General features: G+C 54.2%; 49 protein-coding genes, 3 tRNA genes and 2 pseudogenes (2 of these 54 cut by a window edge). 28 read left to right on the plus strand and 26 right to left on the minus strand.

The annotated features are described in order from the left end of the window. The 19 genes from JDW18_RS08825 to JDW18_RS08915 form a co-directional block, all read left to right on the plus strand. Positions 1–295, plus strand: partial view of a hypothetical protein gene (locus JDW18_RS08825; RefSeq protein WP_218243259.1) — the 3' end only. Its footprint begins 1226 nt before the window's first position; only the last 295 of its 1521 coding nucleotides appear in the window; its start codon lies beyond the left edge, outside the window; the stop codon is at positions 293–295. A gap of 2 nt (positions 296–297) precedes the next feature. Beyond that, on the plus strand, positions 298–1305 hold the full coding sequence (locus JDW18_RS08830) for a hypothetical protein (RefSeq protein ID WP_218243260.1): 1008 nt from the start codon (positions 298–300) through the stop codon (positions 1303–1305). A gap of 60 nt (positions 1306–1365) precedes the next feature. Beyond that, entirely contained in the window at positions 1366–1803 is a 438-nt protein-coding gene (locus JDW18_RS08835) for a hypothetical protein (RefSeq protein WP_246610381.1), read from the plus strand. Beyond that, the gene (locus JDW18_RS08840) at positions 1796–2377 is read left to right on the plus strand and encodes a hypothetical protein (protein ID WP_218243261.1); all 582 of its coding nucleotides are present in this window, start codon (positions 1796–1798) and stop codon (positions 2375–2377) included. Before JDW18_RS08835 ends, JDW18_RS08840 begins: the two co-directional genes overlap by 8 nt. A 3-nt stretch (positions 2378–2380) precedes the next feature. Next, a complete protein-coding gene (locus tag JDW18_RS08845; RefSeq protein WP_218243262.1) occupies positions 2381–2911 on the plus strand; it encodes a hypothetical protein in 531 nt (176 codons plus the stop codon). Beyond that, a complete protein-coding gene (locus tag JDW18_RS08850; RefSeq protein WP_218243263.1) occupies positions 2911–3114 on the plus strand; it encodes a hypothetical protein in 204 nt (67 codons plus the stop codon). The genes JDW18_RS08845 and JDW18_RS08850 overlap by 1 nt, the downstream gene beginning before the upstream one ends. Then, a complete protein-coding gene (locus JDW18_RS08855) occupies positions 3114–3809 on the plus strand; it encodes a hypothetical protein (protein ID WP_218243264.1) in 696 nt (231 codons plus the stop codon). The genes JDW18_RS08850 and JDW18_RS08855 overlap by 1 nt, the downstream gene beginning before the upstream one ends. 2 nt (positions 3810–3811) lie before the next feature. Further along, entirely contained in the window at positions 3812–4111 is a 300-nt protein-coding gene (locus tag JDW18_RS08860; protein ID WP_218243265.1) for a hypothetical protein, read from the plus strand. Beyond that, entirely contained in the window at positions 4108–4521 is a 414-nt protein-coding gene (locus JDW18_RS08865) for a DUF4376 domain-containing protein (RefSeq protein WP_218243266.1), read from the plus strand. Before JDW18_RS08860 ends, JDW18_RS08865 begins: the two co-directional genes overlap by 4 nt. 48 nt (positions 4522–4569) lie before the next feature. Next, the gene (locus JDW18_RS08870; RefSeq protein ID WP_218243267.1) at positions 4570–4836 is read left to right on the plus strand and encodes a hypothetical protein; all 267 of its coding nucleotides are present in this window, start codon (positions 4570–4572) and stop codon (positions 4834–4836) included. Continuing rightward, complete coding sequence (locus tag JDW18_RS08875) at positions 4833–5468, plus strand: lysozyme (protein ID WP_218243268.1); 636 nt, start codon at positions 4833–4835, stop codon at positions 5466–5468. Before JDW18_RS08870 ends, JDW18_RS08875 begins: the two co-directional genes overlap by 4 nt. Further along, positions 5456–5941: a hypothetical protein gene (locus tag JDW18_RS08880; protein ID WP_218243269.1), complete on the plus strand. Its 486-nt coding sequence runs from the start codon at positions 5456–5458 to the stop codon at positions 5939–5941. Before JDW18_RS08875 ends, JDW18_RS08880 begins: the two co-directional genes overlap by 13 nt. 45 nt (positions 5942–5986) lie before the next feature. Beyond that, on the plus strand, positions 5987–6904 hold the full coding sequence (locus JDW18_RS22560) for a Gp49 family protein (RefSeq protein WP_246610383.1): 918 nt from the start codon (positions 5987–5989) through the stop codon (positions 6902–6904). Positions 6905–6920: 16 nt separating this feature from the next. Further along, complete coding sequence (locus tag JDW18_RS08890) at positions 6921–7322, plus strand: crAss001_48 related protein (RefSeq protein WP_246610385.1); 402 nt, start codon at positions 6921–6923, stop codon at positions 7320–7322. An 85-nt stretch (positions 7323–7407) separates the two neighbouring features. Further along, positions 7408–7659, plus strand: coding sequence for a translation initiation factor 1 (locus tag JDW18_RS08895; protein ID WP_218243270.1), 252 nt, complete (start codon positions 7408–7410; stop codon positions 7657–7659). Between the two features lie 584 nt (positions 7660–8243). Further along, the gene (locus tag JDW18_RS08900) at positions 8244–8864 is read left to right on the plus strand and encodes an SOS response-associated peptidase family protein (RefSeq protein ID WP_246610387.1); all 621 of its coding nucleotides are present in this window, start codon (positions 8244–8246) and stop codon (positions 8862–8864) included. 574 nt (positions 8865–9438) lie between these two features. Continuing rightward, entirely contained in the window at positions 9439–11334 is a 1896-nt protein-coding gene (locus tag JDW18_RS08905) for a SurA N-terminal domain-containing protein (RefSeq protein WP_218243271.1), read from the plus strand. A gap of 67 nt (positions 11335–11401) precedes the next feature. After that, positions 11402–11477, plus strand: a tRNA-His gene (locus JDW18_RS08910). A 139-nt stretch (positions 11478–11616) separates the two neighbouring features. Continuing rightward, a tRNA-His gene (locus JDW18_RS08915) sits at positions 11617–11692 on the plus strand. A gap of 105 nt (positions 11693–11797) precedes the next feature. On the opposite strand, the pseudogene JDW18_RS08920 reads toward JDW18_RS08915, so the two are convergent. From JDW18_RS08920 to tssK (JDW18_RS08940), 5 genes and pseudogenes are all read right to left on the minus strand, one after another. After that, positions 11798–12829: pseudogene (locus JDW18_RS08920) on the minus strand (IS3 family transposase). A gap of 87 nt (positions 12830–12916) precedes the next feature. After that, positions 12917–14485, minus strand: a complete 1569-nt coding sequence (locus JDW18_RS08925) for a TssA family type VI secretion system protein (protein ID WP_218243272.1) — start codon at positions 14483–14485, stop codon at positions 12917–12919. A gap of 14 nt (positions 14486–14499) precedes the next feature. Further along, complete coding sequence (locus JDW18_RS08930) at positions 14500–18363, minus strand: type VI secretion protein IcmF/TssM N-terminal domain-containing protein (protein ID WP_218243273.1); 3864 nt, start codon at positions 18361–18363, stop codon at positions 14500–14502. Then, the gene (locus tag JDW18_RS08935) at positions 18360–19232 is read right to left on the minus strand and encodes a DotU family type IV/VI secretion system protein (protein WP_218243274.1); all 873 of its coding nucleotides are present in this window, start codon (positions 19230–19232) and stop codon (positions 18360–18362) included. The genes JDW18_RS08930 and JDW18_RS08935 overlap by 4 nt, the downstream gene beginning before the upstream one ends. 3 nt (positions 19233–19235) lie before the next feature. Further along, positions 19236–19796: a type VI secretion system baseplate subunit TssK gene (gene tssK / locus JDW18_RS08940; RefSeq protein WP_246610390.1), complete on the minus strand. Its 561-nt coding sequence runs from the start codon at positions 19794–19796 to the stop codon at positions 19236–19238. 89 nt (positions 19797–19885) lie between these two features. Between tssK (JDW18_RS08940) and JDW18_RS08945 the strand changes: the two genes are divergently transcribed. After that, entirely contained in the window at positions 19886–21112 is a 1227-nt protein-coding gene (locus tag JDW18_RS08945; protein ID WP_218239608.1) for an IS256 family transposase, read from the plus strand. A gap of 12 nt (positions 21113–21124) precedes the next feature. On the opposite strand, the gene tssK (JDW18_RS08950) is transcribed toward JDW18_RS08945, so the two are convergent. The 15 genes from tssK (JDW18_RS08950) to tssB form a co-directional block, all read right to left on the minus strand. Beyond that, complete coding sequence (tssK, locus tag JDW18_RS08950) at positions 21125–21964, minus strand: type VI secretion system baseplate subunit TssK (protein ID WP_218243276.1); 840 nt, start codon at positions 21962–21964, stop codon at positions 21125–21127. Positions 21965–21977: 13 nt separating this feature from the next. Next, positions 21978–22673: a type VI secretion system lipoprotein TssJ gene (tssJ, locus tag JDW18_RS08955; RefSeq protein ID WP_218243277.1), complete on the minus strand. Its 696-nt coding sequence runs from the start codon at positions 22671–22673 to the stop codon at positions 21978–21980. Beyond that, positions 22670–23464, minus strand: coding sequence for a hypothetical protein (locus tag JDW18_RS08960; RefSeq protein WP_218243278.1), 795 nt, complete (start codon positions 23462–23464; stop codon positions 22670–22672). Before JDW18_RS08960 ends, tssJ begins: the two co-directional genes overlap by 4 nt. A gap of 76 nt (positions 23465–23540) precedes the next feature. Then, positions 23541–23933 carry a DUF4150 domain-containing protein gene (locus JDW18_RS08965; RefSeq protein ID WP_218243279.1) on the minus strand — a complete coding sequence of 131 codons (393 nt, stop codon included), beginning with the start codon at positions 23931–23933 and terminating at the stop codon, positions 23541–23543. Positions 23934–23944: 11 nt separating this feature from the next. Further along, positions 23945–24676, minus strand: a complete 732-nt coding sequence (locus JDW18_RS08970; RefSeq protein ID WP_218243280.1) for a DUF3540 domain-containing protein — start codon at positions 24674–24676, stop codon at positions 23945–23947. 35 nt (positions 24677–24711) lie between these two features. After that, positions 24712–25809: a pentapeptide repeat-containing protein gene (locus tag JDW18_RS08975; RefSeq protein WP_218243281.1), complete on the minus strand. Its 1098-nt coding sequence runs from the start codon at positions 25807–25809 to the stop codon at positions 24712–24714. Between the two features lie 4 nt (positions 25810–25813). Next, positions 25814–29389 carry a DUF2169 family type VI secretion system accessory protein gene (locus tag JDW18_RS08980; protein ID WP_246610392.1) on the minus strand — a complete coding sequence of 1192 codons (3576 nt, stop codon included), beginning with the start codon at positions 29387–29389 and terminating at the stop codon, positions 25814–25816. A 12-nt stretch (positions 29390–29401) separates the two neighbouring features. Then, the gene (gene tssI, locus JDW18_RS08985; RefSeq protein WP_218243283.1) at positions 29402–32707 is read right to left on the minus strand and encodes a type VI secretion system tip protein TssI/VgrG; all 3306 of its coding nucleotides are present in this window, start codon (positions 32705–32707) and stop codon (positions 29402–29404) included. A 27-nt stretch (positions 32708–32734) separates the two neighbouring features. After that, entirely contained in the window at positions 32735–35371 is a 2637-nt protein-coding gene (tssH, locus tag JDW18_RS08990; RefSeq protein ID WP_218243284.1) for a type VI secretion system ATPase TssH, read from the minus strand. A 17-nt stretch (positions 35372–35388) separates the two neighbouring features. Then, on the minus strand, positions 35389–36438 hold the full coding sequence (tssG, locus tag JDW18_RS08995) for a type VI secretion system baseplate subunit TssG (RefSeq protein ID WP_218243285.1): 1050 nt from the start codon (positions 36436–36438) through the stop codon (positions 35389–35391). Next, a complete protein-coding gene (tssF, locus tag JDW18_RS09000; RefSeq protein WP_218243286.1) occupies positions 36402–38129 on the minus strand; it encodes a type VI secretion system baseplate subunit TssF in 1728 nt (575 codons plus the stop codon). Before tssF ends, tssG begins: the two co-directional genes overlap by 37 nt. A gap of 32 nt (positions 38130–38161) precedes the next feature. Further along, entirely contained in the window at positions 38162–38521 is a 360-nt protein-coding gene (gene tssE / locus JDW18_RS09005) for a type VI secretion system baseplate subunit TssE (protein ID WP_218243287.1), read from the minus strand. Between the two features lie 110 nt (positions 38522–38631). Next, positions 38632–39120, minus strand: coding sequence for an Hcp family type VI secretion system effector (locus JDW18_RS09010; protein WP_218243833.1), 489 nt, complete (start codon positions 39118–39120; stop codon positions 38632–38634). A gap of 173 nt (positions 39121–39293) precedes the next feature. After that, the gene (gene tssC / locus JDW18_RS09015) at positions 39294–40772 is read right to left on the minus strand and encodes a type VI secretion system contractile sheath large subunit (protein WP_218243288.1); all 1479 of its coding nucleotides are present in this window, start codon (positions 40770–40772) and stop codon (positions 39294–39296) included. Between the two features lie 30 nt (positions 40773–40802). Continuing rightward, entirely contained in the window at positions 40803–41300 is a 498-nt protein-coding gene (tssB, locus tag JDW18_RS09020) for a type VI secretion system contractile sheath small subunit (protein ID WP_218243289.1), read from the minus strand. A gap of 685 nt (positions 41301–41985) precedes the next feature. On the opposite strand from tssB, the gene JDW18_RS22565 reads away from it, so the two are divergent. Further along, positions 41986–43419: a tyrosine-type recombinase/integrase gene (locus tag JDW18_RS22565; RefSeq protein WP_246610394.1), complete on the plus strand. Its 1434-nt coding sequence runs from the start codon at positions 41986–41988 to the stop codon at positions 43417–43419. Between the two features lie 246 nt (positions 43420–43665). After that, positions 43666–43791 (plus strand): annotated as a pseudogene (locus tag JDW18_RS09030) (helix-turn-helix domain-containing protein); the annotation flags it as partial. A gap of 19 nt (positions 43792–43810) precedes the next feature. On the opposite strand, the gene JDW18_RS09035 reads toward JDW18_RS09030, so the two are convergent. Continuing rightward, positions 43811–44961, minus strand: a protein-coding gene (locus JDW18_RS09035) for an IS3 family transposase (RefSeq protein ID WP_218239616.1) whose coding sequence is annotated in 2 segments (ribosomal slippage) — positions 43811–44715 and positions 44715–44961 — 1152 coding nt in all. Because the reading frame shifts where the segments join, the coding sequence is not laid out codon by codon here. Positions 44962–45257: 296 nt separating this feature from the next. On the opposite strand from JDW18_RS09035, the gene JDW18_RS09040 reads away from it, so the two are divergent. From JDW18_RS09040 to arsH, 4 genes are read left to right on the plus strand one after another with little or no spacing between them, the layout of a single operon-like run. Continuing rightward, positions 45258–45581, plus strand: coding sequence for an ArsR/SmtB family transcription factor (locus JDW18_RS09040; RefSeq protein ID WP_218243290.1), 324 nt, complete (start codon positions 45258–45260; stop codon positions 45579–45581). Positions 45582–45608: 27 nt separating this feature from the next. Continuing rightward, on the plus strand, positions 45609–46898 hold the full coding sequence (locus tag JDW18_RS09045) for an arsenic transporter (RefSeq protein ID WP_218243291.1): 1290 nt from the start codon (positions 45609–45611) through the stop codon (positions 46896–46898). Positions 46899–46923: 25 nt separating this feature from the next. Continuing rightward, positions 46924–47355 (plus strand): arsenate reductase (glutaredoxin), encoded by a 432-nt coding sequence (gene arsC, locus JDW18_RS09050; protein ID WP_218243292.1) that lies wholly within the window; start codon positions 46924–46926, stop codon positions 47353–47355. Further along, a complete protein-coding gene (gene arsH, locus JDW18_RS09055; protein WP_246610396.1) occupies positions 47342–48058 on the plus strand; it encodes an arsenical resistance protein ArsH in 717 nt (238 codons plus the stop codon). The genes arsC and arsH overlap by 14 nt, the downstream gene beginning before the upstream one ends. A 574-nt stretch (positions 48059–48632) precedes the next feature. Here arsH and JDW18_RS09060 read toward each other — a convergent pair. Continuing rightward, a tRNA-Pro gene (locus tag JDW18_RS09060) sits at positions 48633–48709 on the minus strand. 74 nt (positions 48710–48783) lie between these two features. Continuing rightward, a complete protein-coding gene (infA, locus tag JDW18_RS09065; protein WP_218243294.1) occupies positions 48784–49038 on the minus strand; it encodes a translation initiation factor IF-1 in 255 nt (84 codons plus the stop codon). Between the two features lie 384 nt (positions 49039–49422). Here infA and asd point away from each other — a divergent pair, with 384 nt between their 5' ends. After that, on the plus strand, positions 49423–50286 hold the full coding sequence (asd, locus tag JDW18_RS09070; RefSeq protein WP_218243295.1) for an archaetidylserine decarboxylase: 864 nt from the start codon (positions 49423–49425) through the stop codon (positions 50284–50286). Positions 50287–50360: 74 nt separating this feature from the next. Here the strand turns inward: asd and JDW18_RS09075 are convergent, their stop codons facing one another. The 3 genes from JDW18_RS09075 to map form a co-directional block, all read right to left on the minus strand. After that, entirely contained in the window at positions 50361–50621 is a 261-nt protein-coding gene (locus tag JDW18_RS09075; RefSeq protein WP_218243296.1) for a hypothetical protein, read from the minus strand. Between the two features lie 100 nt (positions 50622–50721). Beyond that, positions 50722–53352: a [protein-PII] uridylyltransferase gene (locus JDW18_RS09080; RefSeq protein ID WP_218243297.1), complete on the minus strand. Its 2631-nt coding sequence runs from the start codon at positions 53350–53352 to the stop codon at positions 50722–50724. A 191-nt stretch (positions 53353–53543) separates the two neighbouring features. Continuing rightward, the gene (map, locus tag JDW18_RS09085; protein WP_218243298.1) at positions 53544–54356 is read right to left on the minus strand and encodes a type I methionyl aminopeptidase; all 813 of its coding nucleotides are present in this window, start codon (positions 54354–54356) and stop codon (positions 53544–53546) included. Positions 54357–54532: 176 nt separating this feature from the next. Between map and purL the strand changes: the two genes are divergently transcribed. Further along, positions 54533–57671 carry the 5' portion of a phosphoribosylformylglycinamidine synthase gene (gene purL, locus JDW18_RS09090; protein WP_218243299.1) on the plus strand. The gene runs 872 nt beyond the window's last position, so only the first 3139 of its 4011 coding nucleotides appear in the window; it begins with the start codon at positions 54533–54535; its stop codon lies beyond the right edge, outside the window.

Raw genomic sequence — 57671 nt, forward strand, 5'->3', positions numbered from 1 at the left:
TGGCTTTGGTCAGCAGGGCTTTGGCAGCCCGCAGCTCAAGACAGCGAGCTATTGCTACCTGGGCGCAGCGGCTGGAGCCATGAGCCTGAACGTGCAGGCTCTGCTGAATGGACAGCCCGCTGCCTATGACTACCCCGCGCGCGGCCATGGCCAGAGCATGCGGGAGGTGCGTTTTGACCTGGGGCGCGGCCTGCGCAGCACTTACCTGACCCCCACGTTTTCCAATATCGATGGAGCGCCTTTTGAAGTGGATTCAGTGCGCTTTGTCATCAACGAATCCAACAGGAGGATCTGAGCATGGCTATCGTCACATTGCCTGACGGCGTTACAGGCCCAGCGCTGCAAACGACGCAGATCATCAATGCCAAATGGGAGATGGCCCAAGAGTGGTATCGCAATGCCTCTGGCTTCAGCCGAGACACCGTAGCCACCGTAGGCACGGCGCCCCACTATACGGCTCCTACTTTGAATCAGTCGTTCACCCCAGCCGAGGTGCCGAAGGATTTGAGTTTTGATGATCCAGATGCGGCCATGGCTTATTTCGATGCCAAGAACTCGGAGCTGTCTGCGCTGATTGACGGGGCATTCAGGCAGATTATGGGCATTGCCTTCCCTGATATGTCGCTGATGGTGACTGCGCTCGGATGGTGCAATCGCGCGATCACGCAAGGCGGCACGGGTATCAATGAGTCGGTGGAATCTGCGCTGTGGGAGCGCGGGCGGGTGCGTGTCTTGCGCGAGGCAGAGCGTGACTTGGCCTCTGTGCAGGAGCGTTACGCCCGCTCGGGCTGGCCGCTGCCGCCGGGCGCCATGCTGCATGAGGCGGCTTTGATTCGCCAGGGCAGCCGCGACAAGCTGGCCGAGGCGAGCCGGGACATTGCCATCAAGAGCTTTGAAACCGAAGTGGAGAACGTCCGTTTCGCTGTCAAAACGGTGATGGATCAGTTTGCCCAGGCCATCAACTCCGTGGGCGACTATGTGAAGACGGTCATGCTGGGGCCACAAGTGGCGGCGCAGCTTTCTTCCAATATGACCAGCCTCAAAAATGATGCGGCCCGAACTTTGGTGAGTCTCTATCAAGCGCAGAACACGGCGCTGGAGCCATTCATTCGTCTGTCCATTACCGATGCTGAGTTGAAAGGCCGTGCGGGCGAGGCCAATTTGCGCGCCCAGCTGGAGACGGCGCAACTGCGCGCCCAAGCGGCGCTTGCTCAGGTCAAGATGGTGGGCGATGCAGCAGCCGCGAGCTTGAACGGTATTGGGGCCTCCGTGGGCAATTCGATGACTACCGGTATTTCGATGTAGGTGTGGGCGCTACCCCGCTAGGGTTCGACGCAGGGCAAAGGGCGGCACACACTGCCGCCTATGCCTGCCCATAAAGTCAAACTTGAAATCGACCAGGGTGCCACGTTCAACAAGAAATTTACTTGGTTGGTGGGTGCCTCTCGAAATGCAGTAGCTGTTGATCTGACAGGTTGCACTGCCCGCGCTCAGGTGCGCGCCGACATAGATAGCCCCGATGTGCTGTTGCAGCTCACTACGGAAAATGGCTGCATTCTGCTTGGCGGGGCGACGGGGGAAATCCGTTTGCACATTGATGCAGCTACGACTTCCGCTATTGACTGGGAATCTGGGGTGTATGACTTGGAAATACAGTTCCCAAATGGCACTGTTGTTCGCCGTATGGCGGGCAGTGTCGTTGTCTCGCGCGAAGTTACTCGCGGCATCGTGATTGATGTGGATGGCCGCATTGTTGGCGCAGGCTTGCCTCTCCCATATCCAGGCGAGGTGATTGATGCCTGATGTACTGAAAGTCGAATCTGAATCGCTGCTGCAAGAGCAGGTCGAAACCCTGGTGCTTCTGGAGCCACAGGGCTCTGACGAGATTTTGGAGGTGCCGACCGAGCAGGTGCTGCTGGAGGCCGGCCAGGACAATACGCTGCTGGAGACTCAGCAGGAGCTGGTGTTGCTGACAGACGCTCAGCAGGGGCCACCAGGGCCGCCTGGCATCCCGGGCCCAGCAGGTGGCCAGGTGCTGCAGCGTATGGCGGGGATTGCAATCAGCGCGCTGGTGGCTGTCTTTGAAGACTTGTCGGGCGCGGTCTGGCCTGCAGATCCCAATGTCGAGGGTGATGTGCTGGCGCTGCTGGGTGTGACGGTGAGCGCGGCCAGTGCGGGCCATCCCATCAATGTGCAGCGCATGGGCCACATCGATGACAGCAGCTGGCAGTGGCAGCCCAAGGGGCGCATTTTCTTGGATCAGGAAGGGCGTCTTACCCAGCGGGTGCCCGAGTCTGGCTATGACGTTCTGATCGGCGTGGCGCTGAGCGCGACCCGCATTCTTCTCAATATTCAAGACCCTATCGAACTGGAGTAAGCCATGGCAACGCAGGCAACCCAAGGATTTTTGGCCCGTGTCGCGGGCAAGACCAAGCAACTCTTCGCCCTCGTCATTTCGACTGGCGCGGCGGATGCTGGAAAGATTGTGGCCACCGGCAGCGATGGCCGTCTGGACGCTACCCTGATGCCGGTGGGTATTGGTGCCAACACCATCATTGCCGCAGCCAGCGAAGCCATCGGCGCGGGCAAGTTTGTCAATTTCTATAGCAATGCTGGCGCGCTGGGTGTGCGTCTGGCGGATAACAGCAATGGCCGCCAAGCTGACGGCTACGTCAAGGATGCTGTTGCGAATGCCGCCGCGGCCACGGTCTTCCCGTTAGACACCACTAACACGGCGCTGACCGGACTGACGCCGGGCGCGCGCTACTGGCTTGGCACGGCGGGCGGTGTGATCGTTGCCGCGCTCGATCCCGCAGACACGGCCAACACCGGCAAGCTCTGCCAAGAACTGGGCGTGGCCAAGAGCGCGACAGAGTTGGTCACGGATGACCTGGGCTACGTGGTGCTCTGATGGCTACGCGCAGGCCTCTCGTCCGCATCAGCGGGCGTACCCAGCAACTCCCCGCAGGTGATGTGCTTGCCGGGGTGGCTCAGAGCCTGCCTGTCTACCAAACGAATCAGACCTTTGTGCTGATCAGTCTGACTTCCAAGATTCAAGGCTATGTGCTGCCCGTGTATCAGGCCGCAGGAGCTGTTGTAGAGGTGCCTTTGTAATGACCGACCGCCGCCCGCTCACGCTGCGCACTGATGTAACGCCCAATCGCCTGCAGGAGTTGCCTGCGGGCGACCAATTGCCGCCCGATACGCTGGCCAACGCCCTGGCGGTCGTGCTGCAGGGGCTGGTGACGAACAACAACGCGGGGATTACGGCGGCAGACACGGTGCTGCAGGCACTGGGGAAGCTGCAAGCACAGTCCACCAATAAGGTCGATAAGGACGGAAGCAAAGTCCTGAGCGACAACAACTACACGAATGCCGAGCGCGTGAAGCTGGCCAACATCGGGGACAGCGCGAGCAACGACCGCAGCAAGCACACTGGCACGCAACCGCTGAGCACAATTACGGGCATCGTAGGGGTGGGAGGGGTGATCGAGCGCGGCAGTAACTCGAACGGCGATTACTCAAAATTCGCAGATGGCATGCTGATTTGCACGCAACGAATTGTGTGTGGGTTCGATACTGCGAACACATTGAAAGGGATTTGGAATTTCCCCGTTTTCTTCTCGCGTAATGCGCGCATTTCTGCGCAGATTGTCGAAGGAGGTGCGGCAATTTACAAGCCACTGAACATCATCACATACGGTCAATCAACTGGCGTTGTCGGTTTTTTGGTGTATGTGCCCGAGGGGGGGATCGGCGCCAGCGATGTTGTAAATCTCGATCTGACAGCCGCTGGGTATTGGAGCTAAGTATGAGATTTTTGATTCATCTGTCCCCCGTTTGCGCACCTGAGCTTGGGCTCTCTTTGAGTAAACGCGGGGCAGTGTTGATAGTCAATGGCATTGAGTTCGATTTTCGCGCGCTGGGGAATGGTGATGTGCTGCCACATACAGCAATCAAATCGGACTGGTTCAGTGGCGATGTTTCGTGTGACGCCGATGTAGTTAGCATTATTTTGCGATTTCCTCATAAGCCGGGTGCAAGTGAAGCGGCGCGCTTTCCAGCACCTATTCACGTCACGGAAGATGGCCCTGTGGAGTTGCCTGTATGAGCATCGGGAACATCGACTGGAGCCAGCTTCAAAAAACCCTCACCGCTGCCGAGCAACTGAAGGCTGCAAAGGATCAGCTCAAGACGCGCGCGACAGCAAAGCGCTGGGAAGTGGAGACAGGCGGCATAACGCTCAACGGCATGCAGGTTCTGACAGGCACAGAAGACCAGAACCGGATCACCACAGTTGTGGCCAACGCCCGACGAGCAGGCATCGAAACAGTGGACTTCAAGGCGGCCAGCGGCTGGGTGAGCATTTCGGTCGATGATGTTGAAGCCATTGCCACAGCCATTGCGCGGCATGTGCAGGACTCGTTTACTGCAGAGCGCGCCCACCACGAAGCTATCGATGCTCTGTCTGATCTGGCTGCGGTGGCGGCCTATGACATCAGCCAAGGCTGGGCAGGCTAACCCCCTCTAGGGTTCGACCTCTGAAGCCAGCCCCGGAAAACTCCGGGCATGAAAAACGAATTCGTCCTCCAGCCGGACCAAGCGTTCACGCTCAAGTCAGTGATGAGCTGGCTGGCCGCGTTCCTTGGGATAGGCACCTTTCTGGGCTTCGTCAATCTGGCGGTCGGCTTGCTTTCTGCGGCTTGGCTCCTGGTCCAGCTCTATGGCTATATCCGGCACGAGTTGCCCATGAAGCGCATGCGCAAGCAACTGCTGCGCCGCGAGCTGGAGGCAAACGCAACATGCCCAGCCCCGCTGGATGGGAGTGGAAAATGAGCAATGTGCCCACGCTGCTGCGCAATAGCATTGGCGCGCTGCTGATCCTCACGGGCCTGGGTGGAGGCTCCTACTACATCGATCAAGCCGCGACTGCAGAGGCCCAGTCGAATCAGTACATCCAGGCCGTGGCCGCAGACCCGGATATGCCGGACGGCATGCGTATCGCCATGGTGATGGCCGCGTTCTACGAGTCCAGCAATCGCCACATTGGCACGCCCTATGTGGACAAGGTAGGCAAGGGTAAGCCGCTGACAGTCTGCAACGGGCTGACCGGCAAGGATGTGATCGCGGGCAAGTGGTACAGCCCCGCAGAGTGCTTCCGTCTGGAGAAGAAGCGCTATGTGCAGTACGAGGTGATCGCCAAGCGTTCGCTTACCTACTGGTCCACATACAACCCCTTCCAGCAAGCCACGTTCTACGACTTCCTGCACAACAAGGGTGATGGCAATTTCCAGACCAGCACCATGCGCCGGGATGCGAACGTTGGCAACTGGGTGAAGGCCTGCCGCGAAAACATCCGCTGGAACAAGGGCACTGTCAACGGGGCGTCTGTGGTGCTACCAGGGTTGAAGACTCGCGGCGATGCAAATGCCGAGCTGTGCGAGTGGGGGCTGTCATGGCGCGGCTGACGATCTACACGGCCCTGGCCGCTGCAGCCGGTGGCGCTGCCTTGGCGTGGTCCTTCCAGGCAGCGCGCCTTGGTGCCGAGCTGGTCGACGAGCGCCTGCAGGCCAGCACCTATCGCGAACAAGTCACCGCCGAGCGCGCCGCCGCCAATGCTCGCGTGGCCCAGGTCGGTCAGCTGATCGCCGGTACCTACCAAGGAGCCCTCAACGATGCCATCAAAAAACAAGCTACTTTGCAAGCTGCTGCTGATCGCGCTCGCCGCGAGCGTGACGGCATGCGCAAGCAACTGTCCGATGCCGAGCAGCGAATTGCTGACGCTCCCGCCGCCGCCGTCAGAGAGTACGCCGCAACCGCAAACAAGCTACTCGGACAGTGCAGCGAAAGATATACGGAACTGGCAGCACGAGCTGATGGACACGCAGCTGATGCAGCAACCTGCCGCGCGGCCTGGCCAGTGATCCCCAATCAACCCTAAGCCATCCGGCCCGCCACCGGACGGTATCCGGCTCTTGGAGCTCTTATGCAATTTCTCAAAAAGCACGCCACTGCCATCCTCTATTTGCTGGTCGTCTTGTTTCTGGTCTTCTTCGGTTATCGCCTGTTTGGCGCATCAACCAAGGTGGGGGACATCATGCTTTTCGCGCTTTTCAGCTCCGCGCTGCTGGTCTTGCCTCTAGTGGAGATTGGCGACAAGGTTCTCAAGAAGCTGTGCGATCTGGAGCTCAAGACCGGGGCCGGGCCGTGTTCGGTCAGTTCTGTGGAGCCCCGTGATCACCGCCGCGATCTGGAACATTCACTTGTGCATCAACTTGCAGTACGTCTGTTTGAGCGGCAAATGGATGGCAAAACCATCGGCAAATTCATTCAGTCCACGGCTGATGCAATCTTGAGTCCTACTCCAATCAGTGCGCAGACCTCTCGTCATTCAGTGGAATGCCTGTATCACTACGCGTTGGCGCGTTTGGGCTTAGAAGACTCTGCTGCAATGCGCGTTATTTTCTGGGATGCCCACGAGGCGCTAGATTGGGATGAAAAGACCGACCGTTACAAAGTCCCAGTATTGAGCGGCGCGCCTTGTTCTTCCTGTTCGAGCGGCAATGGTTCGCCCAGTGCTATGGCTGATTTTCGCCCGCAGGCTGATGCATTGGCCAAAGCCGCAGCGGTGGACGGGTCGAGTGTGGCGGGCGAGCAGATTCAGGCGCTGATGGACAAGCTGGTCTGGGTCTATGACCAACCCGAGGGCACCACCAGCACCTTTGCCCACGCCTACCTGGGCCGCTTCTACCTAACCACTGGGCACAGCGCCTGTGTGAGTCCTGAAAACTTCGATGCCGCCAAGGGCATGAAGTACGCGCGCGAGCAGGGCGAAGGCAAGGCACGCGACAAGCTCTGGGAGCTGGAAGGCTATGCCCTGTTTAAGCAACTCAACAACCAGTAACGACTGGGACGAAGCCATGAGCAAAACAGCAATCACTGAACAGATGGTGGGTCGTTTCCTGTGCTGGCCGCTGCCTGCAGACTTCGCGCCAGATGGCGGAATTTCGTTCACCCGCTCGCCCCATGTCGGCATGAGTCCAACGGGGACCAACCTTTTGAACTTCGGCCAGGCCAAGGCGATGCTGGAGCACTGCATCAATGGTGGTGCTGCAAACACCGGCACTCTGCCGCCCCACCAGCAGCGCGTGCTGGACGAAAAGCAGGATCTGGATATACGCATCACGAAGCTGGACGAGTTCATTCAGCGTAATTCACTGTTTGGCCAGTTGCCAGAGGCTGAGCGTGCCCGAATGAGGCGTCAGGCCGATGTGATGTTTGAGCTGTCCACCATCCTGGGCGAGCGAATCGCCAATTTCTAAAGCGCCGATCCGGCATCGAGCGATATCCTTGACGATGTTGTAGTGAAATTTGTTACATTTCTCGCTCGCAAATGAAAGGCTACAAATGCTGAGTGATGAAATGCAGGAAATGCACCTAACCCAAACTGGCTGGGTTGCTGGCAATGCACGCTATGACGACGGTACGAAAGACAACCACGGCTGTCCGCCTGATGCTGTTTTGACTGTTCGTCGGGAGGTTGTTGCTCCTGCAATTGGAGTTGCAAGAGTCTCCGAGAACGAAACTAAGCATAGTGATGATGAGCAGTTAATTGCTGAGCTACTCGCCAAATATGGCAAAGCGCAGTTCTGCGTGTAACGTCAAAATGGGGCAGGAGAACGCACAACGCTCACTGGACCCCAGCCCATAAATATGACCCCACCACAGCTGGCCATCACAATGAACCAGTTGAAGTGGGGTTCTTCTATTGTGTAGTCGCTGGCGCTGCCTGGCAGGATGCGCGCCCTTGGAAAACCGTAACGCCCAGGCGTGCACAGAAGCGTGGGGTGATCATCGGGAATCATCGTTACGCTTGTCAGGTGCCGGACCTCCAACAGCTGTGCACTGTCTCGTCCGCTCCCAGTATTCCGTCAGCGTGTCTGCTACCTCGGTAACTCGCAGGGTTCCAGTGACTGGAGTTGCTTCGGGGTGCATCTTCTTGATGCTTTGCTCGGAGCACAGGTGGCTTGTTGTTTGCCATTTACCGAGTCGGTCCTTGTAGCGCCATTGATAGTGATGTTCGATGTGCATGACTTCTCCTAATTAACTGTATATCTATACAGCTAGTTGGGTCGCTAACTTGTTAGCATGTGCTCATGTGCAATCGCTACAACACCCCGGCTGAGATAGAGATTGAGCGCCACTTTCGGATCGGTCGCCAGAACCCCAACCGATGATGGTAGGTGGCGATCACGCCCCTGGCGCTGGCCCCTTACATCAAGGCTGGCGGCGTGCTGGAAGTAGGGCAGTGGGGAATGATCCCGCCACGGTCAACCGGGCGCACTCCACTGACGAGCCAAGGCCGGCGCATGAGCACGAATAACGCCCGCATCGAGGGCATAGACAGCAAGTGGACGTTTCGCTGCCCGTGGCGTGCTGGCCAGCGCTGCTTGATTCCAGCCTGGAGCTTCACTGAGCCAAACTGGGAAAGTGGCAGCAATGTCTGGTGGTCGTTCAGCCGCTCGGACGGCAAGCCTTGGGCGCTGGGCGGCCTGTGGTCAGAGTGGACAGACCCAGACACAGGCGAGCTGGTACCGAACTTCACCATGCTCACGCAGAACTGCAACGCGCACAGTCTGCTGAACCGGATGCACAAGCCGGAGCTGGACCCAGAAACGAAAGCGCCGCTGCCGCTGGACCTGCAGGACAAGCGCACCGTGGTGCCGATTGAAGAGGGCGACTGGGACCAGTGGCTGAATGGGACGGTGGCAGAAGCCGCTGGGCTGATCAGATTGCCGGGGGCAGAGGCGCTGGTTGGTGCGCCCGAGTCGGGACTTGGCGCTGTTCAAAAAAGCCTATGCTAAATACACGTATCCACACGTTATCAACAAAATGATATGGATGTCTATGAGCGGCAGTTTGATGCACTTGATGGCCCATCATTCATATCTGTAGAGAGTATGAATATGAACTGCCGCAAGCGGCTTGTAGCGGCCTATAGTTGGTTAAAGCAGACAGTGGCTGATTCGGTAGGTTAGAAAAGCAGGTGTGACTTATAAGTTGTTGTTTTTAAAAATAAAAATTAACCTTTACACGGAGTAGGTCGGCGGTTCGAGACCGTCAGGACCCACCACTTAAAAACTAAAAAAGGGCTTAGAGAAATCTAAGCCCTTTTTCTTTTTTGTCCCGGAGCTTGCTGGCGCAGGCAGGGTATTTCTGTGCAACATGGCCACCATGCAGCGCGGTAGTTGGGCCTGCACAGTTAGAATGGTCAGGATTAGCCTAACCCTGTTGGTGGAGGTTGGATGGCAGTTCTGTAGAGCATTCATGCCCTGTAGAGGCCCGGACTGTGGCGCATTCGGGTCGCACGGCTTTCACCATTGTTGATAAGGCGAACGTGAGTTCGCCTTTATTTTTGCTGCTGCAGAAAGATTGACCATGTTCGAATCCATCCGCAAGCATTCCAAGTTCGTAATGATCTTGTTGTTCTTGCTGATCATTCCGTCTTTTGTGGTTGTTGGAGTCAACCAGAACTACTTTACCGAATCAAGCCACGCTGTGGCTCGTGTGGACGGGCATGACATAACCCAGCAGGACTGGGACAACGCGCACCGCGCGGAGAGTGACCGACTGCGCGCCCAGAATCCCTCCATGGATGCCAAGCTGCTGGATTCTCCGCAAGCGCGTTACGCCACATTGGAAAAGCTGGTGCGCGACCGCGTGCTGGCGGCAGCTGCACAAAAAATGCACCTGACCACCACCGATGCCGAGCTGGTGCGCACCCTGCAGGATATTCCTGCGATTGCTGCCTTGAAAAAGCCCGATGGCTCGCTGGATGCAGAAGCCTATAAGGCTCTGGTCGGCGCTCAGGGTATGACGCCCGAAGGCTTCGAAGCCAATCTGCGCAAAGAGCTGGCTCTCAATCAAGTGCTGGGCAGCGTAACGGCTACGAGCTTCTCGACCGACGCGCAGCTCAAGCAAGCAATGGATGCGCTGTATCAGCGTCGTGAAATTCAGGTGGCGCGCTTTGATTCGGCGGCATTTGCTTCCAAGGTGCAGACTGGTGAAGCAGAGCTGAAGGCTTTTTATGAAGCCAACACCGCTTTGTTCAAGCAGCCTGAAGAGGCCACTGTTGAATACGTGCAGCTGGACCTGGCTTCCGTGGCTGCTGGTATCACCTTGAGCGAAGATGACCTGCGTACCTACTACAAGGAAAATGCGCAGCGTCTGGCTGGCCCCGAAGAGCGCCGTGCCAGCCATATTCTGATCAATGCACCCAAGGACGCACCTGCGGCAGAGCGCGAAAAAGCCAAGGCCAAGGCCGCTGAATTGCTGGCGCAAGTGCGCAAGGACCCCAAAATCTTTGCGGAAGTGGCCAAGAAGGAATCTCAGGATCCAGGATCGGCCCCCAATGGTGGCGATCTCGGCTTCTTTGGTCACGGTGCCATGGTCAAACCTTTTGAAGACGCCGTTTTCAAGATGAAGGAAGGCGAGGTCAGCGATGTCATCGAATCCGATTTTGGTTATCACATCATCGAATTGACTGGCATCAAGGCACCCAAGGTGCCAAGCTTTGAAGAAATGCGTCCCAAGCTGGAAGCGGATCTCAAGCAACAGCAGGCGCAGCGCAAATTTGCCGAAGTGGCAGAAGCCTTTACCAACGGTGTCTATGAACAGTCCGACAGCTTGCAGCCTGTGGCAGACAAGCTCAAGCTGACTATCCATAAGGCAGAGCATGTGACACGTCAGGCTGCTGCAGGCGCGCAAGGCCCCATGGCCAACACACGTTTCCTGGAAGCGCTGTTCTCTACAGACGCTCTGGAAAACAAGCGCAATACAGATGCAGTTGAACTAGCGCCAAGTAGCCTGGTCGCAGGGCGTGTGGTGAAGTATTCGCCTGCCCGTACGCTGGCAATGGATGAAGTGGGTGACAAGCTCAAGCAGCTCTACACCCAGAAGAAGGCTGCAGAGCTGGCTGCTGAAGAAGGCAAGGCCAAGCTGGCGCAATGGAAGTCCAAGCCTGAAACCGCTCAGTTGCCTGCAGCAGTGGAAGTGGGCCGTGACCAGGCCAAGGACTTGCCACGCGAAGTGCTGGATGCTGCCATGCGTGCATCCACTCAAACGCTGCCAGCCTGGGAAGGTGTTGATCTGGGTTCAGCCGGTTATGCGGTTGTCAAGATCAATCGCATTGCCCAGCGCCCTGCGGCCGAGCCTCAATTGGTGGAGCAGCAGAAGTCACAGTTCACACAATGGGCTTCCATGGCTGAAGTCATGGCCTACTACGAGCTGCTGAAAAAAGAGTTCAAGGTTCAGATCAAGGTTCCTCGTCCCTGATTGCTGTGATGAATCGGCCTGAATTCACTTTCGGGCTGATTTCTGCAGTACAATAGATGCTTCTACGGTGGCTGTAGCTCAGTTGGTAGAGTCCAGGATTGTGATTCCTGTTGTCGTGGGTTCGAGCCCCATCAGCCACCCCAGATTTCAAAAACGCTCTGCATGCAGAGCGTTTTTATTTCTGAAAGAGTTAATGTGCTCTAGCCCTTATTCTTTCAGCGTTTCATGCTCTTAAATTTGATTTTTTGCGGTATGAATTGAAGTACAATAGATGCTTCTACGGTGGCTGTAGCTCAGTTGGTAGAGTCCAGGATTGTGATTCCTGTTGTCGTGGGTTCGAGCCCCATCAGCCACCCCAAATATTAAAACGCCTCACCTTGTGTGAGGCGTTTTTGTTTTTGGTGCTTGATATTTGCTTCTATTGCGGTAATCCCCCCGAATTCCATCGCTCCGAGAAGTAGAGCTATGCGGCCATGGCCAGCCGCTGTTTCGGGGTGATGCCGCCCAAGGCCATGTTTGGGCGTTCATGGTTGTAGCGCCACATCCACTGCGTAGCGAACCGTTCTGTTGAAGCGCTCCACGTAGGCATTCTGCTGGGGCTTTCCAGGCTGGATGTGTTCAATGCGAATGTCCAGGCTGCGAGCCCAATTGAGCAATGTGGCGCTGATGTATTCCGGCCCGTTGTCACAACGAATCACTTTGGGCTTGCCTCGCCAGGCTATGACTTGCGTCAGTACTCGGATCACACGATGCGCTGGCAGTGAGAAGTCCACCTCAATGCCTAGCGCCTCGCGGTTGAAGTCATCGATGACATTGAGCAGCCGGATGCTGCGCCCGCCCTCAAGTTGGTCGTGCATGAAGTCCATCGACCAGACCTCATTGCAGGTTTCGGGAACCGTCAGTGGCTCAGGCTTATCTCGCACCAACCGCTTGCGGGGTTTGATACGCAGATTCAGTTCCAACTCCCGGTAGACACGGTAAACACGCTTGTGATTCCATAGAAAGCCTCGCACATTGCGCAGGTACAGGAAGCATAGGCCAAAGCCCCAGTTGCGGTTGTTGTCCGTCAAGCGCAGCAACCACTGGGCGATCTCATCGTCCTCCATGCTGCGGCGAGCCACATAGCGATAGCAGGCTTGGCTGATCTGAAACGCCTGGCAGGCCGCCTTGATCGACATACCGTGCCGCTGCACTGCTTGGTGAGCCATCTCGCGTCGGCGAGATGGCTTCACCACTTTTTTGCGAGAGCCTCCGAGACGATCTCAGCCTTGAGTTTCTCCTCGACGTACATCTTGCGAAGTCGCTGGTTCTCTTGCTCCGGCTCTTTCATGCGGGCCATGAGCGAGGCATCCATGCCGCCGAACTTGGCTCGCCACTTGTAGAACGTTGCCGAGCTGATGCCGAGTTCCCGGCAGAGCTCTGGAACCGTCAGGCCAGCTTCTGCTCGCTTGAGTGCATCAATGATCTGGCTGTCGGTGAAACGTGATTTCTTCATGGTAGAGATTCTCCTGTGAGAGTCTCTACTTCTCAGGGCACTGGATTTACGGGGGGATTACCATTAATTCTGAAATTTTAAAAGAATTTAAATGGTAAGAAGCTCAAAAGCACTAGAAGTATCAATGCTTGATATTTTATCAATTGTTTTTTTTATTTTTTCAAAATCATCAATTTTAAAATATATCTGATAGGAAACAATCAGTGCTTGCAATGCAAGGTTTTTATCCCAACTCTCTAAAGCATGCCTCTCAACAGTATTTATAATATCATTAGCTAATGCACTTAAGTTTGCATTAATGCCTCTTTTTAAGATTATTTCACATATTTTTATTTTTGATAAAAGTAACTCTGATGGATTTATTTTTCCTGATTCAAATAGATTCGTCATTTTTTTTAGGGAAAAAATAACAGATGTGAGATCATCATCATTTCTTGCGAATGAAAGGATTTCATCGATGGATGAAGATTTTTCTAAATCTTTTGAGGGCGGAATATTCGTATCGAGTGATGAAATCCATTTTTTTGTTTCTTCATCCGCAAATGGGACTCCTGAGCTAAATTTTAAGCTGGATATTTCTGGAAAGCGATGAGTAAACCAAGAGGTCGCACAGCCTACTTCATGGAGAGCTTGCTGATAAGCTTCACCAGATCTCATTAAAGCTTCTGCACATGCTAAGTTTAAATCTAGCCAAAACGGATGTGTAGAAATAATTGACTCAGTAAAATTTATAATATCAATATTGTTTTTGTTTTCCCTGAGGGATCGCAATATTTGGATTTGCTGATCTAAAGGTCCAGGAACTGCAGATATGAAATCATTATGAGGAGGGGTAAATGTAATTTCTGACCAATTTGAAAATCGTTTGAATAAATATGATCTTCCATCGGAAATTTCCTTTTCCAGAAAAAAATCTGATACTGCATTTATATTTTTATTAATATCTTGTAGTGCTAAATCTAAATTTTCCTTGGAGATGAGAGATTTGTCAATTGAAATTAAATTAATGTTATTATTTTTATCGGAATTTGATGATAAATCACTTGTGTGATCGAATTCTATTTTTTCGCTTGAAATTATTTGTGATTTTTGCGTATATTCAGGGTGCGATCTGAGTTTTTGTAAGTGTCTCTTGAGGGAGGAGAAGTTAGGTGATTCTTCTCCAATATAGGATGCTAATGAAGCATCTACTCCATTAATTATTTTATTAATTCCATCAATGAGAGAGGCTGGATACTCTTGCTCAAAAATAAATTCATTTTCATTAAAGAGACTTTCAGTTCTATCGACAAGCCACTGAACTGCATTGCTACGGCCACGTAAGCGGCGGACTGATGGATACATGGTTTCCCAGTAATTTTTTATCAGACCATGGATTACGCTCAATCCGTCAAATAGACCTTCTATTCCATTTTTGATGGTAAGGGCATGCGCAAGATAGCTTCCAATAAGAATATCTTTTCCGCTATTTTTTAGTAAATCTTGTGCTAGTGTTATTACAACGGTCCAGTCTGGGCTTCCATTACTATGGGGATTAGATAGCTTTTCAATTTCTGCTTGCAGGGTTTCGTACTGAGGCAGTGAGCGAACATCTGTACCCGCAGGTTCCAGGTCATCTATATTTTTAATAAAAGCTTCGGCATAGGAACTACTCATAATAACCCTGTGTTTTATAAAGATCCAGGTCGTGAGGAGAGTATTTTGTCACCAGACATGGATTTTAACATTTGCTGAAGTGATTGAGTGGCCGAGCTAGCCATGGATTGCTTTTTCCAACATACTCCAATTTGATGAGGTAAAGCTACATCTTTTAAAATATGAGAGAATGGGCGTCGAGAAAAATCTGAGATTTCATTTTCCGGTGTGATCTCGTCACTACTTTTCATCTCAGATAATAAAATGCTCTGCTGAGCTTGCTGTAATTTATCTTTGGATTGCTCAATTGATTTAATTATTTCATTTATTTGAGATGCTGCTGAAATAATTTTTGTAGTACCTTCTAGATCAAATCTCAGAGATATTTCCTGAATATTGAGCTTTTCAAGCTGATTCATTTGTCTTGGAAAACTAGTTGATTTAAATATATGCTTACCATCTCGAAAATCTTGCAAAAAATCAACAAAAGAAAGGGGGCCTATATATTTTTTCTCAAGAACAATATTGTCAATATTGATTTTCAATGAAGTGTCGCCACAATCAGAGGCTGACCATTCGAAATTTGTGGTTACAGGGAAATTGAAGTTATTAAGAGTAAATGTATTTTTTGAGCATTGGATACTGAGTGTTGTTTGGTACGGTTGTGCAGCGGAAGATTTGTTAACACCTGTCGGTTGAGCTGTGATTTGCACCAGAAATTTTGAATTTTTAATATTATCCAGATTTATGCGTTGCTCAGCAAGAATACTTTCAATATCTGATTTTTTTTGTTTCTCTGAAATAGATTGAATTTTTTGCTGTTGCTGTTGTTCCTGCCGCTCTATTAATTTTCTCTGTTTTTTGAGTGCGGATTCTTGCTGTAAAACAATCTGATCTATTCTCTTCCCAATAGAAGTATTAAGGTTTGAAATATAACCCTGAGTTAAAGGGAAATTATTATTAAATGCTGTGCGAAGGCTGAAATTCGTAGAAGACCGTACAAGAAATGGCTTTGCCAAGGTATCCGTAAATTTCCAAACAGAGCCATCTATTCCGTACAGCAGGTCTACAGCTTCTTCTGTGCTCCCAACAGACTGCATGGGCCAGAGAACCTGCGATTCCCATTCTGACTGCAGAGAGCAACTTGCCTGCTGATTCATATATCGCATGGTGAAATGGCTTGGGCCAGCAATGAGCTTCCAGATGTCCTCTTGGTCTGGTGTTAATGGTGGATGCATGGCTCGCAATTTTTCAAAGTCTTTCAGAGCCAATGTAAGAGGTGATTCCTTTTCGGCATTCGTATCAATGCCAAAAGCATAAAGATCTACTGCTGCTTGATAAGCACTTCCAGGGCCAGCAGCAGCCTGTATGGCTGCCGTGTTGACATTTTCAATCAGTGTTCTCAGTGTGGTGACTTCATCAATATGATCATTAATTGTTGTCTTTCCTTGATGAGGATTACCGCTGAGGGTTTGTCGTATGGCTTTGCCTCCTGCGGCATTGATGGCAGATATCAATTGACCATTTTCTCCATTATTTTTGGTTGTCTTTTCTTCTTGGCGTAATTTTGAGAACCAGATGGCAATTTTTAGCCATTCTGGGTATGATGAAGAATCGACATCAGAAAACTCATCTTTGAGAACATCAATTAATTTGAAATAAGGGCTGTTGTCGTCATTGATTTCATTTAATAGGCTGCGCCACTGCTTCTCTCCATTAAGAAGTCGCTCCCCTTCAGGAAATCGTGCAATAAAATTTTTCCAGCTTTGAAATCTGGATTGCAAGTACAACTCATTAAAAATTGCCTTGTCACCCAAGAATTTTGGGCCATTGTTGCTTGCTGTTGAATATTCATGAATCCAAGATGAAATTCTTTCAGCTCCTGCTCTCGTATACATCGCAGGTATTTCTATGTCTGACAGATTTTCTGAAGGGTTTGAATTCCCTCCCCAAAAGTAAGATAGTTTTATATCTGGTATTTCTGGATGAATACGCTTCACTAGGGGAGGAGCCCAAGAAAATGGCTGCCCTTGGGAGGATATACGCAGCAAAGAACTTTGTTCTTTGCCAAGTCTTTCTATTAGCTTGGGAGAAGATTTTTCTGTCCAAGCAAGGTGCGAGATAAATAGATCAACTAGATTGTTGTGAAGTTTGACAGCATCCTTAGATTGCTCTTGAGAGCCATCATAGGGGATGCGAGGCATACTTTCCAGATCGCTAATTTCAGCCCCATGAACTTTTGCTTGAATAAGGTTGGTATAACGAATTTGACTGAGAATTAATATTGGTAAATCTTTATTTGGATCATTAATTAATAATTTTTCTACATGTTTATAGAAGCTTCCTTCAGTGGAAGGCAGAATATATCTGTTGTAGAGCTCTTGATAGTTATTTTTAAGATCTTCTTCCAAGGTCGCGAGAGTGCTACGGTCTGCCAAAAATCTTGAAATATAATGATTGTTATTTTTCTCTAGTTCTTCAATGGATTTGCTTATTTCTAAAAGAGTTAAGGAATCTTTTGATAAATTACCAGTCCATTGAATATTGGCAGGGTAGCTGTGTTGAACAGCGGTTACTGTATTTATATTGCGAACAAATGATATTGTTAATATTGCTGCAATAGAGAGTATCAGCAATAGCCATGCAGCTATACCAATATTGTGTGTGATGGTGTACCAGAAATTTCTTATTTTTGCAGGCTGGGATATGCTTTTATCTTTAGGGAGGAGATTATCAAAAAAATCTCGTAGAAAAATTCCCGTATGAGTTTCTTCATGTTTGGGCTCAGCCAATATCTGTGATAGGAGCTGAGATTTTGCTCCACCATCTTGGCGTGAACTAGAAAAGAAAATTCCACGTAGAAGAGGAAGCTCTAAATATGGATTTGTACCTAAGCAAGCATTTAAAAATATTTCTAATTTAGGATGAATATTTTCAAGCTCGGCCGGGAAAATTAATAATTTAGATGCCATTTCTGGATGGCTGTCAATCAACTTTATGCGTGATTGTTTAAGTCTGCTAAGAATGCTGGAGAATGCTTCATTTAGAAAATATTCTGTATCAATCTCATTGTCAAGGTCGGCTTGTGTGTATCCCATGACTTGAGATATTTGATTTTCTGAAAGGTGGTGAATCCAGCTTTCAAATCCATATATCTGGTCACATTTTGTAATTAACACATAAATTGGGAATCTTTTATTAAAAAGCCTGATTAGCTGCTCAATTCTTCCGCGCAAGAAAAGTGCTTCATCTTCAATTCCTTGTGTGTTGGGGGAGAGAAGGCGTTCGACACTAATAACCAAGACTAAACCATTTAAACCTTCCTTGCGACGGAATTGGGCAAGCAGGTCTAGGTTGAGATCCCATTCCTGGCTGTCTTTTTCGTTACCATCAGACTCGACATAGCGTCCAGCACAATCAAGAACAATTGAATTTTCAAAGTACCACCAGTCACAATTGAGTGTGCTGGTAATTTCATCCATCTTTCGTTTCTGCATGATCGGCAGTGAAAGACGCGAACGAGCCAATGCACTTGTTTTTCCATCGCCAGAATGCCCGATAACCATATACCAAGGTAAGGCATCTACGGGATTCCCTTTGCGCTTTAATCCGGATTTTTTAATGAGAGAAATTGAATTCTTCCATTTTTCTTTAAGAGAGAGTGCATTGGTCGTGGATGTGGTGTGTGAGCTTTTAACCTTGGTAATTTGACTTCTTGCACGAAGCCATATCCATAATCTTTTTACGAAAATAAAAGTTAAATAAATTCCGACTGTTGCAGTCAAAATTACTGCAATGCTCCATAAGGACCAGCCCTGATGTAAAGCAAGAGCCCAACTGAGAAGTCCAATTAATATGAATACTATGGTGAGTAATAAAATTTTGCGAAGTAAATTCATAGAATCTTCGCTTCCAAGTTTGCTGTCATTTGCGCAAGGCTGACGTAGTAGGCAATGGATAAAATGATCAGAGCTATAAGAGGCAGGGCAATCAATCCTGCGGTCAATCGTGAAAATCCGAGAGCCCAGCCAGGTTTGTCAGTATTTTTGACGGCACTGGGATTGGTTTGCGGGTAGGCCTGGGGGAACAGTTGGAGGTCTGAGCCTGTCAGTTCATCAGACTCTGGCATTGACCATTGAAGTGTGCGGGAGCGAAGCTCTTTAAGGCTTCGTAAATCGCGCTCATACTGATATTTGCCACTGAAATTCAATGCCATGCAGAGGGCGAAGACCTCTCTGACTTGAAGATTGCTGCGAGGAATTTGCTCAAGTCGAGAGAAAAATTCCACACCGGCGGTGGTGGTCTCGAAATACTGTTTTTGCAGCAAATATCGATTCCAGCGACTGCTTCCTGGCCATTTTCCAGCTCGCAGCTTTTCATCGGCCCATGCTGCAATCGCAAACAAAGCGCTGTCGAAATCACTTTGCATGATGCCGTTGCGAATGGCTTTCAGGTGTGCGCTGGAAATCTCTTCGCGGAGCTGGGTTGACAGATTTTGTGCGGCTAGATCTGCTGGAGTATTGCGGATCTCCGTACGGGGGCCTAGTGGGGAGATCGATGGGGACGTTGCAGCAGGTGTAGAGGGCTCCGACTGAGACTGACCTGGCAGAGGCAGCATGGTGCTGGGCTGAACAAGACCCGCACTGGGCTGTGTGATTGCGGTTGGCACCGCAGGCTGCCGTGCTTCTGTGCCTGATGCTTCAGCTGCTTCGCGCAAGTTTTCGAGTACCAGCACGATGATGGGGGCAAAGGCGTCTGTCAAAGTCATGGCTTAGCCCTCCAGGACAACGACCTCGGCCTTGAGGTCCGAGGGGCCATCTGCCCAGTAAAGAGCCAGCTGACCGTCGCGTTCAACGGCATCCCATTGGCGAGATGCCTGCTCGATACGGAAGTAATGCGCCCCATTTTTGCGTGGAAGTCCCTGCGGAGCCGTTGGCATATAGATCAATTCCAGGCCGGGTAGCGCATGCGCGCTCAGTGTGCTGATTTCTTCCGAGGCGGCTAGCAGGACGTTCAACTGCAGTGATTGCCGAATTTCAGGCTCTTCAAGCTGCGTTCGCAGAAGTAGATAGAAGCGATTGCGAAGCCCAAAGTGGTTGGGAGGTATGGTGCAGAGGTAGAGATCGTCCCCCTGGTACTCCATGACGGTTGAGTAGTTGGCTCCCAGAGTCAGCTCATTGAGCAAGTGCGTAATGACTGCCTTGGCGCGCAGAAACCCTGGCGCCAAGGCAATGTGGTTATAAGCGGGAAGGCCACTGCTGCTGTCGTCTGTTTGACCTAGCAGATTGAAGCGCTCCGAAAACGTGCTGAGTTCGCCAACAATCTGGCGCAACAGGCCATATGCCGTCCATGGAGGGTGTGCAGAATTTTGTGTAAACGGACAATCCACCGCCGGCGCAAGCCGGCCTATCCGTAAGCACAATGAGCACCAAGAAACACGACGTACCCGAAGAACTGCTGTCTGGCCTGCTGGCCAACTACAAGAAACCCGAAGACCTCATCGGCGAGAACGGCCTGCTCAAACAGTTGACCAAGCTGCTGGTGGAGCGAGCCCTGGACGCCGAACTGACCGAGCATCTGGGCCACGAACGCAACGAAGCGGTAGCCAACACCACTGGCAACACCCGCAATGGCAAGAGCAAGAAGACCCTCAAGGGCGATTTCGGCGAGTTGCCCATCGAGGTGCCACGTGACCGCCATGGCAGCTTCGAGCCCCAACTCATCCCCAAGCACCAGACCCGCTGGGCCGGCTTCGACGACAAAATCATCTCGCTGTACGCCCGCGGCATGACGGTGCGCGAGATACAGGCCCACCTAGAGGAGATGTACGGCACCGAGGTCTCGCCCAGCCTGATTTCCTCGGTGACCGACGCCGTGGCCGATGAGGTCAAGACCTGGCAAGCCCGCCCGCTCGATGCAATCTACCCCATCGTCTATCTGGACTGCATCCATGTGAAGGTGCGCGAGGGCGCTGTGCGGGTCAAGGCGGTGTACCTGGCCATCGGCATCACCATGACGGGCGAGAAGGAGGTGCTGGGCCTGTGGCTGGCGCAGACCGAGGGGGCCAAATTCTGGCTGCAGGTCGTGACCGAGCTGCGCAACCGGGGCGTGCATGACATCTTCATCGCCTGCGTCGATGGCCTCAAGGGCTTCCCTGAAGCCATTGAGGCCGTGTTTCCCAGGACAGTGGTTCAGTTGTGCATCGTGCACATGGTGCGCCACAGCCTGAACTACGTCTCGTGGAAGCGTCGCAAAGAAGTGGCCGCAGACCTGAGACGCATCTACACGGCCGCCACCGCCGAGGAGGCCGAGCTGATGCTCGGTGAATTCGAGCAGCGCTGGGATGCCGAGTACCTGCCCATCGGCCAGTCCTGGCGCAGGAACTGGAGCCGCTTGACCCCGTTCTTTGACTACCCGCCGGAAATCCGCAAGGTCATCTACACCACCAATGCCATCGAGTCGGTGAACATGGGCCTGAGGAAGCTGACCAAGAACCGGGGCTCGTTCCCCAGCGACGAGGCGCTGACCAAGCTGTTCTACCTGGCCCTGCGCAACATCAGCCAGAAGTGGACCATGCCCATCCGGGATTGGAAGGCTGCGCTGACCCGCTTTACCATTCAGTTCGGAGACCGCATTTCCATCAATTGAAGTCCGAACCGTTTACACAAAAATTCGGACACGCCCCGTCCATGGGTGGACCTGAGGCGTTTCAAGCAGATGTATGAGGGCAGGCGTGAATCTATTGAGTGTCTGCAATGCCAGCATCAAGGTGAGCTGGTCTTGGTCGACCTCGCGTCGCTGCTCACGAGGGCGCTTGAACTCCTGCAATTGATGTGTGCGACCCGCAAATTCATCACGGATATCACGCATGATTTCCATCAATGCCCGAGAGCCCGAGAGCATGTAGCAGGGGGGGATGTATTTGTCAGAAAAGACCACGCCGTCTCCGTCGCGTGTCAATTGCGCGATGGGAATCAACTCATAGCCTTGCAAATGCTCAATTTCCGGACCAAAGAAAACCTGCACTGCATGGTGAAGACTGCGCACAGTGGCCGTAGGGCCATCGCTGTATTGGTCGTTGACTTCTTCTCCCTCAAATGTGGTCACAAATCGTGACTCCACCTTTTCATTCAAAGAAAGTGCTGAGACCTCGGTGACATTTCTGCCTTCAATGTTGAACTGACGTAGGCCCAAATAGACCTTCAACTCGGAATCCTGCTCAGCCCAGGCCGCATGAAAGCTGCGCGTCGCAATCGTGGTGTTGCCAGGAAACTCAAGTTGGCTGCCATCTGAAAAGATCAGCTGTGCTGAACGTATCGTGATGGACCGGTTGGCCAGGGCGCTTTCGGAGAGTTCCAGGGAGCCTATGCCCCAGAAATAGGGCGTACCTGTCTTGTGGGCCAGCTTTTGCAGATAGTCTGCATGTCGGTCTGCCTGCTGAAAGTGCTGTGGTTGCAGGAACATGCCCTGGTGCCAGTAGACTGCTTTTTTTTCGTTCATTCTTTAAGCGTCTTCAGTTGGATAGAGTAAGAGGTTGCGTTGACTTGGACGCCGTATCGGCAGAGCCCGGCTCGCGGCCTGCACCATCCAGTGGAATCAAAGCACCATGCTTTTTGTCCAGTGAAGGGGAGTCGATTTCTGGTGCTTGAGAGATTTCGGCCTGGAGAATCTGGCTGGGGCCCAGTACAAGCCGAATATGAAGTGCTTCGGGTTTGGCTGCATAAGACAGGCTGACCCAGCTTTTGCGCTCGACACTCATCGGAATTTCGAACAGCCTTGCCGCGTTTCTCGCATCCGTGCGGTAGTAGCCCGCAACGAGGCCGACAGCCTTGGCCCTGTCCGCACGGTTCAACGTCAAAGAGGCGCTTTGACCGGGGGAGACCACAAAGCGTGAGGTCTGCAGAATTTTGTCGTTGGGTGTTTTCCCATCGAGCAATTGCAGCAATGCATCGGGTGAATTGCTGAGTGTTCTGAAATCTTCTGCCGTTGCCACCTGGTACACGCCCAGCAGCAAGGTATGAGGCTCATCCTCATGCAGATTCAGCTGTTTGTCGGCTTCCAGATGAATCTGTATCCCGTCCTGGGCGTGCGTCCATTGAACTTCACTACTGGCCTGCTTTTTGCTGGTGACACCCAGCATGCTGCAGGCACTGAGGCTCAAGGCCAGCAAGGCAGTGCATAGGCGCAGGATGAAGTGGGGCGCGCTCATACCAATTCCACAATCGTTGCATCGGCTTGTTCAGCGTCTGAATACGGCATGAACAAAATCTGTTCAGGGTGGCCATCAATGCGGCAGAAATATGAATTTCCGAGCGCAATGGGGTTGCGTAATGCCCAGGCAGAAAAATTGCGCTCTGATGCCTGAATCTCCAGGCCTTGCTGCGCGAACTCCAGCGTCGTTTTTTGGGGAAGCCCACCGCGCGGGCCTACTGCTTGAAAACTGACAGCCGCTGGCTTGGTGCCGATCTGTCCGCTGACCCCGAAGATCATTCCTTGCCAGGCCTGTGTCTCAGGCGACAACTCCAGCCATTGCCCAATCTGCTCGTTGCCCCACAAGCGAAGCCGAAAAGGGGAGTCGCTTGCGGTGCTTGGCAGCGCCAGTGTTGCAACAATCTTGGCGGCCCAGTTCGTCGCATCGAGCGAGAGCATCGTGGCCGACAACTGCTGGCACAGATCAGGCAACGCTTGCTGCTCACTGAGCTTGCGGGGGCTCAGGAAGAACAGGGCGGGGGGGCGACTCTGGCACGCAAGACTGGCGCTGATGAGCGAGATTCCATAACGCACGCTTGCTTGCTGCAGCTCTGACTCGCGACCCAGAATCAGCCAGGCATCCGGGCTCTGCGTCTGCAGTTGTTCCAGACAGATCTGTGGATAGTGCTTTTCCAGGTTGTCCTGCCACACATGGGCCTGACCGCGCATGCCATAGCGCTGGAGCACCGCACCGACTTCCTTGATAAGAGCAGGCTCGTCAGATAAGGAGGTGATCCAGATATTTTTCATGGCAGGTGGCTTGGTTACACACGAATACGTGGACCAATTTACCTGCTCGCCCCATTTGAATTATTTCAATCAAGTCTCAGCTCATGATCATGACTTTGGACTGGCTGGGGGCCATGACTGCGCCAAATGCATTGCCCTCGTTTTGTTTGGTGGGGGCGCTCAAGCGAACGGCGGGTTTACCCTGCAGGTTCACTTTGCTGCTGCCCTGGGTGAATTCCGCCTTGCCCATGATCTTGCCGCTGATCACCCCGCCGGCGGAACCCGCTTGGTCGCCATTGGTCATGGGAATCTGAGAGGCCTTGGTGACGGCCGGGGAGCCCGCCACCAGCACTTTGGTGGTGGTGTTCGTGGCCTGCGGTGGCATTGCAATATTGGGAAAGGGCGTTGGCACCGTTCCCACGGGCGTAGGTACCTTGCATACGTCGGGCATGGCCATGCACTGGCCGCCAGCAATAGTGACTGCAAACATATTGAGGCCTCCTAGCCCAGATCGACACGAGAGCCATCAATGCGCACGGCATCTTTGGCTTGAATGCTGGCGCGCTGGGCATTCAGTTGCGCATGGCCTTGCACATCCCAGCGTGCGCGGCCAGCCTGCACGTCGTCCAGCTCTTCGACATGGCGTGTGCTGCTGCGCATTTTCTGGATGACGCGGCTTGCAGTGGTCCACATATTCCGGGCAAAAAGGCGCAGCTCCCCCAGTCGGGCCACAGTCAATGTGGCAGTGGCATCAAGCTGATGGGCCTTCAGATTGGCATGTGCTGACTGAACGTCCAGAAGCGGGGCTTGCAGGCTCAGACTCTTTCGGGTTTTGAGTGCAATGCTGTCGGCATTCAGGCAAAGCTGGCCTTGGGTCAAAGTCAACTCCGTATCTCCCGGCAGCGCGATTCGGGACAGCTCAGGCGAAGCTTGAACCAGAACCGACAGGATGTAGCAATGTGCTGGAAGCTCCTGAATATGTAGCGGGTAGCGCACGCTCATGGCTGGCTGTAGTGGTTTTTGTTGCTCAGTGCTGTAGAGCAGAACCAGATCGCCTACCTGTGGCGCGAGCAAACAGCTTGCCGCCAAACGGGCGCGAACATTCTGTCCGTTGCATTGCACGGTCAACCACTGTTCCTCTTGTCCGGTCACCATGGCGGTGAACATGGGGGATCCGGCCAGGCTGGGTGTTCCGGCTGGGGCCGAATTCTGGGTGACTTGTAGGTTGGACATGGTCGGTCTCCTGAATTGAGAGTCAAAGCCTTGGATCAGGCGGTCTGGGAGTGCAGGGGCGAGCGCCAGTCCTCCGCCGCACGCAGTTGTTCATGGGTGTCACGCACGCCTTTGCGAAGGCTGCCATCCCAGCAGGTTCCTGTGTCGGTGATCCGGTGGAAATTGGCACCGCTAAAATCGGCGTGGCTGCAATTGCTCCCGCTCAAGTTCGCGTGAGAGAAATTACTATCGGTCAGTAAGGCTTGGCTCAGCTGGGCACCAGTGAGCAGGCAAAACTCGAAATTGCCCTGAATGCACTGCATTTTGGACATATCAGCCCCTGCGCAGTTGGCCTGGGCAAAGCTTGCGGCCTCCAGCACTGCGCTGCCCAACTGGGCCTGTTGCAGATTAGCGCCATCAAAGCGCACATAGATGCCCTGTGCGCGGCGGAGGTCGGCGCGTTGCAGATTGCATTCACGAAACTGAGCTTGCGGTAATACGGCGCTGCCGAGGCAGGCACCTTGCAGATTCGCTCCTGTGAAATTCGCCATCGTCAGATCGCAGCTGCTCAGGTGCTGGCCGCTGAGGTCTGCCTCCGTCAGAAAAGCCAGCGTCAGGTTGGCCTTGTCAAAAATGGCAGTGCGCAGATCTGCCTTGACCGCCGTCCAGCGATGCATCAGCGTCTGGGCAAACCGGGTGCCTTGCAGATTGCATTGGGAAAAGTCGCTGAGCGAGAGGTCGCTGCCTGAAAAGTCAGTGCCAGCCAGGTCGCAGCCATCCAGGGTCGCCCTGGTCCAGTGTGCCGTGCCGATGCCAGCTTGCCGCAGCGAGCACTGGTACAAGGCAATGCTATCGGCCTGCGTCTGCGCCAGTTGCACCTGATTCATCTGGCAGCTTTGCCATTGCGTCTTCGACAGGTTGGCCGCAACAAGCTGGGCTTGATTGAAAACACAGCGCTCGAAAACACTGCCCTCCAACTGCGCGCCCTCCAGCAGGCAGCCAGAAAAATCGACATCTTCAAAATGGCATTGTGTGGCCTGAAGCCCTCTGAGGTCGCAGCCCACGAGCTGGCTGCTGACCAGTGATGCGTGGGTGGCCAGATGGCTTTGAACCTGCTCCAGCGCGCTGCGGGTATCGGGTGTGGGGTCGCTCATGCTCTCAATTCCTTCGGGTTTCTGCGCGACCCTCAATGACCATCAAGGTAGAGGTCAGCTGCGCGCTCTCTGTGCTGGCCTTGCCAATGTCACTGTCCAGCATGTCGCAGCCATGCAGATTGCACAAATCCAGCTGCGCGCCGGCCAGTTTGGCGTTGCGCACTGAAGCCCCCATCAGATTGCTGGCCCTCAGGTCTGCCGCCTGTAGATTGGCATGCTCAAACTGAGCGCCCTGGGCATGGGCGCCCTGCATCTGCAAGCCTTGCCCTTCCAGCCCGCTCAAGTCTGTGTTGATCAAAGATGCGCCATGCAGCACGGCTTGGCGCAGGCCTATGTTCTGCCAGCTTGCACCGTCCAGCCGCACGGCTCTGAAGTCGCTCTGGCTGAAGTCCGCCTGCATACCGCCCCGGGCCTGACTCATGTCCGCCTGCGTAAAACTCGCTTGTGGCGCCCGCGTTCCATACCATTCGCTGCCACTGGCCTGTGCCTGATCGAAGCGGGCTGCCTCCAGCAGGGCGCGGTCAAAGCTGGCGCGGGTCAGCTGCGCCTGGCTGAAATCTGCCTGCCTGAGCTGGCATTCATGGAAATTGGCATGCGGGGCCTGAATCTCGGAGGCCTTGAGCTGCTCCATTTGACTGTTGGAGAAATCTGCCCGCTCTGCCTGCGCCTGCAGCAGCGAGGCGGACCTCCATTCGCTGGCACTCATGTCCGCACCGACCAGGCTGGCCCGAATGGCGCATGCACCATTGAAGCGCGCCTTGTGGGCACGCACATTGTCCAGTTGGGCCTGTGTCAGATCGGCTTTTTCAAAGCTGGCCTCCTGCAGCATGGCCCGGGTGAACACTGCGCCTTGCAGCAGGCTGCCGTCAAAACAGGTTTTTTCCAGAATGCAGCCTTCGAAGCGGGCTGCGTTCAGATCGGCATTGCTCAAATCCAGCCCACTTAAATCCAGCTCAGCCAGACTTTGCCCCGCTTGGTGGCGGGCAAGAACCTCCTCACGCGTCAGCGCTCCTGTGGGCGCGCTGGCTGGCTCGGGCGAAGTGGCCGCCGCCGCATTGGCTGCAGATGCACCCAGTGCAATGCCAGTGCCAATCGCATTCAGAGACTTCCAGTCCTTTTCGGGTCTAGGCTTTTCTACAGCTGCGCTAGCTGCTTCTAATTTTGAAGCAGGTTGCGCAGGCTGGGGTGAGGGTTGTGGCTCAGACGCTGCCCGCTGATTAGAAAAGGACCGCGCCTCTTTGGGCGCCTCTTCTGGCACCTGTTCTGACACCACTGGCGGCAATGCCGGTGCGCCTATGGCCTCCAGCTCGGCGCGGCTCATGCCGCCCAGGGTAATCGCCTCATGGCTGGCGCCTTGCTGCTTGAGGAAGGCCGCCACATCGGCCTCTGTCAGGCCATGCTCGGCCAGCATGGCGTCGCGCTGGTCCAGCATCTGCTGGGTCATGGCTTGCATGTGCGCATCGGTGAACTCGGGCAGCTCGTGCGGTGCGGCACTGGCCAGCACCTTGGCGTCGGCTTCGGTCAGGGGCTGGCCCAGCAGCACTTTGTCCACAATATGCTGATGGGGCGACACCTGCGGCAATGCAGCAGCCTCGGCCAGTGCCGCCGATGCGCTATCGCTGATGGCTGCTGCGCTGCCGCTTCCAATCGCCTCTAACTGTGCACGGCTCATGCCGCCCAGGGTAATCGCCTCATGGCTGGCGCCTTGCTGCCTGAGGAAGGCCGCCACGTCGGCTTCGGTCAAGCCATGCTCTGCCAGCATGGCGTCGCGCTGGTCCAGCATCTGCTGGGTCATGGCCTGCATATGCGCATCGGTCAGCTCGGGCATCTCATGCGGGGCGGCGCTGGCCAGAATTTTGGCGTCGGCATCGGTCAGGGGCTGGCCCACCAGCACCTTGTCCAGAATATGCTGGTGCGGCGATGGCCCAGGGGGCAAATCCAGGCTGGCTGTGGATGGGGCCACTGTAGAGGCTGTGCCGCTGCCTATGGCTTCCAGCTCGGCGCGGCTCATACCGCCCAGGGTAATTGCCTCGTGGCTGGCGCCTTGCTGCTTGAGGAAGGCCGCCACATCGGCTTCGGTCAAGCCATGCTCGGCCAGCATGGCATCGCGCTGGTCCAGCATTTGCTGGGTCATGGCCTTCATATGCGCATCGGTCAGCTCGGGCATCTCATGCGGGGCGGCGCTGGCCAGAATTTTGGCGTCGGCATCCGTCAGGGGCTGGCCCACCAGTACCTTGTCCAGAATGTGCTGGTAGGGCGATGCTGCCTGAATGCTTGCAGGCTCTGCCTGCGGCGTGCTTACGGGTTCACTGGTTTGGGCGGTGCTGGTGTCGAGCCCGCTGGGCTTGGGGGCGCTGGCTTGCTGCGTGCTGGCTTTAGTTTCAGACCCGGCAAAAGCGGCTGCCGCTACGCCTATACCTGCTGCTGCCGCAGCAGCGGCAGACAGGGGGACTGCGCTGGATGGCGCGGCATCAGCGGCAAAAGAGGATGGAGAGGTTTGCGCGGCATCGGCACTTGCTGCTTCGGCGGCTTGGGTTTTTTCCTGAGCCTGTGCTTGTGCTTCTTTGAGGCTCTCGCTCAAAGGCTGGCCGGTTTCCAGGCATTCCCGATAGCTTTCCATGGGCTGCGGGGCATCGCTCATGTTCTCCCAGTCCGCCACGATATGGGTGATGTCGCGCGCGTCCGGGTCATTGATGGCAATGCTGCCCCGGTACAGCACGGCGCCATAGCCCAGGGTAGGGAAGAGATACACCGTCTCCGCATGGGTGGGGATTTCTTCAAAGACTTTTTCGCCTTGGGGCGTGACGCGCTGCGCAAAACAGCGGGCACGCAGGCCGGGCAGGCGGCTGCGTATCAGTGGCTGCTCGGGGTGCCAGTTTTCCAGCTCAATAGCCTCGTCGCCCCGCCATGCGGGCGGCCCCCATTGATCAGGCGGCGCGGCCTGGAAAAATTCGGGCGCGGTATCTGGCGGCAAGGCCGGCCAGTGCTCGCGCAGCCAGTTGGCATCGGTCTTGCCCAACCACTTCTGGCGCTGCGGCGCATGGCTGGGAAAGCCCCAAAACCCCGCAGGCTCGCGCTCGTCGCTGCGAAACGCAATCGGGTGATTCGGGTCTTCAATCTGTGGCAACTCATCTTGCCGATAACCCTTGCCCAGCGGGTTCAAGGCATAACCGAGGCCGCCATAGGCGTTTTCGGGCGTGACGGGGATTTGCGTGAGGGGCTGGGGGCTGCTGGCGTTGCCTAATGTGGTCCAGTGGCGGGGGCCATGTATTAAAAGCGTCTTCGCTATTTCTCCCACTTGCACAGTCACTGCAAGCGGTGAAGTGCTCCGCTCTGACGGTGCATGAGCGACTCCATAAGCCTCAAATTCGGCTTTAGGCTTAGGAAAGCCCGCATCAAGTGTTGAAAAAGTGCCAGAGAACTGTCCCCAGATGTCCCAAAGATCGGTTTCAGCTTTCAGAGAATTAAATTCAGGATTGGATAAATCAAATAAAGCAATGAGGCCAAGATTAAATGTGTATATTCGCGTTTCGAAGAGGCCATGCAAAAATACTTGATTATCTGGTTTAATAATTTTCATTGCTATATGAAATTAACATAACTTCAGAAGATTAGACTTGAGGGATAAGGTTTTATAGTCTGCACTCATCGAATTTTGACCAATGCGCATTTTTAAATTCTTATTGGTAAGTAAAATTCCGGTGTTTTCATGGGTAAGCTCTAATTGTTTCTCAGTAATTTCCAATCCTTTTTTTGAAAATGAATTGCTGGGCTTGGAGTTGATATGGATTAATAATTTTTTTGAGGAATAAAGTTCTCCATTGGCATTAGTTACATCAAGACCATTGCTGCCATTTCTGAAAGAAAATTTATTCGAATTTTCGTCGAAAAATAATCCTTTTTCTTTATTGTTGATTAGTAATGAAATTTCGTTCATTTTTTTAATCATTTCTAACTTTTTTGCTTTCAAATCTGTTTCTTCTTTTATTGCTGCATTGCGTGCAGTGATGTAGGCTATTCCTGTGGCTGATTGCTTATCGTCTTCTGCTTTTTTTAATCTTGACTCGGCTGTTTTGTATTCGGAAATTAGCTTTATGTATTCTTGATATTTATTTTTGATATCTGTGCTGATGTAAATTGAATAGTACTGGCAAATATTGGCTAATGATGAAGAGACGAATTCTGCTTCACCAGTGCTGCCATGAAGCTTGATTGAGCTGAACTCTTTGCGCTCTTTATCGCCTGTGATCATGTAAGTGATTCCATCAGAGCCCATAAGAAATTGCTGATCTGGTGATTTTTCAGTATTGACTGATAAAGATATTCCGCTATTGTCAGCTTTTATTTGATTTGCATAGCTCCAGTCGTTATATTTTTTTGCTATGTTTCTGGCTGCTATTTGAAAAATAACTTGGCCCATCAGATTTATTCCAGCTTGAGTGCCAAATCTTTTGATTACGTCAGGAAGCTCATCGCCTTTTTTTTCATCGGTTGATGGGTTTTCATATATTGCTAAATCCAATTTTTCTTGATCTGTTAGTTCATTATTTTTTTTTATTGTTTCTAAATCTTCCTTGGCTTTATCCCTATTTTTTTCTTTATCAGATATTTGGTCTTCCGGAGGATTATCAGTATTTTCTTTTTGCGGGTCAACAGTACTTTCTTTTTGAGGGTTAACAGTATTTTCTGATTTTTTGGATTTGTCTGCAATTTTTTTTTGTAAATTTTCTATTTCCAGTTCTTTTTCTGCCTGCGCAAGTGTTTTTTCTGCATTTTTAATATTTTTTTGCTTATCTTGAATTTTTTTGATACTGTCACTTATTTTCTTTGTTCTTTTTGTTGGTGCTATATGGTTTCCAAATACTGCAGCTGCAACTATATTTGTGCTAAAACTGACGGCAATCAAAAATTTTGCAAGACGAGTCGCTGCCAGATCGCTAATTCCTTTATCTGCATTTTGCACCATGGACTCTAATAGAAAGCTATTCTCAGCTTGGCCTTTGAATGCTGGAGCCTGTTTTATGCTGCCTCCATCATCAATAGAGTAACTTTTCAAAAGTTTAAATTTTGACTTATGAAAAGGAAGTGAGCTAAAAGGGTCTAAATTCCATTTAATGGAGCTTCCAGTAGAAATATTGGTGCTAAATCCCAAGGAGCCAGAGTTGGCTATAGAGGCTTTGAGGCTATTGTCAGCGCCTATTCCAAAGGAGTTGCTGGCTCCAAATGAAAACTCTGAATTAGGGCCAAAGGTATATTTATCACTTCCTCCCATGGTGAATTGATAAATACTTCCATCCCCGTCAGGATGCACTGACCCAATACCAATACTGCTTTTATGAAATGGCGAATTCAGCCAGATTACCTCTTTGCCCTCGGCGTCTTGCATCAGCATCTGATTGCCGCCGCGTGTGCTGATGACGTTTTGCTGGTGGTTCTGGTTATTAGCGACGCTGGGGTTGCTGGAGTTGGGCACCGAGCCGACGATGGTGGGCTGGTCGGGGTCGCCATCCGTAAACGACAGCAGCACTTCGGAGCCGCGAATTAGTGGGAAATGCATGCCGTGGTCGCTGCCTGCATAAGGGCTGGCCATGCGCACATGGGCAGAGGCTTTGGCTTCGGCCTTGTCGGTGTAGTCAAACGGAATTTGCACCTTGTATTGGCCAAATTCATCCATTTCGGCGTATTCACCGCTGCCTTCGGCATCCACCGTGGCATTCATGGTGCCGGCAATGCGGGGCTTGGGTGTGCTGCGCTCGGGGCGAAACTGGGTGCAGTAAGGCAGGGCTTTAAAGCTGCACTGGTAGATGACGGCTTCGCTGCCTTGCTGGGCGTTGTAGGGGGTGTTGTAAGGCGTGTTGAGCCCGGCCAGCAGCATGCCGGCCTGTGAGCCTTCATGGCTGATCTGGGTGATGAGGTAGCGGGCGTTGAAGTCCTGGCGGTAGTGGGCTTGCAGTTCGGCAAAGTGGCCGGTGCACAGGCCGCTGGCGGTGGCTTCGCCCACAAAGACGCGTTCACCGCACAGCAGTTCTTGCTTGCGGATATTGGCGTAGCGCTTGCCTTCGTTTTCGTCGCGGAAGTTTTCGCCATAGATCATGACTTCGCCAAAGCCAGTGGGCGAGACTTCGACTTCCACGCGCAGTTCGGTATCGGCTTTGCGGTAGTTGTAGTCTTGCAGCACCAGCTTGGCGGGCATGGGTTTGCGCTGCTGAATAAAGCTTTGCACGGACTGGGCATCGAGCCCGGTATCGGGCTCGCCCACGGGGCGGTAGTGCAGGGTTTTGGCTTCGGCAGGGTGGATGAAGCGGCTGTCCACAATCTGCAGCGTTTCTTTTTTGCCGTCCTGGCTGAAGTAGTAGTACAGGCCTTCTTTTTCCATCCAGCGGGAGATGAAGTCGAGGTGGGTTTCCTGGTACTGGCAGACAAAGCTGCGGCTGCGGTAGTCGCCCTGGGTCTGTATCTGAAAGTCCTGGCTGTTCAGGCCACCGGCTTTGAGCACGCTGGCGATGATTTCGGGAATGGTTTGTTCATGCAGATAGACCTCGGAGATGCGGTAGAGCGATAAGCGCCATAGCCGGGGCACGAGTACGGCGCGGTAGAAGGTGTAGCCGCCCGCCTGGTGGAGCTGGTCGAATTCGGCAAGTACGCCGGAGTAGTGGTTGGGGGGGGGAGGGCGGTCGCCGGGGCTGTGCAGGCTGAAGGTGGCGCTGCGGGCCAGCATGAGGTCGAGGTCAATCTGGGCATCGTCGCTGACCAGGATGAGTTCAAAGCGGTAGGGGCGGGAGATGGCTTCACTGCCTTCCATGCGCACCACGGCGAATTTGCCGCTGTCCTGGGGGTAGGCCTCGGATTGAAAGCTGAAGCGGCGGTTGTCACCCAGGCGGGAGTCGAGTTGGGTCATGGGATGTGCTCTTGAATTTTTTGAGGTTCAGGCAAATTGCATGCTGAAGTCGCCGCTTTCGCTGACATCCAGCTGAATCTGTGTGGCGGGCTCTTCAGTGCCCATACGGGCCAGAATTTCCTGGGACAGGCGCGGCAGTACGGCGCTGCGCAGGATGAAGTCGATATTGCGGGCGCCGGTTTCCACTTCGGTGCAGCGCTGGGCAATGGCGTGAACCACGGCTTCGGTGTAGTGCAGTTGCTGGCGGTTATTGGCCGCCAGGCGTTTGACGATTTTGTCGAGCTTGAGCCTGACGATGCTGGCGATGGCGCTGCTGTTCAGTGTGGTGTAGGGAACCACGGTCATGCGCGCCAGCAAGGCCGGCTTGAAGTGCGCGGAAAGAATGGGGCGGATGGCGCTGGCGAGCAGGCCAGGGTCCAGCGGCGCGCCGTCCTGGGTCATTTCGGTGATGACGTCGGTGGCCAGGTTGGAGGTGAGGAAGATGACGGTGTTGGAGAAATCAATGTCTTTGCCTTCGCCGTCAGAGAGCACGCCTTTGTCAAACACCTGATAGAAGAGGTTCATGACATCAAGGTGGGCTTTTTCCACTTCGTCGAGCAGCACGACCGCATAGGGGCGCTGGCGCACGGCTTCGGTGAGCATGCCGCCTTCGCCGTAGCCCACATAGCCGGGTGGGGAGCCAATGAGGCGGCTGACGTTGTGGCGCTCCTGAAACTCGCTCATGTTGACTACGATGGTGGATTTTTCGTCGCCAAACAGCAGGTCGGCAACGGCCAGCGCAGTTTCGGTTTTGCCGACGCCTGATGGCCCGACCAGCAGGAAGACACCCAGCGGCTGCTGCGGGTCGCGCACGCCGGAGGTGGCGGTCTTGAGCACATCGGCAATGGTGTCCAGGCCCATGTCCTGGCCCTGTATGCGCTGGCGCAGCGCATCTGCCATGCCCAGAACGGTACGGGCTTGGTCTTGCTGCATTTTTCCGACAGGGATGCCTGTCCAGCTAGAGACTACCTGGGCCACGACTTCCGGAGTGACGTCGATTTGCACGAGTGCGCTTGAGGCGTTGACCAAGTCTGAAAAGCTTTGTTCTGCTGCGTTGAGTGCGCTTTCCTGTGCGTTGATTTCAGGGGCGCCGTTTTCGCTCTTGCGGGCTTGCTGGTAGGCGCTGCGGGCCTGAAGCAGGGTCTGGGCAGCCTCACGCTGCACTTGCCAGCACTGCTGCAGGCTTTGAATGCGGGTGCTGAGTTCGGCTGCCTGAAGGTCAATGGCGGCCAGTCGTTCATGATCTACGGGGTGGCGGCTGTCGGCGTCTTGCTGCAGGCCTAGCTTTTCTCGCTCCAGCGCCTGCAACTGTCGCTCTGTGTCTTCCAGTACATCAGGCTTGGCGCTTTGCATGACTTTGACGCGCGCGCAGGCGGTGTCGAGCAGGTCAACGGCTTTGTCGGGTAGCTGGCGGCCTGCGATGAAGCGCGCGGACAGCTCGGCGGAGGCAACGATGGCATCGTCGCGAATGCTGACCTGGTGGACTTGCTGATAGCGTTCGCGCAGCCCGCGCAAAATCAGGGTGGCGGTGGCGGTGTCCGGCTCTTCGAGCTTGACGAGCTGAAAGCGCCGGGCCAGCGCCGGGTCTTTTTCGAAGTATTTTTTGTATTCGGTCCAGGTGGTGGCTGCAATGGTGCGAAGCTCCCCGCGGGCCAGCGCGGGCTTGAGTAGGTTGGCCGCATCGGCCGTGCCTGCCTGACCACCAGCGCCGATGAGGGTGTGGGCCTCGTCAATGAAGAGAATGATGGGAGTGGGGGATGCCTTGATTTCGTTGATGACGCCTTTGAGGCGGTTTTCAAACTCGCCTTTGACGCTGGCGCCAGCCTGAAGCATGCCCAGGTCCAGCCCCAGCAGGGTGACATCTTGCAGAGAGGGGGGGACATCGCCTTGAGCAATGCGCAGGGCCAGGCCTTCTACGACAGCTGTTTTGCCAACGCCGGGGTCGCCCACGCAGATGGGGTTGTTTTTGCGCCTGCGGGCGAGGATGTCCACCATTTGGCGGATTTCGGGGTCTCGGCCAAAGACTGGGTCGATGCCGCCAGCGCGTGCTTTCTCTGTGAAGTTTTCACAAAATCTGCCGATGGCGCTTGTACTCTGTGCGTTTGCAGCTATGTTTTCAGAAGCGCCCGAATTGCTGGCGTGCTCATGCTCGATGGAGTGGCTGCCCAGTTGATGCAACTGCCCGAGCGCGGCATCGCGGTTGAGTTTGTGGAGGCTGTCCAGATAGCCGTCTGCCGAGGCAAAGAAATGTGCGCGGGCCAGGAAGGCCGCGAATATGGCGCCAGACCGGATCTGGGAGGCTCCGAGGTTTACGGACGAGATCAGCCAGGCGTCCTGCAGCAGTTGCAGCAGTAGCGGGGAGAAGCTGGGGCGTGTGTTGTTGGCGGATTCAAATCTCTCGATGGCGCGGGTGAGCTGGCGCACGAGCGTTGCTGTGTCCAGCTCGTTTTGCCGCAGCAACAGTGGAATATCGCTTTGAACCGTACCAAGGAGTTTGAGTAGCAGATGCTCAACGGTAATTTCCTGCTGCCCTAGAGAAACACACTGTCCGGCAGCTTGCTCCAGGGCTTGGCGCGTGCATTCGTTGAGCTTCTGAATCAGGGGTTTGAGTTCTGTAAGCAGCATAGGAAGTCCGTGTTTGTTTATTGAGGGGCAGGTGATACGCCAAGTAGCGCGGTATCCAGAGAGAAGCGGGCGGGTGGGCAAGGCTGCTTGGACGAAGGGGCAAGCCAGGTTCCCAGGCCCAGACAGCTCCAGACACCTTGCCCGAGCTGTGTGGTTTGCATCTGCGCCGCTTTGGGGTGAAGCGATACAGTGACGACGAGCGGAGAGTCCAGATAAAGCTGTATCAGCGTGCAAAGGCGCGCGTGTTCTTCCTGACCTGGCAGCAGGCTTTCGAAATGGGGTACTTCAAGATCGCGCAGATGAATGTCGAGATGGCTGCTGCGTTCGTGAACCTGTTCGCCAAGTACGCTGTCTTCACCCAGAGAGCAGGCCTGCAAGCCCAGTTGGCAGCGCTGATCTGCGGGCATGGTGGAGTGGCTGGGCACACAGGGCCGAATTTGTACCTTGGCTGGTGCCATGGCGTCACGGAGCAGGCATTGCAGGCCCAGCGCTGATTTAGGCCGCTGTGCCAGCAAACCTGCGTAGCGCAGCATGTCTGCACGCCGCTGCAAGGAGTGCTGGCTTTGATGCTGAATCCCTGCAAAAGCATGCAGATACTGCAAAGCTCGCAGGTCTTTTTCTTCGTTGATTCGCAGTTGCAGCCTGGGCTTGTGCCAAGCTTGATAGAGCAAGGGGTACAGCACCCTGTGCAATAGATCGAGCAGGCCACGGGTGGCGTGGCGGTCTTCGCGGCGCTCTGTAATCAGCTCTTCGGTATAGAAGGTGGGTAGTGGTGAGTCCACACCATACAGGCCGCCGAAATTGACGGTGACTTGCACCGCCTGGGGCTGTTCCGTGCTGTCGCCGGACTTGCCGTTGACTGCAGGTAACCGGACCACGTCGTGAATGTCGGCATCTGGAAATGCCAGCGAAAGCCTGGGGCGAAATTGAATGCCGTGCTCAGAGATACCTCGGGCACGCGCATCAAGCTGGAGCAGGCGCGCGGTCTGAAAGAAGCCGAATTGCCGGCCCTCGCGCAGCAACTGCTCAATCAGAGCAACTCTTGAAGACCCAGACGGGGGCGCCATACAAATTTTTCCTCAGTCAGGCTGTCCTGAATTTCGAGACGTGCATAGGTGTTGATGCTGGCGTAGCCCGCCAGAAAGCGTTCAAGAATGCAGCCAAACAGGTAGAGGTCTCCTGGCCCTGCGTAGTGACTGCTATGGCAGACCATTTGTATGCACTGTCCGCGCATCATGTGGCGGCCTACGAGGCGGCTTTCGCTCTTGACATGGACGCTGGCAATGCCGGCAATGCGCTGTCGGTTCGCTCTTTCATGCTGGCCTTGTTTGGCAGAAAAAACATATAGCGAAAGAAGGCTGCGCAGGTTCTCTGCAGTCGCCAGCGTCAGCAAATTCATGGCGACATGGGTTAGCAGTTTCCACTGCAATTCATCGTCTGCAGGAATACTTTGAGCAGGCCGCACTGCACGAATATTCTGGAACTGCAAACGTTCTGGAGATGTGGAAGTGGGGTTTCTGATCTCCCCGTAGCTGAGCTTGTCTGGCAGGTGAGCATTGGTGCAGCTCAGATTGATTGAGAGCACCTCATCCTGAAAATCCTGGTCTGCCTGATAGGGGATGGACAGAAAGCTCTCGTACTGATTCCCAACCGTTGCGGGGCGAATACTGACTTGGTAGGTGCCTGAGCTAGAAGGATTTGCAGCGGTCGGGCTGCGCAGAACGCCAAATGGAAGATAGGGCCTCGGTTGTGCCTTGCCCTGACAATAGCCATGAACGTTATCAATGGAGTAAATCTGATAATGCTCTGGATTGTTGCCTTCTGGGCGAATACGATATTCAGCTTGGCGGTGATCCGCATTGGTGGGAATCGCCATATGAGAAAATATATTAACGGCTGGAGCAATATTAAGTAAAAAGCTTTCGTCGTTAATAACGGGCATCCAGTCGGGACGCTTGTTGAGCAAAAAATTGATCTCTAGTGTAGCCCCAGCCTGTTTATGTATTGTGTGCAAGCCTTTTATTTCGACGAAAAGGAATTTTTCAGGTAAACAGAAAAACTCCTGTATCAATCCATATCCAGAAAAAGCGTTGCCAGGATAGGGGAGCAAAGGCGAGTCAAACCCGCTGCAATGAATTGCACTTGCGGACAGGGCTGCAACAGGTCGACCATTGCGGCGGATGGAGATGCCCCGCACCGAGGTGTTCAGCAGCATGAAGAGCTTGGCCGCTTCCGCATAGCTGTTTCCCAGAAAGAGCCGAAGCGGGCTGCTTTGAAGTTGTGTGTAGTCCACTCCATTGTCTAGGAACTGCAAGGAGATACTTGGAGTGCTGCCAGCTTGCTCAATCAACTCACATTGCTGCAGTGTCAGCGGTAGAACCTCAAGTTCCTGAGTGGTTCTGAATCGGCAGACTGTGGCATCGACCGGGATAGATGCGATTTCAGAGAGTGCTTTGACCTTGGCTGATTCAGTAAGAGGGGATTTAGGCTGGAACTCAATCAGTGTGCAGGCAGGAACTGGTCTTAGATAATGAGGGCACAGGAGATTGGTCAGCTCCTGTATGACTTCTGGAAATTCGTCATCCAGCTTTTGTCGAGTACGAGCCGTTAGAAATGCAACACCTTCGAGCAGCCTTTCCACATCAGGGTCAGAGGAACTGGTTGCCAACAGCGGAGCAAGCGCAGGATTGGCTTGGGAAAATTCGACTGCCAATGTTCTCAGTTGCGTTAGCTCAGTCTCAAAATACTGCTTGAACATGGTCTAGGCCTTTGCAGGTTGCTGTTTTATTTTTATTGTTGAAGTGAAATTTTTCCAGATGAGCCGACAGTTGTTAAAAGCCTGAATGGAATTTCTTGCTCATTGATGCAGACCTCGCCCTCTAATGAAAATTTCAAAGACAAAATATCACTTTGTTCTTGAAGTAGACGTACTTTTGGGTTGGATAGCCTCGGTTCATAGTTTTGCACCATGCGTGTAATTTCCTCTTCAATATTGGAAATATTTCCACTGCTCAAGCCCCCAATATGATTGGTGAAATCTGGTACGCCAAAATTTGGGTCAATTGGTGCACTTCCTTGACGAGTGTTTAAAATTAATACAAGATACTTTGATATGGAATTGATGATGTTTTCAGAAATGGAAGATTTCATGAATTTTTCATCAATTTCATAATTTTTAATTTTTTCAAAAAGTCGGATATTAATTTTTGACACGATTATTAATAAATGAAGGCAGCATTTTTGATGCTGCCTTGTATTTTTTAGGATTTTGGAGCAAGCCAAGAGTCTTCTGCTTCAATACCATCTGGATCAAATGTCCAGGTGATTTTTTCGTAGGTGAATGCCATATCTTCCATATGCCCCATTTGCTTGTTTTCAGGGCTCAAGCAGTTTGGCGTCCACGATTTAAGATGCGTGATAATCGCATTCTCAAGCTTGACAGTGTAATATTTCTCTTCGGTTCCCTTGGGGGAAATACGGTAGTATTCGAGAACAACAGACTTCATCTGCTCACCGGATGTCAAAGCTTGATATAACTTTGGAGAAGACTTATCAATCTCCTTGGTAACAATCATGGCATTGTGCACGCGCTTGCCTGTTGGAAGTCCAGTCTGAGGGCTTTTGGGAATTTCAATCAAATGTTCAACGGCTTGAACAAGAATTTTCCCATCGTGCCCTTTAACCTTGGTAGAGCCTTCAATTTTTCCTTGGTTTTGACCTTCCAGGGTCAAATAGCATGGCATTGGCATGACATTCCTTTCGGCTTCAATATTCACAGGAATTTTTGAGCAGGATTGCTCAATCTGGTGAAATTTCCTAAGAGTTTTAAATATACAAGAATGACCTGAAAGAAATATTTCAAAATCGAGGATGGAAATTTTTAATTTCCATCAGGTCATTTTTTAAATATGATATTTTTATCTCAAGACTTGTCTAGCTTACCGACCAGTGAAAGTGTGAAAGATGCGCCCATATATTTGAAATGAGGGCGAACACGCAAATCTACTTTGTACCAGCCTGGCTCACCTTCAACACTTGAAACATCAATTTCTGCTTGTCGCAGTGGACGACGACTGCGAACACCAGCAGCTGGGTTATCCATGTCTGAAACATACTGACGAATCCAGTTGTTCAGCTCTTTTTCCAGATCGCCGCGCTCTTTCCATGTTCCAATGTTTTCGCGTTGCAAGACTTTGATGTAATGTGCCATGCGGCTCATGACATACATATAAGGAAGCTGAGTGCTGAGCTTGTAGTTGAGCTCTGCTTCTTTACCCTCTTTAGTCTGGCCAAAGAATTTTGGTTTTTGTGTGGAGTTTGCAGAAAAGAATGCCGCATTGTCACTGTTTTTGCGCATTGTCAGCGCAATAAATCCTTGTTCGGCAAGCTCATACTCTCTGCGTTCTGAAATCAATACCTCGGTTGGGATTTTGTTTTGCAGTTCACCCATGGCTTCATAGGTGTAAATAGGCAGGTCGCTGAGTGTTCCGCCTCCTTGAGGACCGATGACATTGGCACACCAGCGGTAGTTCGCAAAGCTGTCCGCAAGGCGGCTTGCAAATGCAAATGCAGAGTTGCCCCAAAGGAAGTTAGAACTTCCACCCGCAACGGATTCGTTGTAGCTGAATTTTTTACTTGGAGTGCTTTGCTGGCTATATGGGACACGCAGTAAAAAGTGAGGAATGGTGAGTCCGATATAGCGAGAGTCCTCTGTCTCTCGGAAGGAGTTCCATTTTGCGAATTTTGGCCCTTCGAAAATAGATGAGAGGTCTTTGAGGTTGGGCAGTTGATCTAGGCTGTCAATACCAAAAAATTCGGGGGAGGCCGATGCAATAAAAGGTGCATGACTCATTGCTGCAACACTGGCAACGTTTTGCAGAAGCTTGATATCCTGAGGGCCTGGGCTGAACTCGTAATTGGCAATGATTGAGCCAAATGGCTGGCCACCGAACTGACCATATTCGGCAGTATAGGCTGTCTTGTAAAGTCCAGATTTTGTGATTTCTGGAGAGTCTTCAAAGTCATCAATCAGCTTGCTTTTACTGACGCTCAGCATTTGAATTTTGATGTTTTCGCGGAAATCTGTGCGATCAACAAGAAATTTTAAAGAACGCCAAGCTGATTCTAATTTTTGAAAGCTTTCATCGTGCAAAATCATGTCAACTTGAGCAGACAATTTCTTGTCAAGTTCGGCAATCATTTCATCGACGGTGGCGGCAGTCACTCGTTCGATGGAACGTTGTGGTTCTACCAGATGAGCAATGAAAGACTGAATTCCATGTCTTGTAATTGAATAAGACTCATCGGTAGGTAATACGCGTGCAGCTTCAATAAGCTCGTCAAGCAAAGATGCATTGGAATTTAAATTCTCAGCATCATTAACGGATTTTGTTTGTGTCATGATGATTAAATCGATAATTTATGATCTTGTTTAAGCTTGGTCTTTTTTATCAAATTCAGCCAATAAGCGTTGACGGACGCCCTCATCGCTGACAATGTCTTGCAGTCGCTTTCTAAAATCAGGTAAATTACCGAGAGGCCCTTTGAGTGCTTTGAGTGCCTCTCGTAATTCAATCATTTTCTGCAGCTCAGGAACTTGATCTACGATCGAATCTGGGGAAAAGTCATTGATCGAATTAAAAGATATATTTGTTGCCAGAACTTCCCCAGGCTCAGCATGGTTAGATAGCTTATTGGGAACGCTCAAGTTCAATGAAATTTTTTGTGCTTTTAAAACTTCATTGAAATTATCTTTGTCGATATTTATGGGCTTCTTGTCTTCAAGAGGCTCATCATCCTCGCGCAAGGTGAAATCACCTAGTACCAGCATTTTGAACGGGAGCTCTACCTCGGCCTGCGCTTCTCCACCTGCAGGACGGTAGACAATGTTGACTCTCTCTTTTGGTGCGACGGACCCATCGGTTGACATAGTATTTCTCCTAGTAATGCCGCTCGGGAGACAGACAGCAACCCAGAGCAGAGCTTTGATCATTAGAAGAGATCGGCCGCTGAGAAATATTTCAAATTTTTCGAGAGGTAGTCCTGAAGTCTTCTTGAATCTTCGCGTCACTCAACAGAAGAGAATCCTCTCTACCGAGGGGAGTCTGGAACCCGTAAAGCGCAAATCGTCGGCTTCCTCAAAGAGGCCGAAGTCTGCGGCAAAGTCGATGGTGCTTGCTGCAAATATGGCTCAGCGATGCTGCCATGTACGACAAGTAGAAGACTGCGTTACGCAGGGGCGTCTGCACCCCAGTTAGTTCAGATGTGGCAGTCGCAGAAGGAGAGCGCTGCGTTCAGGCGGGTGTATGCCTCGTGCCCTATATCTCGAAGGGTGCTGTCCGGCAAACACTCAGGCCCAGAAAGACTAAAGGACTTAGCCGATTTCTCAGCTAAGTCCTTGAATCATATGGTCGGAGCGGCGGTATTCGAACTCGCTACCCTCTGCTCCCAAAGCAGTTATAAATATAAATACGTCGCTATGAAAATTCAGATAATTTATAAAAATCAGTTTAAAAACAACATCTTGTGTTTCCATGTTTGTGCTTGTATGTTCATAATCGTCCACGTAGTGCCAAAAAATTGTTTACCCCTTTGTTTACCCCTCAGGAGAAATGATGACCAGATACCCCAAAGCAGGAGAGGGCCAGCATTGGACGACACGAGAGTTGCTAGCTTTGCCAGCCGCATGGAAAGGTGACACTTTGAGTGATGGTGGCGGCCTCTCTGGTGAGGTGCGGGTGAGCATGGACGGAAAAGTCTCGGTACGCTTCAAGTACGCATATCGTGCGGAGGGCAAGGTTTGTTGGCACCAATGCGGAACTTGGCCGACGATCGCTCTGGCCGAAATTCGTCGCACCAGGGATCTTGCTCGCCAACAGGTATCAGAAGGGGTGAATCCGACCGCGGCCAAAGAGTCTGTCAAGCTTGAAAAGCAAAGGTCAATTGCAGCGTCATTGGCTCAGGCAGAAGCTGAAAAAAGTGAACGCCTCACAGTGGATGATTTGTTCAGTGTTTGGCTAGAGCAGGGCGTCAACCGAGCAGACGGCAACAAAGAGTTGACGCGCAATTACCTGCAATACATCAAACCGCATCTTGGGCACTTGGAGCTGCGCTGTCTCACGGAAACTCATCTTCGAGTGTTGCTCAAGGCTGTGGTTACCGACGGTACTGTGCGAAAGGCACAGGTCATGCTTCTTTGTATTAAGCAGGCGTTGAAATGGGGTGAAAAGCGCAAGCCGTGGCGTGCCTTGCTTTTGGAAGGAAATCCAGCAGATCTTGTCTCGGAAGACAGCATTACTCCTGCAGATCACCAGGATGAACGCAGTCGCATCCTGAGTGATGACGAGATTCGTGAGCTGAGCCAAATACTCCGTCACTCTACCCAATCATATGAAGACGCAAAGCCGGGAGGAAAGTTGACGCTCCAGCGTCCCGTCAAAAGGGAAACACAGATTGCTCTATGGATAGCGCTGGGCACAATTTGCCGCATTGGCGAACTATTGATGTCGCGTTGGGAAAACGTCAATCTGGCCAAAGGCACTTGGTTCATTCCTGAAGAAGATGTGAAGGGCCAAAGAAAGAAGCGGCAATCCCAATTGGTGCAGCTTTCTCCGTTTGTACTGAGGCAATTTCAATTGCTCCGTGAGCGAACGGGTGACAGCGAATGGTGCTTTCCAGCAGTAAATACCAAAAATGCGACAAAAAATCGTGGCCATGTTTGCATCAAATCTGTATCCAAGCAGGTTGGCGATCGTCAAGTCATGTTCATGGACAGGAAGCCATTGAAGGGGCGTTGCCACGACAACACGTTGGTGCTGTCCAAAGGACAAAAAGGAAATTGGACAGTCCATGATTTGCGTCGCACTGGCGCTACCCTGATGCAGGGCTTGGGCATCAAGCTCGACACTATCGACCGGTGCCAGAACCACGTGCTGGAAGGATCGAAAGTTCGACGCCATTACCTCCATCACGAATACTCGGACGAAAAGGCTGAAGCTTGGCTCAAGTTGGGTGAAAAAATTGAGGCCATCTTGGCTGAAGCCAAGTAGCAGGTCATCTCGCTTCGTCTTACTTTGTGATTGCGGACGAGGCGGCCTCTAATTGCACAGGAGCTCTTGCTGCTCCAGGTTGGCACTCTTGTCTCGATGAAGTTTTGCAGCCAATCGGAAGACGATCAGCTGTAGAAGTTCAGACTTGATCTGACAGTGGGCCTTGCCAACAGGTGAGGTTTCCCGTTTTGATAAGGGTACGAATCTTTATCAATCCGGGCGCAAAGCGCCCAACGGAGAAACCTCATGAACAGTTTCAACCAAACCATCATCCGGCACAAGGTCGGCCTGCTCAATCTGGCCAGTGAGCTGGGCAACATATCCAAAGCCTGCAAAGTCATGGGCGTCTCCCGTGACACTTTCTATCGCTATCTGAATCGCCCCGGATTCCCTAGACACTTTTAAGCCGTTGGGAATGGCGTTTCTCGAACTCTATCGGAGAAATATCTCCTGCAGTGCCGTGACGCCTTTTTGGGTTGTAGAACATCTCGATGTAGTTGAAGATATCTGCCCTTGCGTCCTCGCGCGACGTGTAGATCTGGCGACGAATTCGCTCGCGCTTGAGCAACTGGAAGAAGCTCTCGGCCACTGCGTTGTCATGACAGTTACCGCGGCGACTCATGCTGGAGACTAGGTTGTGATCTCGTAGGAAGTCCTGCCAGTCATGCCCGGTGAACTGACTTCCCTGATCCGAATGCACCATGACCGCCTGATCAGGTCGACGACGCCACAGAGCCATCAGTAGTGCATCGAGTACCAAGTCGGTATCGATGCGGCTGCCCATGGACCAGCCCACGACCAGACGGGAGAACAGATCAACCACCACTGCCAGGTACAGCCATCCCTCGTGAGTGCGGATGTACGTGATGTCGGTCACCCACGATTGATTGGGCTCATCCACAGCGAAGCGGCGCTGCAGGTGGTTAGGGGCAACTATGGCGGGCTTGCCTCCGCGCATCCCAGGGCGGCGCCGGTATCCCGTTTGCGAACGCAGCCCTTGGAGCTTGAGCAAACGGGCCACGCGGTGTTTACCGCAGCGCTCTCCCAGATCCCGCATGTCCAGTGTGAGCTTGCGGTAGCCGTACACACCACCACTTTCAAGCCAGGCTTGTTTGAGCAAACCTTGCAGTCGCAGATCATCCCGAGCCCGTGGGCTGACGGGTTCAGCTTTCCAAGCGTAATACCCGCTGGGATGTACCACCATGACTTTGCACATGCTACGAATGCTGTATTCGTGCTCATGTTTCTGAATAAATGCGTACTTCACCCGAGCTGCTTGGCAAAGTACGCTGCGGCCTTTTTTAGGATGTCACGCTCCTCGGTCACACGCTTGAGCTCGGACTTTAGTCTGCGCAACTCTTCTGTCTGCGTAAGTTGAGCTTGTCGCTCTGCGGGAGGCCCTGAATGCGTCTTCAGCCACTGATACAGGCTATGTTGACTAACGCCAAGGCGCTGTGACACGTCAGCGACCTTGTGGCCTCGTTGTGTGATCTGCTTGATGGCTTCGATCTTGAATTCGTCTGGATATTTAGGCTTACTCATGGCACCTCCTATTGGGCCTCGGGATTGAGGCTCAGAAGTGTCTAGAAAACCCGGGGCGATTCATCTTGCTGGCTTCAGGGAGGCATCGTATGACCAGTATTCAATTTGACTGAGTCACCAAAAGCAGTCGCCGGCTGACTTACCGTTCAGATCGAACGTCTGCTCGGGGAGTGCATGTCGACCTCACACTTTTGGCTACATGCAGCCATTTGACGTGTATTCGTAAAGTGGTCCTCCCGTAGTTCTACAGCAAGTTCAATCTCACAACAATTCAACATTTATTGTATTATTGATTTATGCAAGAAACCCAAGTTGTCCGTTCCCTCTCTGCGTTGGCTCATGAAGCACGCCTGCGCGTTTTTCGTGCATTGGTGGTTGCAGGACCTGAAGGTCTGACACCCAGCGCATTGGCGGAGCAGTTGGGTATTGCCCCCAATGCACTGTCGTTTCACCTAAAGGAACTGTTTCATGCCGAACTTGTGAGTCAAGAGAGGCAGGGTCGAAATGTGCTTTACCGTGCTGCCTTTCCCGTCATGAATGGTCTGCTTGCATATCTCACCGAGAACTGCTGCCAAGGAGCTGCCTGCACTCCAGGCGCCGCGGCTTTGTGCCAGTGCTGAAGCACTCGTTGCTAGGAACGGTTCACCATGTTGACGGGCATTCTGATTTTCATCTTCACATTGACGCTGGTCATCTGGCAACCGCGCGGCCTTGGCATTGGCTGGAGCGCCTCGATTGGAGCCGGTATCGCCCTGCTGCTGGGGGTCGTGCACTGGGCTGATATTCCGGTGGTCTGGCATATCGTCTGGAATGCCACGGTGACCTTTGTCGCCATCATCATCACCAGCCTTTTGCTGGATGAGGCCGGTTTTTTCGAGTGGGCCGCTTTGCACTTTGCCCGCTGGGGCGGAGGCAGCGGCGTCAAGCTATTTGCCTTTATCGTGCTATTGGGTGCCGCTGTGTCGGCCCTGTTTGCCAACGATGGGGCAGCCCTGATTCTTACGCCCATCATGATGGCCATGCTGGTCGCGCTGGGCTTTTCTCCTGCTGCCACGCTGGCGTTTGTCATGGCTGCCGGGTTCATTGCCGACACTGCAAGCCTGCCGCTGATCGTCTCCAATCTGGTGAACATCGTGTCCGCCGACTTTTTCAAGATCGGCTTCAACGACTACGCATCGGTGATGGTGCCGGTCAACATCGCCTCGGTCCTGGCCAGCCTCGGTGTGCTGCTGCTGTTTTTCCGACGCGATATTCCTGCCACCTACCACGTGGCCCAACTCAAACAGCCGTCGGCTGCGATCAAAGACCGGGCCACGTTCCGGGCCGGCTGGGTCGTGCTGGTCTTGCTTCTGATTGGCTTTTTTGTTCTGGAGCCTCTGGGCGTGCCCGTCAGTGCCGTGGCGACCGTGGGTGCCGCGATTTTGCTGGCTGTGGCCGCTCGTGGTCATGTCATCAGCACCAGGAAGGTGCTCCATGGCGCGCCTTGGCAGATCGTGGTGTTCTCGCTGGGTATGTATCTGGTGGTCTACGGGTTGCGCAACGCGGGCCTCACGGATTACATCGCCTTGTTGCTGAATCAGTTTGCAGCCGGTGGCGTGTGGACCGCATCGCTGGGCACGGGCGTGTTGTCTGCGGTGCTGTCCTCGATCATGAACAACATGCCTACGGTCTTGATCGGGGCCTTGTCCATTGATGCTTCTACAGCCAGCGGTGCTGTCAAGGACGCCATGGTGTACGCCAATGTGATCGGCTGCGATCTGGGCCCCAAGATCACGCCGATTGGCAGCTTGGCTACCTTGCTGTGGCTGCATGTGCTGGGCAAGAAGGGCACAACGATTGGCTGGGGCTACTACCTCAAGGTCGGCGCGGTACTGACCCTGCCCGTGCTGCTCATCACCCTTGCCGCCCTGGCCTTGCGGCTCAGCGTGGTGTCTTGAATCTTTGCAACGGGAATCTAGCGCTATGAGCGACATCACGATTTACCACAACCCTGCTTGCGGCACCTCCCGCAATGTCCTGGCCCTGATCCGCAACAGCGGGGAAGAGCCCACGGTCATCGAATATCTCAAGACGCCACCTGATCGCGCCACGCTGATGGGCCTGATCCAAGCCATGGGCCTACCAGTGCGCGATGTGTTGCGTCAAAAAGGTACGCCCTATGACGAGCTCGGCTTGGGCGAACCCAAATGGACGGATGAGCAATTGATTGATTTCATGCTCCAACACCCCATCCTGATCAATCGCCCGATAGTGGTCACCCCTCTGGGAATCCGCTTGTGCCGTCCCTCGGAGGCCGTGCTGGATATCCTGCCGCTGCCTCAACAGGCAGCATTCTCCAAAGAGGATGGGGAAGCCGTCATTGACTCTAAAGGAAACCGAATTGGCAAGCTCTGATCTACCGAACCTCGACGAACAAGTCTTTGAAAAGCCCAGCCTGGAAGGCCTGTTGCCCGCACAGCGTGCGACGCACGCGCCGCGCATTCTGCTGCTGTATGGCTCGGTTCGTGACCGCTCCTATAGCCGATTGTTGACCGAAGAAGCTGCACGGCTGCTACGCAAGATGGGGGTCGAAACCAGGATCTTCGATCCGCATGGCCTGCCGCAGCCCGATGGCGCGCCAGACGATCACCCGAAGGTCAAGGAGCTGCGTGAGTTGGCGGTATGGGCCGAGGGCATGGTCTGGACGTCTCCTGAGCGTCATGGCGCGATGAGCAGCATCCTCAAAGCGCAGATAGATTGGATTCCGTTGTCCGCTGGTGCCGTGCGGCCGACACAAGGCAAGACATTGGCGGTGATGCAAGTCTCGGGTGGCTCACAGTCCTTCAACGCGGTCAACCAGATGCGCGTGCTGGGCCGCTGGATGCGTATGATCACCATCCCCAATCAGTCGTCTGTAGCTAAGGCGTTCGCGGAGTTTAATGATGCTGGGCGGATGAAGCCATCTTCATATTACGAACGAGTTGTTGACGTGATGGAAGAGCTGGTCAAGTTCACGCTGCTGACCAGAGACTGCTCGGACTACCTAGTTGATCGCTACAGCGAGCGCCGTGAAAGCGCAGAAGAACTGTCCAAGCGGGTCAATCAACGCAGCATATAGGCGATATGGTGAGTAGCTGCCGCATTTTTCGGCGCAAATTCAGTGGTGACGTCTTTGCTTCTTGAAGGGCCGTAATGGCTCGGCCGCGTCTATTTACAGGCCGCGATAGCGGACTTCTAGAGTCCCTTGGGTTGCACTGATGGTCACTGTCCACGGCTCACCTGAAACCGGTCGGCGGACCTTTGGTGCTGGGACGAGCGCTATGCGACTGTGGAGCTTCGCGATGCAGTCATGAGCAGCAGTAATCGCTGCAACGCCGACTTGGGATGTCAGAAGTTGGCTTCAAGCTGGGAGCCACCGGTCGAGTCAGATCAAATGATCGCCTTGCTGACTGACCGCTTGCTGGCAGCGAGCGTAAAAATACCTGTCGGTCTTGACAGACGGCTCATGCTGGATGACAGTAGTACGCCTTTGCCGCTTACTTGAAAAATCACGACCGCTTCATGCAGATCTTGCAGGGAAGGGCATCAAAGAGGCTGAGGTAGCCAATTTTTTGTTTACCCCTTTGTTTACCCCTTGGGCCCAGAAAGACTAAAGGACTTAGCCCCTTTCGAAGCTAAGTCCTTGAATCATATGGTCGGAGCGGCGGGATTCGAACTCGCGACCCTCTGCTCCCAAAGCAGATGCGCTACCAGGCTGCGCTACGCTCCGTAAGCCTCTATTGTAACGAGAAAATTGCGCTGTTTTTTAAAGCTGCAGACTATTCTCGAAATAGTGGCAATTTTTTAGCGGTTGCCACCTGTCGGTGCCGGGCCGCGGTTGGGCAGGTGGCGGAAGGTGATACGGCCCTTGGTCAGGTCGTAGGGGGACATTTCCAGCGACACCTTATCGCCCGCGAGAATGCGGATGTGGTGCTTGCGCATCTTGCCGCCGGTGTAGGCGATCAGTTGGTGACCGTTGTCCAGTGTCACGCGAAAACGCGAGTCAGGCAGGACTTCCGTCACGGAGCCTTGCATTTCAATCAGTTCTTCCTTGGCCATGTGTTCAATCTCAATAAAAGGTCAGTTGCGGCGCTTGTTCGTCGGTACCACGTTAAAAGGCCTGAGCATTCCTCAGGCCTTGTCAGCAGGTGGTATAGCGCTGCGCTGATCGCGCAGACCGAACAAAAGGCCGGTATCCCATCAAGTAATGCTGAGTCAGCACTCAATAAAACCGTGGAATTGTAGCTTCTTGGCTTTGTCAATGCAGTGCAAAAAGCCTCGATCGTCGCAGCGATGAGACGCTTTGAAAGCGATGCAGGAGCCGCAGCGCAGGACTCTTTTGCATGGTGGAAATGGCGCAAGCGACTGTGAACCTCTATGAAGTGCTGGCTCTTCGCTAGAATCAGCAACAACTCTCTATAACTTTGATAGCAATAAACAACTGTGTCTGAACGACTAGCCGTACTTTCCCAATATCTTTTGCCCAAACAGGCGCTGACTGCGCTGATGGGGAAGCTGGCCCAGGCGCAAGCAGGGGGATTGACGACGGCGGTGATTCGCCGCTTTATCCAGCGTTACAAGGTCAATATGGCAGAGGCTGCACAGCCCGATCCCGCCGCCTATGCCACCTTCAACGCGTTTTTCACGCGTGCCTTGAAAGAGGGCGTGCGGCCTCTGTCGAAGGCCGACTGGATCTGTCCCGTGGATGGGGCTATCAGCCAGTTTGGCAAGATTGAAGGCCAGCAGATTTTTCAGGCCAAGGGGCATGACTACAGCGCCACGGCCCTGGTGGGCGGTGATGCTGCGCTGGCAAAGCAGTTCGAGAATGGCAGCTTTGCCACTATTTATCTGAGCCCGCGCGACTATCACCGCATTCACATGCCATGTGCTGGCAAGCTGCGTCGCATGATCTATGTGCCGGGCGATCTGTTCTCGGTCAACCCGGTGACGGCCCGTGGCGTGCCTGGCTTGTTTGCGCGCAATGAGCGGGTGGTCTGTGTCTTCGATACCGAGCATGGCCCGATGGTGCTGGTTCTGGTCGGGGCGACCATTGTGGGCAGCATGGCGACGGTGTGGCATGGGCTGGTCAATCCGCCGCGCCCCGGGCATATCAAGAGCTGGGACTATGCGGGAGAGCAGGCTATAGAACTGGCGCAAGGCGCTGAGATGGGCCGTTTTCAGCTGGGTTCTACCGTTGTGATGCTGTTCCCGCAAAGCGCGGGGCTTGAGTTCAATGCGCAGTGGCAGCCTGCCATGCCGGTGCAACTGGGGCAGGTGATGGGGCAAGCCCAGCGCCGTCTGGGGTGATCTTTCCCCGCTAATGAATCAATAGCAAAAGCCGCTGAGTGCATAAGCACCAGCGGCTTTTTTGATGAATTTGCTCACAGGAACCAGGTCAGCGGTTCGGGCTTGCGCTCGGTGCTGAACAAGGTGGGTGACAGCTGCAGGGTATGCGGTTTGACGGGGTCTTCATGACCTTGCAGATAGATCATCAGCTCGCGGCGTCGCAAGATGACGTGGCTGACAACTTCCCTGCGTCCGTTTTGGGTGACCTCGGTGCCGGGGCGAAACAGCGGCATATGGAACAGGCCACTGCGCGTATTGGGCGGCAATGCCGCGACTTCTGGGGAGGCGAGCTGCATAGGCTTTCCGTAGTAGTGGTGACTGCATATCGACAGGCACGCGCAAAACTAAAGCCTTCGCGCAGAAATATTCGCGTTGACCGCAGCAGCTAGGCGCTTTTCAGTGGCTGGCAGACAGCGCCTTGAGTAGCTCTGTCTCGATGCGCAACTGGCTGGGGTTGTCCTGCAGTTCGGCCCCTTCGATCAAAAACGTGTCTTCCACACGCTCGCCCAGGGTGCTGATCTTGGCCAGATGCACGCTGATATGGTGCTGGGCCAGGATGCGGGCAATGGTGTAGAGCAGGCCGGCGCGGTCTGAGGCCGAGATGGACAGCAGCCAGTGCTGGGCTTTTTCATCGGGGCGCAGCAGCACACGCGGCGCAAAAGGAAAACTTTTGACCCGGCGCGAGAGGCGGCGCTGGGAGGGAGCGGGCAAGGGGCCGCCTTCGGTCAGTGTCAGTGCCAGATCGTTTTCCACCATGTGCATGAGTTCGCGGTATTGCTCTTGCATGGTGGGGGCGACGACCTGGAAGGTGTCGAGCGCATAGCCGTTGTGGGCGGTGTGCACGCGGGCGTCCAGAATCGAGAAACCGGCACGGTCGAAATAGCCGCAGATGCGGGCAAACAGATCGGCCTGATCGGGGGCATAGACCAGTACCTGCAGGCCTTCGCCTGCCAGTGAGCGACGGGCACGCACCACGGGCTTGCCTGCGCCCACATGGCGCGAGATGTGGCGGGTGTGCCAGGCAATGTCGGCAGCCTCATGGCGCATGAAGTAGCTCACATCCAGCGTATCCCACAGCTTTTTGTGCGATTCAAAAGGCTGGGCTGACAGGGCCAGCTGAATCAGGGCCTCGCGCTTGCGAGCCTCAATTTCGGCGGCGGCATCAGGGGCGCGGCCGCCCAGCACGCGCAGCGTCAGGCGGTAGGTGTCTTCCAGCAGCTTGCCTTTCCAGGCGCTCCAGACCTTGGGGCTGGTGCCGCGAATATCTGCCACCGTGAGCAGGTAAAGAGCCGTCAGATAGCGTTCATTGCCCACACGCTGCGCAAAAGCGCGGATCACATCAGGATCAGACAAATCCTGCTTTTGCGCCACCTGGCTCATGGTCAGGTGCTCGCGCACCAGGAACTCGACCAGATCTGCATCGGCCTTGTCGATCTGGTGGGCACGGCAAAAGCGTTTGACTTCGACTGCGCCAATGATGGAGTGGTCACCCCCGCGGCCTTTGCCAATATCGTGGAAGAGGGCGGCAAGGTAGAGCAGCCAGGGCTTGTCCCAGCCGCCCGCCAGCTGAGAGCAGAACGGGTATTCATGCGCATGCTCGGCCATGAAAAAGCGCCGTACATTACGCAGCACCATCAGAATGTGCTGATCGACCGTGTAAACGTGGAACAGGTCATGCTGCATTTGCCCCACGATGCGGCGAAATGGCCAGAGATAGCGGCCCAGCACCGAGGTCTGGTTCATCAGCCGCATGGCGTGGGTGATGCCGCGTGGCTGCTTGAGAATTTTCAGAAACGTCTCGCGGTTGACCGGGTCGCGCCGAAAAGCACTGTCCATCAGGTCGCGACTGGCGTAGATGGCACGCAGCGTGCGGGTGGAAAGCCCCGTCAGTCCCTCATGGCGCTCGTACATGAGGAAGGTTTCCAGAATCGCGTGCGGGTCTTTTTCGTACAGGTCGTCGCTGGCCACCTCAATGGTGCCGGCTTTCTCGAAGAAGCGCTCGGTCAGCGGAATCAAGGTGTAGGAGCTGGGGTTCAGGCGCTCCTCAATGCTCATGCGCACAATCTGGCAAAGCTGGGTGACGGCCTTGGCTGCCCAGTAATAGTGGCGCATCAGCGTTTCGCCCGCACGCATGGCCAGCTTGCGGCCTTCGGGGGTGGTGGAGCGGTAGCCAAATGCCTCGGCCACGGCGGTCTGCAGGTCAAACACCAGCCGGTCTTCGTGGCGGCCAGCAACGGCATGCAGGCGCGCACGAATCAGGCTTAGCAAGGCTTCGTTGGATTCCAGCTGCTGCTCCTCCAGGTCCGTGATGAGGCCATTGGCCCGCAGTTCACGCCAGCTGTTGCCAAAGCCTGCTGCCTTTGAAAGCCACAGCATGGTGTGCAGATCACGCAGGCCGCCGGGGGACTCCTTGCAGTTCGGCTCCAGCGCATAGGGCGTGAAGTCGTACTTTGCGTGGCGCTGGCGCAGCTCCAGCACTTTGCCTTCTACAAATGCCTTGGGGTCCAACTGGGTGCGAAACTGGGTTTCAAAATCAGCAAACAAGGGCTGGCTGCCTGTAATAAGGCGTGACTCCAGCATGGAGGTCTGAACCGTCAGGTCCTGCGCGGCTTCCTGCAGGCATTCGGCAATGCTGCGAACGCTGGAGCCAATTTCCAGACCCGCATCCCAGCAGCTGCTGATGAATTGCTCCACGCTGCGGGCCGTGCTTTCATCGGGTTGCGCACCAGTTTGGGGCAGTAGCACCAGCACATCAATATCGGAATGCGGAAAGAGCTGACCACGCCCGTAGCCCCCCACGGCCAGCAGGGCGGTGCTTTCAGGCATTTGTGCCCGTTGCCACAGGGTGCGCAGCAGCGAGTCGGCCAGTTCACTGAAGTGGTGCAGCACGCCGCGAATACTGCGTCTGCCCAGCGCCGGGTTTTTCAACAGCGCGATCTGCTTGCTTTTGGCTTCGCGATAGTCGTCACGCAAGCGGTGCAGAGCTTCGGTATCAATAGCGGCAGGGGTGGGGGCAGAGGTAGTCATGCGCAGCAAGAAGTCGAGGTTCAACAGGGCAAGTGCAGGGCCAGACCTTACCTCAAGCCCATAGGCCGAAGGATTGTGTTGTCAAAAAAGGTGAGCGTCCCGCGCTTGCTGGATAAGCGCATCAAGCAAAAAATATGCCGCATCCGGTGCAAGACCGTTGCGGCATAGGTGGTGATGACCTCAGCGGGGTATCAGGTACGAATGGCCTGGATGAAGTCGGGCGGTGTGGGCGAACCTTCAGACCATGTCAGCACGTCATAGCCGGTCTTGGTGACGGCCAGCATCAGCTCCCACTGGGCGGTCAGGCTGTGGTCCTTGGTGATGACGGTCCAGCCATCGGGCATGGCCTTGATGTCACGCTTGCCCAGGTTGAGCATGGGCTCGATGGTGAAGACCATGCCTTCTTCCAGCACCACGCCTTCGCCGGGTTTGCCATAGTGCAGCACCTGGGGCTCGTCGTGAAACACCTTGCCAATGCCGTGACCGCAGTATTCGCGCACCACCGACAGGTTGTGGCTCTCGGCATAGGTCTGGATGGCGTGGCCGATATCGCCCAGCGTAGCGCCGGGCTTGACCTGTGCGATGCCCTTCCACATAGCTTCAAAGGTGAGCTTGGACAGGCGCTTGCCCGCCACAGTGCCTTCACCAATGATGAACATGCGGCTGTTGTCGCCAAACCAGCCGTCTTCAGTGATGACGGTCACGTCCACATTGACGATATCGCCCTTCTTGAGCGGCTTGTCATTGGGAATGCCGTGGCACACCACATGGTTGACCGAGGTGCAGACATAGGCCGGGTAGGGCGTCATGCCCGGTGGCTGATAGCCCAGGCAGGCGGTCTTGGTGCCTTGCTCGGCCATGCGCTGGGCGCACAGATCGTCGATCTGCTGGGTGGTGATGCCCGGCTTGATATGGGGGGTGATGTAGTCCAGCACATCCGAAGCAAAGCGGCCAGCAATGCGCATGCGCTCAATGTCTTCGGGGGTCTTCAGTGTGATGCTCATGGGCTCAATTATCCCATTGCGGCTTTGAACTTGCAGGGCTTGTGGATGTGAAGTCCAAGCGTTAGCGCTAGGCACGGTAAAATCCGAGGCTCACCGATTCAGCGCCTTGGCCGGGTTCTTGCAAAAGAGCCGGGCCATGGCGCTTTTCACCAGCCTTCACATAAACAGGCCGCCTCGTGACATTGCATCTGACACAGTTTGAGGGTGGAAACGCCCTGAGCTCGTTCCGCGCCCAACAGCTTCTGACCGACTTGGTCGCCATCCACCCCAAGATCGCCGGCGTGTCTGCACGCTTTGTGCATCTGGTGGCCACTGAAGGGACTCCTGTGCCCGCATTGCAAGAGCGCCTGTCGGCGCTCTTGACTTATGGCGACCCCTTTGAAGGCAACGCTGATGGCCTGCCCTTCATCGTCACCCCCCGCATGGGCACGATCTCGCCCTGGGCGTCCAAGGCGACGGACATCGCCCGCAATTGCGGTCTCAATGTGTTCCGCGTGGAGCGCATCACCGAGTACCGCGTCGATCTGAAGTCGGGCTTGCTGGGTGGCAAGCCCGAGCTGAGCGCTGAGCAAACTGCCCAGATCGCCGCCTTGCTGCACGACCGCATGACCGAATCGGTCTTTGCCACGCGCGATGAGGCACAGCAGCTGTTCTCGGCCCTGCAAGCCCAGCCCATGGAGTTTGTCGATGTGCTGGCCGGTGGCCGCGCTGCGCTGGAAAAAGCCAACAAGCAATGGGGCCTGGCCCTGGCCGATGACGAGATCGATTATCTGGTCAATGCTTTCCATGGCTTGAAGCGCAACCCCACGGACGTAGAGCTGATGATGTTCGCCCAGGCGAACTCCGAGCACTGCCGCCACAAGATTTTCAACGCCAACTTCACCATCGACGGTGTGGCGCAAGACAAGTCGCTGTTCGGCATGATCCGCAACACCGAAGCCGTCTCGCCCCAGCACACCATCGTGGCCTATGCCGACAACGCCTCCATCATGGAAGGCCATGAGGTCGAGCGCTTTACAGCCAAATTCACCGGTAGCGCAGACGCAGCAAGCGCACCCAGCTATCAAAAGCAAAGCGCCACCAACCATGTGCTGATGAAGGTGGAAACGCACAACCACCCCACAGCCATCTCGCCATTCCCCGGCGCATCCACCGGCAACGGCGGCGAAATCCGCGACGAAGGCGCGACCGGCCGTGGCTCCAAGCCCAAGGCGGGTCTGACGGGTTTCACGGTCTCCAAGCTGTGGGGCAGCGAAGTGGGCAAGCCCGAGCACATTGCCAGCCCGCTGCAAATCATGATCGAAGGCCCGCTGGGTGGCGCGGCCTTCAACAACGAGTTTGGCCGCCCCAGCTTGACGGGCTACTTCCGCGAGTACGAGCAGCAAGTCGGTGACGTGACCCGTGGCTACCACAAGCCCATCATGATCGCTGGTGGCCTGGGCGTGATCGATGCGGACCAGACCAAGAAAATTCTGTTCCCCGCAGGCACCTTGCTGATTCAGCTGGGCGGCCCCGGCATGCGCATCGGCATGGGCGGCGGCGCGGCCAGCTCCATGGCCAGTGGCACCAATGCGGCCGAGCTGGACTTTGACTCGGTGCAACGTGGCAACCCCGAGATTGAGCGCCGTGCGCAAGAGGTCATCAACCACTGCTGGCAGCAGGGCGACAAGAACCCCATCCTGGCCATCCACGACGTGGGCGCCGGCGGTCTGTCCAATGCCTTCCCTGAGTTGACCAATGACGCAGGCCGTGGTGCGCGCTTTGACCTGCGTGCTGTGAACCTGGAGGAGTCTGGCCTGGCCCCCAAGGAAATCTGGTCCAACGAATCGCAAGAGCGCTATGTCATGGCGATTGCGCCCGAATCGCTGGCGCAGTTCACCGCCTTCTGCGAGCGCGAGCGCTGCCCATTTGCCGTGATCGGCACGGCCACCGAAGAGCGTCAACTGGTGCTGGAAGACACGGCTGTGGCCGCTGGTGACCAGAAGTTCCCGGTTGACATGCCCATGGACGTGCTGCTGGGCAAGCCGCCCAAGATGGTCAAGGACGTGACCACGGTCACCCGCGAGCTGCCCGCGATGGATCTGAATGATCTGCCGCTGGAAAAAGCGGTGATTGAGGTGTTAGCCCACCCCACCGTGGCATCCAAGCGCTTCCTGATCACCATCGGCGACCGCGCCGTGGGTGGTTTGACCCACCGCGACCAGATGGTTGGCCCCTGGCAGGTGCCTGTGGCCGACGTGGCCGTGACGCTGGCCGACTACCAGGGCTTCAAGGGCGAAGCCATGGCCATGGGCGAGCGCACGCCGCTGGCGGCCATCAACGCGCCCGCATCGGGCCGCATGGCCGTGGCCGAAGCCATCACTAATATGCTGGCCGCGCCGATTGAGCTCTCCAAGATCAAGATGTCGGCCAACTGGATGGCCGCTTGTGGTGAGCCCGGTGAAGACGCGGCGCTGTACGCCACCGTCAAGGCCGTGGGCATGGAGCTGTGCCCGGCGCTGAATATCTCCATCCCCGTGGGCAAGGACAGCTTGTCCATGCGCACGCAGTGGAATGAAGGTGGCGTGACCAAGAAGGTGACATCGCCCGTCAGCCTGATCATCACCGGCTTTGCATCCATCGACGATGTGCGCAGCACGCTGACCCCGCAGCTGGACGCCACCGAAGACGACAGCACCCTGGTGCTGATCGACCTGGGCCGTGGCAAGAACCGCATGGGCGGCTCCATCATCGGCCAGGTGCTGAACCAGTCAGGCAACGAAACGCCGGATCTGGACGACGCCAAGGACCTGATCGCCATGGTTGACGCCGTCAACGAGCTGCGCGCTGCGGGCAAGATTCTGGCCTACCACGACAAGGGCGATGGCGGCCTGCTGGCCACCGTGGCCGAGATGGCCTTTGCCGGCCATGTGGGCGTGGCCCTGAATGTGGACATGCTGATCACCGAAGGCGATGGCATCAGCGACAGCCGCATGGACAGCGGCGAAGGCAAGAACTGGGGCAAGCAAGTGTCTGGCCGCCGCGAAGAGCAGACGCTGCGCGCGCTGTTCAACGAAGAGCTGGGTGCCGTGCTGCAGATTCGCACGGCGGACCGCACCGAAGTGATGGACGTGCTGCGCAAGCATGGCCTGATCCAGTGCTCCACCATCGTGGGCAAGACCCGTCCCGCCTCGTCGCCCGTCGATGCCGGCAAGGGCGAGCTGCAAGTCTGGCGCGATGCCAACAAGGTGTTTGGCGCCACTTTGAGCGATCTGCACCAGGTGTGGGATGCCGTGAGCTGGAAGATCACCCAGCAGCGCGACAACCCCACTTGTG

It is taken from the genome of Comamonas fluminis (assembly GCF_019186805.1).
Lineage (GTDB): Bacteria > Pseudomonadota > Gammaproteobacteria > Burkholderiales > Burkholderiaceae_C > Comamonas > Comamonas fluminis.

Bases quoted from the DNA above. Each gene is read 5' to 3' on its own strand.
- infA (WP_218243294.1), bottom strand. From the start codon at position 49,038: ATGGCCAAGGAAGAACTGATTGAAATGCAAGGCTCCGTGACGGAAGTC.
- tssK (WP_218243276.1), bottom strand. From the start codon at position 21,964: ATGAACGAAAAAAAAGCAGTCTACTGGCACCAGGGCATGTTCCTGCAA.
- arsC (WP_218243292.1), top strand. From the start codon at position 46,924: ATGAGCGACATCACGATTTACCACAACCCTGCTTGCGGCACCTCCCGC.
- JDW18_RS08865 (WP_218243266.1), top strand. From the start codon at position 4,108: ATGAGCATCGGGAACATCGACTGGAGCCAGCTTCAAAAAACCCTCACC.
- JDW18_RS08975 (WP_218243281.1), bottom strand. From the start codon at position 25,809: ATGAGCGACCCCACACCCGATACCCGCAGCGCGCTGGAGCAGGTTCAA.
- JDW18_RS08830 (WP_218243260.1), top strand. From the start codon at position 298: ATGGCTATCGTCACATTGCCTGACGGCGTTACAGGCCCAGCGCTGCAA.
- JDW18_RS08935 (WP_218243274.1), bottom strand. From the start codon at position 19,232: ATGACTTTGACAGACGCCTTTGCCCCCATCATCGTGCTGGTACTCGAA.
- JDW18_RS09045 (WP_218243291.1), top strand. From the start codon at position 45,609: ATGTTGACGGGCATTCTGATTTTCATCTTCACATTGACGCTGGTCATC.
- JDW18_RS08845 (WP_218243262.1), top strand. From the start codon at position 2,381: ATGGCAACGCAGGCAACCCAAGGATTTTTGGCCCGTGTCGCGGGCAAG.
- JDW18_RS08860 (WP_218243265.1), top strand. From the start codon at position 3,812: ATGAGATTTTTGATTCATCTGTCCCCCGTTTGCGCACCTGAGCTTGGG.
- JDW18_RS08850 (WP_218243263.1), top strand. From the start codon at position 2,911: ATGGCTACGCGCAGGCCTCTCGTCCGCATCAGCGGGCGTACCCAGCAA.
- JDW18_RS08970 (WP_218243280.1), bottom strand. From the start codon at position 24,676: ATGTCCAACCTACAAGTCACCCAGAATTCGGCCCCAGCCGGAACACCC.
- JDW18_RS08840 (WP_218243261.1), top strand. From the start codon at position 1,796: ATGCCTGATGTACTGAAAGTCGAATCTGAATCGCTGCTGCAAGAGCAG.
- JDW18_RS08870 (WP_218243267.1), top strand. From the start codon at position 4,570: ATGAAAAACGAATTCGTCCTCCAGCCGGACCAAGCGTTCACGCTCAAG.
- tssJ (WP_218243277.1), bottom strand. From the start codon at position 22,673: ATGAGCGCGCCCCACTTCATCCTGCGCCTATGCACTGCCTTGCTGGCC.
- tssF (WP_218243286.1), bottom strand. From the start codon at position 38,129: ATGTTCAAGCAGTATTTTGAGACTGAGCTAACGCAACTGAGAACATTG.
- JDW18_RS09080 (WP_218243297.1), bottom strand. From the start codon at position 53,352: ATGACTACCTCTGCCCCCACCCCTGCCGCTATTGATACCGAAGCTCTG.
- JDW18_RS08835 (WP_246610381.1), top strand. From the start codon at position 1,366: ATGCCTGCCCATAAAGTCAAACTTGAAATCGACCAGGGTGCCACGTTC.
- JDW18_RS09040 (WP_218243290.1), top strand. From the start codon at position 45,258: ATGCAAGAAACCCAAGTTGTCCGTTCCCTCTCTGCGTTGGCTCATGAA.
- JDW18_RS08895 (WP_218243270.1), top strand. From the start codon at position 7,408: ATGCTGAGTGATGAAATGCAGGAAATGCACCTAACCCAAACTGGCTGG.
- JDW18_RS08945 (WP_218239608.1), top strand. From the start codon at position 19,886: ATGAGCACCAAGAAACACGACGTACCCGAAGAACTGCTGTCTGGCCTG.
- JDW18_RS09010 (WP_218243833.1), bottom strand. From the start codon at position 39,120: ATGCCAATGCCATGCTATTTGACCCTGGAAGGTCAAAACCAAGGAAAA.
- JDW18_RS09075 (WP_218243296.1), bottom strand. From the start codon at position 50,621: ATGCAGCTCGCCTCCCCAGAAGTCGCGGCATTGCCGCCCAATACGCGC.
- JDW18_RS08960 (WP_218243278.1), bottom strand. From the start codon at position 23,464: ATGAAAAATATCTGGATCACCTCCTTATCTGACGAGCCTGCTCTTATC.
- JDW18_RS08875 (WP_218243268.1), top strand. From the start codon at position 4,833: ATGAGCAATGTGCCCACGCTGCTGCGCAATAGCATTGGCGCGCTGCTG.
- JDW18_RS22565 (WP_246610394.1), top strand. From the start codon at position 41,986: ATGACCAGATACCCCAAAGCAGGAGAGGGCCAGCATTGGACGACACGA.
- JDW18_RS08890 (WP_246610385.1), top strand. From the start codon at position 6,921: ATGAGCAAAACAGCAATCACTGAACAGATGGTGGGTCGTTTCCTGTGC.
- JDW18_RS08880 (WP_218243269.1), top strand. From the start codon at position 5,456: ATGGCGCGGCTGACGATCTACACGGCCCTGGCCGCTGCAGCCGGTGGC.
- JDW18_RS08855 (WP_218243264.1), top strand. From the start codon at position 3,114: ATGACCGACCGCCGCCCGCTCACGCTGCGCACTGATGTAACGCCCAAT.
- tssH (WP_218243284.1), bottom strand. From the start codon at position 35,371: ATGCTGCTTACAGAACTCAAACCCCTGATTCAGAAGCTCAACGAATGC.
- JDW18_RS22560 (WP_246610383.1), top strand. From the start codon at position 5,987: ATGCAATTTCTCAAAAAGCACGCCACTGCCATCCTCTATTTGCTGGTC.
- JDW18_RS08965 (WP_218243279.1), bottom strand. From the start codon at position 23,933: ATGTTTGCAGTCACTATTGCTGGCGGCCAGTGCATGGCCATGCCCGAC.
- JDW18_RS08925 (WP_218243272.1), bottom strand. From the start codon at position 14,485: ATGAGTAGTTCCTATGCCGAAGCTTTTATTAAAAATATAGATGACCTG.
- tssG (WP_218243285.1), bottom strand. From the start codon at position 36,438: ATGGCGCCCCCGTCTGGGTCTTCAAGAGTTGCTCTGATTGAGCAGTTG.
- JDW18_RS08930 (WP_218243273.1), bottom strand. From the start codon at position 18,363: ATGAATTTACTTCGCAAAATTTTATTACTCACCATAGTATTCATATTA.
- tssC (WP_218243288.1), bottom strand. From the start codon at position 40,772: ATGACACAAACAAAATCCGTTAATGATGCTGAGAATTTAAATTCCAAT.
- map (WP_218243298.1), bottom strand. From the start codon at position 54,356: ATGAGCATCACACTGAAGACCCCCGAAGACATTGAGCGCATGCGCATT.
- JDW18_RS08980 (WP_246610392.1), bottom strand. From the start codon at position 29,389: ATGAAAATTATTAAACCAGATAATCAAGTATTTTTGCATGGCCTCTTC.
- JDW18_RS08905 (WP_218243271.1), top strand. From the start codon at position 9,439: ATGTTCGAATCCATCCGCAAGCATTCCAAGTTCGTAATGATCTTGTTG.
- tssE (WP_218243287.1), bottom strand. From the start codon at position 38,521: ATGAAATCTTCCATTTCTGAAAACATCATCAATTCCATATCAAAGTAT.
- tssI (WP_218243283.1), bottom strand. From the start codon at position 32,707: ATGACCCAACTCGACTCCCGCCTGGGTGACAACCGCCGCTTCAGCTTT.
- tssB (WP_218243289.1), bottom strand. From the start codon at position 41,300: ATGTCAACCGATGGGTCCGTCGCACCAAAAGAGAGAGTCAACATTGTC.